The organism is Castellaniella hirudinis (genome assembly GCF_047468865.1).
In the GTDB taxonomy this organism is placed as follows: Bacteria; Pseudomonadota; Gammaproteobacteria; order Burkholderiales; family Burkholderiaceae_B; genus Castellaniella; species Castellaniella hirudinis_A.
This window is the reverse complement of sequence record NZ_JBLGTV010000005.1, coordinates 1-56218: the sequence shown is the minus strand read 5'-3', so window position 1 is coordinate 56218 and position 56218 is coordinate 1. Positions and strand designations below refer to the sequence as shown.

At 65.4% G+C, this 56218-nt stretch carries 54 protein-coding genes and 1 CRISPR repeat array (1 of these 55 cut by a window edge); of the genes, 25 read left to right on the top strand and 29 right to left on the bottom strand.

Going from position 1 to position 56218, the window contains the following annotated elements; all coding sequences use genetic code 11:
* The 11 genes from rpmG to ACMHYJ_RS08250 all read left to right on the top strand — a co-directional run.
* A protein-coding gene (gene rpmG / locus ACMHYJ_RS08300; protein ID WP_094854780.1) for a 50S ribosomal protein L33 crosses the window boundary here: on the top strand, positions 1–87 show its 3' portion. The gene continues 81 nt to the left of window position 1, outside the view; the window shows 87 of its 168 coding nt (coding positions 82–168); its start codon lies beyond the left edge, outside the window; its stop codon occupies positions 85–87.
* Positions 88–380: 293 nt separating this feature from the next.
* Positions 381–3032 (top strand): leucine--tRNA ligase, encoded by a 2652-nt coding sequence (leuS, locus tag ACMHYJ_RS08295; RefSeq protein WP_414245752.1) that lies wholly within the window; start codon positions 381–383, stop codon positions 3030–3032.
* A gap of 3 nt (positions 3033–3035) precedes the next feature.
* A complete protein-coding gene (gene lptE, locus ACMHYJ_RS08290) occupies positions 3036–3656 on the top strand; it encodes an LPS assembly lipoprotein LptE (RefSeq protein WP_414245751.1) in 621 nt (206 codons plus the stop codon).
* A 3-nt stretch (positions 3657–3659) separates the two neighbouring features.
* The gene (gene holA / locus ACMHYJ_RS08285; RefSeq protein WP_414245750.1) at positions 3660–4706 is read left to right on the top strand and encodes a DNA polymerase III subunit delta; all 1047 of its coding nucleotides are present in this window, start codon (positions 3660–3662) and stop codon (positions 4704–4706) included.
* Between the two features lie 12 nt (positions 4707–4718).
* Positions 4719–5984 carry a glutamate-5-semialdehyde dehydrogenase gene (locus ACMHYJ_RS08280; RefSeq protein WP_414245749.1) on the top strand — a complete coding sequence of 422 codons (1266 nt, stop codon included), beginning with the start codon at positions 4719–4721 and terminating at the stop codon, positions 5982–5984.
* A gap of 2 nt (positions 5985–5986) precedes the next feature.
* Entirely contained in the window at positions 5987–6403 is a 417-nt protein-coding gene (locus ACMHYJ_RS08275) for a CopD family protein (RefSeq protein ID WP_414245748.1), read from the top strand.
* Between the two features lie 4 nt (positions 6404–6407).
* Positions 6408–7880, top strand: coding sequence for a THUMP domain-containing protein (locus tag ACMHYJ_RS08270; protein ID WP_414245747.1), 1473 nt, complete (start codon positions 6408–6410; stop codon positions 7878–7880).
* A 117-nt stretch (positions 7881–7997) separates the two neighbouring features.
* Positions 7998–8186, top strand: coding sequence for a hypothetical protein (locus ACMHYJ_RS08265; RefSeq protein WP_414245746.1), 189 nt, complete (start codon positions 7998–8000; stop codon positions 8184–8186).
* 178 nt (positions 8187–8364) lie between these two features.
* Entirely contained in the window at positions 8365–8883 is a 519-nt protein-coding gene (locus tag ACMHYJ_RS08260; RefSeq protein ID WP_414245745.1) for an RDD family protein, read from the top strand.
* Positions 8876–9799 carry an Hsp33 family molecular chaperone HslO gene (locus ACMHYJ_RS08255; RefSeq protein ID WP_414245744.1) on the top strand — a complete coding sequence of 308 codons (924 nt, stop codon included), beginning with the start codon at positions 8876–8878 and terminating at the stop codon, positions 9797–9799. Before ACMHYJ_RS08260 ends, ACMHYJ_RS08255 begins: the two co-directional genes overlap by 8 nt.
* Before the next feature lie 176 nt (positions 9800–9975).
* Positions 9976–10830, top strand: coding sequence for a TadE/TadG family type IV pilus assembly protein (locus ACMHYJ_RS08250; protein ID WP_414245743.1), 855 nt, complete (start codon positions 9976–9978; stop codon positions 10828–10830).
* 77 nt (positions 10831–10907) lie between these two features.
* Here ACMHYJ_RS08250 and ftsB read toward each other — a convergent pair whose 3' ends face one another.
* The 8 genes from ftsB to ACMHYJ_RS08210 all read right to left on the bottom strand — a co-directional run bounded on the left by ftsB (position 10908) and on the right by ACMHYJ_RS08210 (position 18815).
* Positions 10908–11186, bottom strand: coding sequence for a cell division protein FtsB (ftsB, locus tag ACMHYJ_RS08245; protein ID WP_414245742.1), 279 nt, complete (start codon positions 11184–11186; stop codon positions 10908–10910).
* A gap of 14 nt (positions 11187–11200) precedes the next feature.
* A complete protein-coding gene (eno, locus tag ACMHYJ_RS08240; RefSeq protein ID WP_414245741.1) occupies positions 11201–12487 on the bottom strand; it encodes a phosphopyruvate hydratase in 1287 nt (428 codons plus the stop codon).
* A gap of 141 nt (positions 12488–12628) precedes the next feature.
* The gene (kdsA, locus tag ACMHYJ_RS08235) at positions 12629–13480 is read right to left on the bottom strand and encodes a 3-deoxy-8-phosphooctulonate synthase (protein ID WP_414245740.1); all 852 of its coding nucleotides are present in this window, start codon (positions 13478–13480) and stop codon (positions 12629–12631) included.
* A gap of 16 nt (positions 13481–13496) precedes the next feature.
* Entirely contained in the window at positions 13497–15149 is a 1653-nt protein-coding gene (locus tag ACMHYJ_RS08230; protein WP_414245739.1) for a CTP synthase, read from the bottom strand.
* 77 nt (positions 15150–15226) lie between these two features.
* Positions 15227–17017: an aminopeptidase P family protein gene (locus ACMHYJ_RS08225; protein ID WP_414245858.1), complete on the bottom strand. Its 1791-nt coding sequence runs from the start codon at positions 17015–17017 to the stop codon at positions 15227–15229.
* A gap of 30 nt (positions 17018–17047) precedes the next feature.
* Positions 17048–17701 carry a CoA transferase subunit B gene (locus ACMHYJ_RS08220; RefSeq protein WP_414245738.1) on the bottom strand — a complete coding sequence of 218 codons (654 nt, stop codon included), beginning with the start codon at positions 17699–17701 and terminating at the stop codon, positions 17048–17050.
* 13 nt (positions 17702–17714) lie between these two features.
* Positions 17715–18410: a CoA transferase subunit A gene (locus ACMHYJ_RS08215; protein WP_414245737.1), complete on the bottom strand. Its 696-nt coding sequence runs from the start codon at positions 18408–18410 to the stop codon at positions 17715–17717.
* A gap of 21 nt (positions 18411–18431) precedes the next feature.
* A complete protein-coding gene (locus ACMHYJ_RS08210) occupies positions 18432–18815 on the bottom strand; it encodes an acyl-CoA thioesterase (RefSeq protein WP_414245736.1) in 384 nt (127 codons plus the stop codon).
* A 162-nt stretch (positions 18816–18977) separates the two neighbouring features.
* On the opposite strand from ACMHYJ_RS08210, the gene ACMHYJ_RS08205 reads away from it, so the two are divergent.
* From ACMHYJ_RS08205 to ACMHYJ_RS08195, 3 genes are all read left to right on the top strand, one after another.
* Positions 18978–20624, top strand: a complete 1647-nt coding sequence (locus ACMHYJ_RS08205; RefSeq protein ID WP_414245735.1) for an electron transfer flavoprotein-ubiquinone oxidoreductase — start codon at positions 18978–18980, stop codon at positions 20622–20624.
* Positions 20625–20772: 148 nt separating this feature from the next.
* Positions 20773–21426, top strand: coding sequence for a MarC family protein (locus ACMHYJ_RS08200; RefSeq protein WP_414245734.1), 654 nt, complete (start codon positions 20773–20775; stop codon positions 21424–21426).
* A gap of 212 nt (positions 21427–21638) precedes the next feature.
* Entirely contained in the window at positions 21639–23144 is a 1506-nt protein-coding gene (locus ACMHYJ_RS08195; RefSeq protein WP_414245733.1) for a beta-1,3-glucanase family protein, read from the top strand.
* A gap of 66 nt (positions 23145–23210) precedes the next feature.
* Here ACMHYJ_RS08195 and ACMHYJ_RS08190 read toward each other — a convergent pair whose 3' ends face one another.
* Entirely contained in the window at positions 23211–24860 is a 1650-nt protein-coding gene (locus ACMHYJ_RS08190) for a methyl-accepting chemotaxis protein (protein ID WP_414245732.1), read from the bottom strand.
* A 94-nt stretch (positions 24861–24954) separates the two neighbouring features.
* Positions 24955–26244: a methyl-accepting chemotaxis protein gene (locus ACMHYJ_RS08185; RefSeq protein WP_414245731.1), complete on the bottom strand. Its 1290-nt coding sequence runs from the start codon at positions 26242–26244 to the stop codon at positions 24955–24957.
* 155 nt (positions 26245–26399) lie between these two features.
* On the opposite strand from ACMHYJ_RS08185, the gene ACMHYJ_RS08180 reads away from it, so the two are divergent.
* Positions 26400–27305, top strand: a complete 906-nt coding sequence (locus tag ACMHYJ_RS08180; RefSeq protein ID WP_414245730.1) for a LysR substrate-binding domain-containing protein — start codon at positions 26400–26402, stop codon at positions 27303–27305.
* A 140-nt stretch (positions 27306–27445) separates the two neighbouring features.
* Here the strand turns inward: ACMHYJ_RS08180 and ACMHYJ_RS08175 are convergent, their stop codons facing one another.
* The 5 genes from ACMHYJ_RS08175 to ACMHYJ_RS08155 form a co-directional block, all read right to left on the bottom strand.
* A complete protein-coding gene (locus ACMHYJ_RS08175) occupies positions 27446–28648 on the bottom strand; it encodes an MFS transporter (protein ID WP_414245729.1) in 1203 nt (400 codons plus the stop codon).
* 195 nt (positions 28649–28843) lie between these two features.
* Positions 28844–30823 (bottom strand): acetate--CoA ligase, encoded by a 1980-nt coding sequence (acs, locus tag ACMHYJ_RS08170; RefSeq protein ID WP_414245728.1) that lies wholly within the window; start codon positions 30821–30823, stop codon positions 28844–28846.
* Between the two features lie 119 nt (positions 30824–30942).
* Positions 30943–32328 (bottom strand): MFS transporter, encoded by a 1386-nt coding sequence (locus ACMHYJ_RS08165; protein WP_414245727.1) that lies wholly within the window; start codon positions 32326–32328, stop codon positions 30943–30945.
* The gene (locus ACMHYJ_RS08160) at positions 32325–34211 is read right to left on the bottom strand and encodes a propionate--CoA ligase (RefSeq protein WP_414245726.1); all 1887 of its coding nucleotides are present in this window, start codon (positions 34209–34211) and stop codon (positions 32325–32327) included. Before ACMHYJ_RS08160 ends, ACMHYJ_RS08165 begins: the two co-directional genes overlap by 4 nt.
* 165 nt (positions 34212–34376) lie before the next feature.
* Complete coding sequence (locus ACMHYJ_RS08155) at positions 34377–35231, bottom strand: ThiF family adenylyltransferase (RefSeq protein WP_414245725.1); 855 nt, start codon at positions 35229–35231, stop codon at positions 34377–34379.
* A 136-nt stretch (positions 35232–35367) separates the two neighbouring features.
* On the opposite strand from ACMHYJ_RS08155, the gene ACMHYJ_RS08150 reads away from it, so the two are divergent.
* From ACMHYJ_RS08150 to ACMHYJ_RS08140, 3 genes are all read left to right on the top strand, one after another.
* Positions 35368–36048, top strand: a complete 681-nt coding sequence (locus ACMHYJ_RS08150; protein WP_414245724.1) for a gamma-glutamylcyclotransferase — start codon at positions 35368–35370, stop codon at positions 36046–36048.
* A gap of 8 nt (positions 36049–36056) precedes the next feature.
* A complete protein-coding gene (gene pdxH, locus ACMHYJ_RS08145; RefSeq protein WP_414245723.1) occupies positions 36057–36689 on the top strand; it encodes a pyridoxamine 5'-phosphate oxidase in 633 nt (210 codons plus the stop codon).
* 97 nt (positions 36690–36786) lie between these two features.
* Positions 36787–37317 carry a flavin reductase family protein gene (locus ACMHYJ_RS08140; protein ID WP_414245722.1) on the top strand — a complete coding sequence of 177 codons (531 nt, stop codon included), beginning with the start codon at positions 36787–36789 and terminating at the stop codon, positions 37315–37317.
* Positions 37318–37324: 7 nt separating this feature from the next.
* Here ACMHYJ_RS08140 and ACMHYJ_RS08135 read toward each other — a convergent pair whose 3' ends face one another.
* The 8 genes from ACMHYJ_RS08135 to ACMHYJ_RS08100 form a co-directional block, all read right to left on the bottom strand.
* Positions 37325–37834, bottom strand: coding sequence for a MaoC family dehydratase (locus tag ACMHYJ_RS08135; protein ID WP_414245857.1), 510 nt, complete (start codon positions 37832–37834; stop codon positions 37325–37327).
* A 42-nt stretch (positions 37835–37876) separates the two neighbouring features.
* Positions 37877–38980, bottom strand: a complete 1104-nt coding sequence (locus tag ACMHYJ_RS08130; RefSeq protein ID WP_414245721.1) for an L-threonylcarbamoyladenylate synthase — start codon at positions 38978–38980, stop codon at positions 37877–37879.
* Entirely contained in the window at positions 38970–40154 is a 1185-nt protein-coding gene (locus ACMHYJ_RS08125; protein WP_414245720.1) for a 5-(carboxyamino)imidazole ribonucleotide synthase, read from the bottom strand. Before ACMHYJ_RS08125 ends, ACMHYJ_RS08130 begins: the two co-directional genes overlap by 11 nt.
* A complete protein-coding gene (gene purE / locus ACMHYJ_RS08120) occupies positions 40154–40690 on the bottom strand; it encodes a 5-(carboxyamino)imidazole ribonucleotide mutase (RefSeq protein ID WP_414245856.1) in 537 nt (178 codons plus the stop codon). The genes ACMHYJ_RS08125 and purE overlap by 1 nt, the downstream gene beginning before the upstream one ends.
* Entirely contained in the window at positions 40690–41577 is an 888-nt protein-coding gene (locus tag ACMHYJ_RS08115) for a phosphoribosylaminoimidazolesuccinocarboxamide synthase (protein ID WP_414245719.1), read from the bottom strand. The genes purE and ACMHYJ_RS08115 overlap by 1 nt, the downstream gene beginning before the upstream one ends.
* 6 nt (positions 41578–41583) lie before the next feature.
* Positions 41584–42648 (bottom strand): class II fructose-bisphosphate aldolase, encoded by a 1065-nt coding sequence (gene fba / locus ACMHYJ_RS08110; RefSeq protein WP_414245718.1) that lies wholly within the window; start codon positions 42646–42648, stop codon positions 41584–41586.
* Positions 42649–42873: 225 nt separating this feature from the next.
* Positions 42874–43521, bottom strand: coding sequence for a molybdopterin adenylyltransferase (gene mog, locus ACMHYJ_RS08105; RefSeq protein WP_414245717.1), 648 nt, complete (start codon positions 43519–43521; stop codon positions 42874–42876).
* Complete coding sequence (locus ACMHYJ_RS08100; protein ID WP_414245716.1) at positions 43518–43958, bottom strand: nucleoside deaminase; 441 nt, start codon at positions 43956–43958, stop codon at positions 43518–43520. Before ACMHYJ_RS08100 ends, mog begins: the two co-directional genes overlap by 4 nt.
* Before the next feature lie 39 nt (positions 43959–43997).
* Between ACMHYJ_RS08100 and ACMHYJ_RS08095 the strand changes: the two genes are divergently transcribed.
* Positions 43998–44810, top strand: coding sequence for a TOBE domain-containing protein (locus ACMHYJ_RS08095; protein WP_414245715.1), 813 nt, complete (start codon positions 43998–44000; stop codon positions 44808–44810).
* On the opposite strand, the gene ACMHYJ_RS08090 is transcribed toward ACMHYJ_RS08095, so the two are convergent.
* The 3 genes from ACMHYJ_RS08090 to modA are packed head-to-tail and all read right to left on the bottom strand — an operon-like array spanning position 44763 to position 46962.
* Positions 44763–45491 carry a sulfate/molybdate ABC transporter ATP-binding protein gene (locus tag ACMHYJ_RS08090; protein ID WP_414245714.1) on the bottom strand — a complete coding sequence of 243 codons (729 nt, stop codon included), beginning with the start codon at positions 45489–45491 and terminating at the stop codon, positions 44763–44765. The genes ACMHYJ_RS08095 and ACMHYJ_RS08090 overlap by 48 nt on opposite strands.
* 34 nt (positions 45492–45525) lie before the next feature.
* A complete protein-coding gene (gene modB, locus ACMHYJ_RS08085; RefSeq protein ID WP_414245713.1) occupies positions 45526–46206 on the bottom strand; it encodes a molybdate ABC transporter permease subunit in 681 nt (226 codons plus the stop codon).
* 6 nt (positions 46207–46212) lie between these two features.
* Positions 46213–46962 carry a molybdate ABC transporter substrate-binding protein gene (gene modA, locus ACMHYJ_RS08080; RefSeq protein ID WP_414245712.1) on the bottom strand — a complete coding sequence of 250 codons (750 nt, stop codon included), beginning with the start codon at positions 46960–46962 and terminating at the stop codon, positions 46213–46215.
* Positions 46963–47145: 183 nt separating this feature from the next.
* On the opposite strand from modA, the gene xerD reads away from it, so the two are divergent.
* The 3 genes from xerD to ACMHYJ_RS08065 all read left to right on the top strand — a co-directional run bounded on the left by xerD (position 47146) and on the right by ACMHYJ_RS08065 (position 49654).
* Entirely contained in the window at positions 47146–48051 is a 906-nt protein-coding gene (gene xerD, locus ACMHYJ_RS08075) for a site-specific tyrosine recombinase XerD (RefSeq protein ID WP_414245711.1), read from the top strand.
* A gap of 97 nt (positions 48052–48148) precedes the next feature.
* A complete protein-coding gene (locus ACMHYJ_RS08070) occupies positions 48149–48649 on the top strand; it encodes an aminoacyl-tRNA deacylase (protein ID WP_414245710.1) in 501 nt (166 codons plus the stop codon).
* A gap of 150 nt (positions 48650–48799) precedes the next feature.
* Complete coding sequence (locus tag ACMHYJ_RS08065; protein ID WP_414245709.1) at positions 48800–49654, top strand: MT-A70 family methyltransferase; 855 nt, start codon at positions 48800–48802, stop codon at positions 49652–49654.
* Here ACMHYJ_RS08065 and ACMHYJ_RS08060 read toward each other — a convergent pair.
* Positions 49624–50346 carry a BglII/BstYI family type II restriction endonuclease gene (locus ACMHYJ_RS08060; RefSeq protein WP_414245708.1) on the bottom strand — a complete coding sequence of 241 codons (723 nt, stop codon included), beginning with the start codon at positions 50344–50346 and terminating at the stop codon, positions 49624–49626. The two genes, ACMHYJ_RS08065 and ACMHYJ_RS08060, sit on opposite strands and share 31 nt — an antisense overlap.
* A 111-nt stretch (positions 50347–50457) precedes the next feature.
* On the opposite strand from ACMHYJ_RS08060, the gene hpaA reads away from it, so the two are divergent.
* Positions 50458–51384 carry a 4-hydroxyphenylacetate catabolism regulatory protein HpaA gene (gene hpaA, locus ACMHYJ_RS08055; protein WP_414245707.1) on the top strand — a complete coding sequence of 309 codons (927 nt, stop codon included), beginning with the start codon at positions 50458–50460 and terminating at the stop codon, positions 51382–51384.
* Here the strand turns inward: hpaA and ACMHYJ_RS08050 are convergent.
* Complete coding sequence (locus tag ACMHYJ_RS08050) at positions 51371–52318, bottom strand: p-hydroxyphenylacetate 3-hydroxylase reductase component (RefSeq protein WP_414245706.1); 948 nt, start codon at positions 52316–52318, stop codon at positions 51371–51373. The two genes, hpaA and ACMHYJ_RS08050, sit on opposite strands and share 14 nt — an antisense overlap.
* Positions 52319–52448: 130 nt before the next feature.
* Positions 52449–53618, bottom strand: a complete 1170-nt coding sequence (locus ACMHYJ_RS08045; protein ID WP_414245705.1) for a p-hydroxyphenylacetate 3-hydroxylase oxygenase component — start codon at positions 53616–53618, stop codon at positions 52449–52451.
* 189 nt (positions 53619–53807) lie between these two features.
* Here ACMHYJ_RS08045 and ACMHYJ_RS08040 point away from each other — a divergent pair, with 189 nt between their 5' ends.
* Both ACMHYJ_RS08040 and ACMHYJ_RS08035 read left to right on the top strand, forming a co-directional pair.
* Positions 53808–54149, top strand: coding sequence for a hypothetical protein (locus tag ACMHYJ_RS08040; protein WP_414245704.1), 342 nt, complete (start codon positions 53808–53810; stop codon positions 54147–54149).
* Positions 54150–54391: 242 nt separating this feature from the next.
* Positions 54392–55551: a CRISPR direct-repeat array (repeat unit 32 nt; unit sequence GTCGCGCCTCATGTAGGCGCGTGGATTGAAAC).
* A gap of 308 nt (positions 55552–55859) precedes the next feature.
* Positions 55860–56218, top strand: a 359-nt coding sequence (locus ACMHYJ_RS08035) for a helix-turn-helix domain-containing protein (RefSeq protein ID WP_414245703.1), incomplete at its 3' end; no start/stop codon positions are given.

The following is a 56218-nucleotide window of genomic DNA, read 5'->3' as shown; positions in this document are numbered from 1 at the left end:
CGCAACATGCCGGAAAAAATGCTGATCAAAAAATTTGATCCGGTTGCGCGCAAGCATGTCGAATACAAGGAAACCAAGCTGAAATAATCCGGGATGCCTCTCCCGGACTGTCTCACCGGTTCCCCAAATCCCCGCCTTGGAGCGGGGATTTTTTTTACCGCCGGGCCGCCCCAAGGTAAAAACACCCCCCGTGGGGAGATAAGGCCAGGCGCGGGTCAGCCCCCTGCGGGCTGACCCGCGCCTGCCGCATCCCAGCGGCCTGCAAGCCTCGCGGTGGACAGCCAGCAGGCGCGGCCTGCGCCGCGTGGGGTATTTTTATGGGATTGACCCCTTATAATGGGCAGCTTGGCCCATATCTTTCAATCATCCCAGACATTTCCATGCAGCAACGCTATACACCGAATCAGGTCGAAACCGACGCCCAGGCCCACTGGCGCACAGAGGACGTCTATCGCGTCACCGAGCACGCCGTTCAGGCCGATGGCACGCCCAAGCCCAAGTTCTACGCCTGCTCGATGCTGCCCTACCCCAGCGGCAAGCTGCACATGGGGCATGTGCGCAATTACACCATCAACGACATGATGACCCGGCAATTGCGCATGCGCGGCTACAACGTGCTGATGCCCATGGGCTGGGATGCCTTCGGCATGCCCGCCGAGAACGCCGCCATGAAATCCGGCGTGCCCCCGGCAAAATGGACCTACGACAACATCGCCTACATGAAGAAGCAAATGCAGGCAATGGGTCTGGCCATCGACTGGTCGCGCGAAATGTGCGCCTGCGACCCGGCCTACTACAAATGGAACCAGTGGCTGTTCCTGAAAATGCTGGAAAAAGGCATCGCCTACCGCAAGACGCAGGTGGTCAACTGGGATCCGGTCGATCAGACCGTGCTGGCCAATGAACAAGTCATCGACGGGCGCGGCTGGCGCTCGGGCGCGCTGGTCGAAAAACGCGAAATCCCCGGCTATTATCTGCGCATCACCGATTACGCCGACGAACTGCTGGACACCCTGGAAGACGGCCTGCCCGGTTGGCCCGAGCGCGTGCGCCTGATGCAGGAAAACTGGATCGGCCGCAGCGAAGGGGTGCGTTTCGCCTTTCGCCACGACATCCGCGACCCGGACGGCCAACTGATCCAGGATGGCCTGATGCACGTGTTCACCACCCGGGCCGACACCATCATGGGCGTCACCTTCTGCGCCGTGGCCCCCGAACACCCGCTGGCCGCCCGGGCGGCCCAGGACAACCCGGCCCTGGCCGCCTTCATCGACGCCTGCCGCCAGGGCGGCACCACCGAAGCCGAAATGGCCACACGCGAAAAAGAAGGCCTGCCCACCGGGCTATTCGTCACGCACCCCCTCACGGGCGACGCCATCCCGGTCTGGGTGGGCAATTACGTGCTGATGAGCTACGGCGACGGCGCGGTCATGGGCGTGCCCGCTCACGACGAGCGCGATTTCGCCTTTGCGCGCAAATACGGCCTGCCCATCAAGCAGGTCATCGACGCCCAGGGCCAAGCCTGGTCCGACACCGCCTGGCAGGACTGGTACGGCGACAAACAGGTCGGCCATACCGTCAACTCCGGAAAATACGACGGCCTGACCACGGCCCAAGCCATCCCGGCCATCGCCGCCGACCTGGCCGCCCTGGGCCTGGGCCAGCTGCGCACCACCTGGCGCCTGCGCGACTGGGGGATTTCCCGCCAGCGCTACTGGGGCACCCCGATCCCCATCATCCACTGCGCCGATTGCGGCCCGGTGCCGGTGCCCGAACAAGACCTGCCCGTGGTTCTGCCCGACGACCTGGTTCCCGATGGCAGCGGCAACCCCCTGGCCAAAAACGAAGCCTTCCTGTCCTGCCACTGTCCGTCCTGCGGCAAACCGGCCCGGCGCGAAACCGACACCATGGACACCTTCATCGACTCGTCCTGGTATTTCATGCGCTATACGTCGCCGGGCAACGACCAGGCCATGGTCGATGCCCGCAACGACTACTGGATGCCCATGGACCAGTACATCGGCGGCATCGAGCACGCCGTGCTGCATCTGCTGTACGCGCGCTTCTGGACACGCGTGATGCGCGACCTGGGCATGCTGAAATTTTCCGAGCCCTTCACCCGGCTGCTGTGCCAGGGCATGGTGCTCAACCATATCTATTCGCGCAAGAACGCGCGCGGCGGCATCGAATACTTCTGGCCCGACCAGGTCGACAACCTCACCGACGACAAAGGGGCCATCATCGGCGCCCGCCTCAAGGCCGACGGTTCTCCCGTCGACTACGGCGGGATCGGCACCATGTCCAAATCCAAGAACAACGGCGTCGATCCGCAATCGCTGATCGACAGCCTGGGGGCCGACACCGCCCGGCTGTTCGTGATGTTCGCCAGCCCCCCGGAACAAACCCTGGAATGGTCGGACTCCGGGGTGGACGGCGCGCACCGGTTCCTGCGCCGTCTATGGGCCTTTTGCCATACCCACCACGACGCCCTGCGCCGGCACGCGCAGCCGCTCGCGCAATGGGACGGCCTGGACGATGCCCAGGCCGCCTTGCGCCGCAGCATCCACAGTCTGCTGCGGCAGGCCGACTACGACTATCAGCGCATTCAATACAACACGGTGGTCTCCACCGCCATGAAAATGCTCAACACCCTGGAAACCGCGGCCCAGGCCGGGGTGGGCGGGGCCGCGCTGACCGAAACCACATCCATCCTGCTGCGCGTGCTGTATCCCGTGGTGCCGCACATCACCTGGCAGCTGTGGCGCGACCTGGGCCTGGCCGGCGTCTTCGGCGACCTGCTGGACGCCGCCTGGCCGGCCGTGGACGAAGCCGCCCTGCTGGCCGACACGATCGAGCTGGTGCTGCAGGTCAACGGCAAGACACGCGGCCAACTCAGTGTGCCGCAGGCCGCCGACAAAGCCGCCATCGAAACCCTGGCGCACGCGCACGAGGCCGTCGGACGGTTTCTGGAAGGCCGCCCGCCCAAGCGTGTCATCGTGGTGCCCGGGCGCCTGGTCAACGTGGTCGGATAAGCCATGCGCGCGACAGCCCCGATCCGAATCCTGCGCTGGGCCGCGGCGCTGCTGGGCCTGCTGGCCCTGGGCGCCTGCGGTTTCCACCTGAAGCAGGCCACCCCCCTGCCTTATCACAGCATCTATACCAACATCAACCTGGACACGGCGGCGGGGGCCCGCCTGCAGCGCACCATCCTGGCCAATTCGCCGGATACCCGGTTCGTTTCCCAGCGCAGCCAGGCCGACGTCTACCTGCACCAGATTGCAGAAACGCAGACCCTGCGCCAACTGTCCATCGACGCCGAAGGCCGCGTCGAAGAATACGAACTCAGCCTGGAATTCACCTTCGAGCTGCTGGATCGGGCCGGCCATATCCTGCTGCCGCCCACCACCTTGCAGCGCTTGCGCGAACTCCCCTACAACGAACGCATCGTCCAGGCCAAGGAAACCGAAATCGCCCGCACATTCGCCGACATGCGCGACAGCCTCAGCACGCAGATCCTGCGGCGCATCAGCGCCCCGGACGTCATCCACGCGTATCTCAATGCCGCCGACCTGCCCATGGCGGTCGTGCCGGACGACGGCCCCGCCGAACAGGCCCGCGCCGAGCGCCTGGCCGACCCCAGCCGGCTGGCGCACTAAGTCATGAACCGCCGCGCCCCGGACGCCGAGCAACTGATCCACGCACTGGCCGCGGATCAGCCGCTGGCGCCGTGCACGGTGCTGTCCGGCGACGAAATCCTGCTGCTGACCGAAGTCTCCGACGCCTTCCGCGCAGCGGCCGTCCGCCAGGGGTGCAGTGAGCGCACGCATCTGGTGATGGACGCCCGCAGCGACTGGAGCCAGGCCCTGGCCAGCGCCCGCAACACCTCGCTGTTCGGCGATCTGCGCCTGCTGGAAATCAGCCTGCCCACCGGCAAGCCCGGCAGACCCGGCGCCGACGCGCTGCAACAGCTGGCCGCCCTGTGCGCCCAGGATCATCTGCCCGATCTCAAGGTTCTGATCCGCCTGCCCGCCCTGGATCGCACCACCCAGCAGGGCAAGTGGGTGCAGGCCCTGAAAAAAACAGCGGTCTGGCAGGACATCCCCACCATCCCGCGCACCGCGCTGCCGGACTGGATCGCCACACGCCTGGCCAGACAGCAGCAAGACACGGCCCCCGAAGCGCTGGCGTGGCTCAGTGACAAGGTCGAAGGCAACCTGCTGGCCGCCCACCAGGAAATCCAGAAGCTGGCCCTGCTGTACCCGACGGGCGCGCTCTCCCTCGAACAAGTCCAGGCGGCGGTGTTGAATGTGGCCCGCTACAATCTGTATGACCTGCGCGATGCCATGCTGGCCGGCCAGGCCGACCGGGCGCTGACCGTCCTGCGCGGCCTGCAGGCCGAAGGCGAAGCCCTGACGCTGGTTCTGTGGGCGGTGGGCGAGGAAATCCGCCTGATCAACCGCATCGGCGCCGATCCCAACCCGGACGCGGCCATGCGCAGCCAGCGCGTGTTCGGCCCGCGCGAACGCTTGATGCGCCAGGCCCTGCAGCGCGTCCCGGCACGGGTCTGGCCCCTGGCTCTGCGCCATGCCCACGAAATCGACCGCCTGATCAAAGGCATCCCGGCCGCGGGACAACTGACGGATCCCTGGGACGAACTCGCCCGCCTGACGCTGCGGGTCGCCACTGCCGGCACGCCGCGCCACTAATCCCCGATAGCCATGACCTCCGACACCCTTTCAAGCACTTTGGAAACCCTGGGCCGACAGGCCCGGCAAGCCGCACGGCACATGCGCACCGCCGCCAGCGCCGCCAAATCACAGGCGCTGAGGGAAATGGCCCGGCAGCTCTCCGCGCAACGCGCCTGGCTGCAGGCCGAAAACGCCCGCGACCTGGACGCCGCGGAAAAACGCGGGCTGGCGGCCCCCCTGGTGGATCGCCTGCGCCTCAGCGACAAGGCGCTGGACACCATGGCCGCCGGGCTGGAACAGATCGCCGCCATGGGCGACCCCATCGGCAGCCTCAGCGAAACCGCGATCCGGCCCAATGGGATGCGCGTGGCCCGCATGCGCGTGCCGCTGGGCGTGATCGGCATCATCTACGAATCCCGGCCCAACGTCACCATCGACGCCGCCGCCCTGTGCCTGAAAACCGGCAACGCCACCATCCTGCGCGGCGGCAGCGAAGCGTTTCATTCCAACCAGGCGCTGGGCGGCATCATCCAGGCGGGATTACAGGCCGCCGGCCTGCCGCCCCAGGCCGTGCAGGTCGTCGACACCCCCGACCGGGCCGCCGTGGGCCGCATGATCACCCTGACGGACTACATCGACGTCATCATCCCACGCGGCGGCAAGGGCCTGATCGCCCGCCTGTCCGCCGAATCCCGCATCCCCCTGATCAAGCACCTGGACGGCAACTGCCATCTGTACGTCGACCGGGCCGCCGACCTGGATCGCGCCCTGGACATCGCCGTCAACGCCAAGACCTACCGCTGCGGCATTTGCGGCGCCATGGAAACCCTGCTGGTGCACGCCGACATCGCCGCGCAGTGGCTGCCCGCCGCCGGCCGGCGCTTCGCCCAGCTGGGGGTCGAACTGCGCGCCTGCCCCCGGGCCGCCGCCTGGCTGCCCCAGGCCGTCCCGGCCACCGAAGACGACTGGGCGACCGAATTCCTGGCGCCGATCCTGGCGGTTCGCGTCGTGGACACGCTGGACGACGCCATGGATCACATCGCCCGCTACAGTTCCGAGCATACCGAATCCATCGTGACCGAAGACCTGGCCGCGGCCCAGCGCTTCCAGCGCGAGGTGGATTCCAGCTCGGTCTACGTCAACCTGCCCACCTGCTTTGCCGACGGCTTCGAGTACGGCCTGGGGGCGGAAATCGGAATTTCCACCAACCGCCTGCATGCTCGCGGGCCCGTGGGCCTGGAAGGCCTGACCATCCAGAAATGGGTGCTGACCGGCGAAGGCCAGCTGCGGGGCTAGGCATGCTGTGGGTCAAAGTCTTCCATATCCTGTTCGTGGTGTCCTGGTTCGCCGGGCTGTTCTACCTGCCGCGCATCTACGTCAACCTGGCCAGTGAAACCAACCCGGAAACCCGGGCCACCCTGCTGGGCATGGCGGGCCGCCTGTACCGGTTCATGACGCCGCTGGGGCTGTTCGCCCTGATCCTCGGCCTGGTGCTGTGGCTGCACTACGGCATCGGCCAGGGCCAGGCCTGGATGCACGCCAAACTGCTGGGGGTGCTGGCCCTGCTGGCCTTCCACCTGTCCTGTCGACGCCACCTGCAGGCGTTCATCCGGGGCGCCAACCCGCACAGCCACGGCTATTTCCGCTGGTTCAATGAAATCCCAGTTCTGCTGTTGCTGCTGATCCTGATCCTGGTCGTCGTCAAACCCTTTTAAGCCCATGAGCGATACCCCCCCTGCCCGCAAGACCCTGCGCCTGAAGCCCCAGGCCAGGCGCACGCCACCCGAGGATGATCAGCGCCCGAAGCGCTCGGGCGCGCGTGCGCGCCAGGCCGCCCTGCAAGAGCGCGCCCAGCAAGCACGCGGGGAAGCCCCCGACGTCCCCAACGCCCCCGCCCAGCGGGCGGACAGCGCGGACAAGCGCCGGGGCGACACACCCCGCGATCATTCCGCCCGGCCGCGCCAGCCATCGGACGGTTCCCGCCACCCCGGCCACCCGGCGCGGAAACAAGAGCGGCCGCGCCAGCCGCGCAGCCCGCAGGGCGCGGAAACCCATGCCGTTTTCGCCCCCTGCCCCCACGGCCTGGAGGACGCCCTGGCGCTGGAGCTGCAGGCCCTGGGCTACGCCGGCGTCCAGGCGGGCCGGGCCGGCTGCCATTTCCAGGCCGACTGGATGGGCGTCATGCGGGCCAACCTGTATTCCCGGCTGGCCACGCGCATCCTGGTGCAGGTTGCGCAGGCCGACGTGCGCACAGAAGACGACATCCTGGCGCTGGCCCGCCAGACCGAGTGGGAGCGCTGGTTCGGCCCCGAACACACGCTGCGGGTGGATACGTCGGCCATCCACAGCCCCATGCGCAGCCTGCAATACTGCAACCTGCGGGCCAAGGATGGCATCTGCGACCGCCTGCGCGAACGCGAAGGCGAACGCCCCAGCATCGACACGGTGCGCCCGGACGCCCGCGTACACCTGTTCCTGGATGCGCGGCAGGCCACGCTATACCTGGATGTCTCGGGCGAATCCCTGTTCAAGCGCGGCTGGCGCCTGGACAAAGGCGAGGCCCCCCTGCGCGAAAACCTGGCGGCGGGCCTGCTGGCGCTGTCCGACTGGACACCCGACGCCGCCCTGCTGGATCCGTTTTGCGGCAGCGGCACGATCCTGATCGAAGCGGCCTGGATCGCCCTGGGGGTGCCGCCGGGCATCTGGCGGCCCTTCGGCTTCGAGCGCCTGCGCACCCACGAGATGCGGCGGTGGCGCGACCTGAAAGAAGACGCCCGCGCCCGTATCGCCCCGCAGCTGGACGCCCCGCTGGTGGGCAGCGACATCCACCCCGCCGCCATCGAAGCGGCACGCGCCAACGTCGAGCGCGCTCACCTCAGCCCGGGAACGATCCGGTTTGAAATCTGCGATGCCCGGCGCATGCCGCCGCCCGCCGAATCCGGCTGGATCGTCACCAACCCCCCTTACGGCGAGCGCCTGGGCGATCACGACAGCGACCTGTGGCCGCAATGGGCCACTCAGCTGAAACAGCAATACGGCGGCTGGCAGTTGAACCTCATCACCAGCGATCTGGATCTGCCGGGACAATTGCGCCTGAAGGCCAAGCGCCGCCATCCCCTGCACAACGGCGCGCTGGACTGCCGCCTGTTCCAGTTCGACCTGGTGTCCGCCCAGTATCGTGATCGGCCGTAGCCGATACGCCACAGGCCCCCACGGCGCTTGCCGGCATAGCTTGCTTTTTATCTAGGGAAAACCCTATAATAGGGTTAACCCGAGCGAAACGCTCTTTTTCTAGCAAAGAGGCTTGCCATGAAAACCTTCCTGAACACCGACATCCGTATGACCGACGCCCTGGAACGCCAGCTGCTGGCGGAAGCCATCGAGGCCAACCAAAGCTATGCGTTGGACGTGACGCTGAAAAATCTTTTCAAGAAGGTTGCCGGCTTCTTCAAGACCCCCGAAGGCCGCATGCACCACACCGTGCGCACCGCCAACTGATTTTCACCTCAGTCGGCCGACTCGCAAGGCCGCCCTCCGGGGCGGCTTTTTCATTGTGGGATAATGCCTTGTTTCAATGCCCGGGCGCGATGCGCCGGGGCCACCACGGGATACCCACTTGGCCCCGGCCAGCCCCGGCGCGCACAGCGGCCGGGTCGGCGCGGGCCCAGACACAAACATGCTGGATACCAACCCCACCGCCCCTGTGGCACCCTCCCGCTGGCGCCGATTCGCCTGCATGATGTACGAAAGCGTGCTGTTGTTCGGCGTGGTTTTCCTGGCCGGCTATTTATTCGATACCCTGACCCAAAGCCGCGACGGCCTGATGCTGCGCCACGGCCGCCAGGCCTTTTTGTTCTGCGCCATCGGCGTGTATTTCCTGGCCTGCTGGCGTCGGGGCGGCCAGACCCTGCCCATGAAAACCTGGAACATCCGGCTGACCGACCGGGGCGGCAGGCCCCTGGCGGGCGGGCGCCTGGCGCTGCGCTACCTGCTGTTGTGGCCCATCCCCCTGGCGGCGGCCCTACTGGTGGCGGGCCTGTCGCATCTCAGCGGCTGGGCCTCGCTCGATCTCCTGATCATCACCGCGCCGTTTTTTCATTTCATCTGGACCTGGTTCGATCCCCAAGGCCAGTTTTTGCACGACCGCCTGCTGGGCACCGAACTGCACGACCTAGGGCGCCGCACCCATGACTGACACACTGAAAAAATACCTCACCCCCGACCACAGCACGCGGTTGCAGACGCTGCACCTGGCCGAATCCTGGCAGGCCGGCCTGGCCCACCAGCACCTGCCGCCCCAGGTCGTCAGCCTGCTGGGCGAACTCTCGGCGGCCGCCGTCCTGCTGGCGGGCAATATCAAATTCGACGGATCCATCGTGCTGCAGCTGCAGGGCAACGGGCCCGTGCGCCTGATCATGGTGGAATGCACATCCGAGCTGCGGCTGCGCGCCACGGCGCATCTGGATGAAGACGCCCATGTGCCCGACACCAGCAGCCTGCAGACCCTGCTGAACCCGGATGGCCAAGGCCGGTTCACCGTGCTGCTCGACCCCAGCAACCGCCCGGAAGGCACACCGGCCTACCAGGGCATCGTGCCGCTGGAAGGCGAACGCGTCGCTCAGGCACTGGAATACTACATGCGTCATTCCGAGCAGTTGGAAACCCGCCTGTGGTTGGCCGCCGACGGCCGGCACTGCGCCGGGCTGCTGCTACAGCGCATGCCCGGCGCCACCGCGCCGGATGACCGGCCCGACGGCGGCGCGGACACCTGGGCGCACTGCCTGGCGCTGGCCGACACCCTGAAGCCCGAAGAACTGCTGGCGGACAGCCCCGACACCCTGATGCGCAAACTGTTCTGGCAAGACGAGCTGTTGGCATTCCCGGCCCAGCACGTGCAATGGCATTGCCCCTGCACCCGCGAACGCGTGGCCGACATGCTGCGTACCCTGGGCCAGGCGGAAATCCAATCCATACTGGCCGAACAGGGGCATGTCCACATCGATTGCAATTTCTGCGGCAAACCCTACGAATTCGACGCCATCGACTGTACCGCGCTGTTCCTGGATCAGGCCGAGCAGCAGCCCGCCCCCGGATCCGATTCGGTGCACTGAGCCGGTTGCGCCAGCCGCTCCGGCATCGGCCCACTCACCGGGTTTCACCCGCCCCCGGAAAAATCAAGCCCAAAAGCTTTTTTCGCCCCAGGGGGCTTGCCCCCATGGCAATCCCCTCCGCGCCCGGACATACTGGCCGCTATCCCTAATCGCGGCATATTCACGGGGGCTTCTGAATGCACACGGACACCACGCGTCAAGGCGGCGCCGGCATGGTCGGGTTCCTGCTGGCCCTGCCGCCCCTGCTGGGCGTCGGTCTGGGCGGGGTGGAACTGGCCCACTGGATGCACCAGCGCCAGGCCATCAGCCTGATCCTGGCCGATGCCGCCCGCGCAGGCGCCACCCGCCAGGCCCGCCCACAGGATATCGCCAGGGCGTTTGAAACGGGCCTGCGGCAACTGTACATCCAGCCGCAACTGATCGAGCGCGCTTTGCGGACGCGCCGCCAGGCGCTGGGCACGCCGTGGACCATGCGCATCCTGCAGCCCACCCCCGCCGCCTTCAGGGATCACGCCGACCCGGACGTCAAGGGGCCCCGCCAGCACCCGGGGCAGGCTTTGATCCGCAACGACTATCAGGCCCGGCAGCACGCCCGGCGCATCGCCCAGGGCTGGCCGGCGGGCCGGGGTCCGCAATCGGGTCTGACCATCCACGAAGCCAATACTCTGGTGATCGACCTGTGGTGGCCACAACTGCCCATGATCCCCGGCATCGCGGCCCTCATCCGCGGACTGGCGCCTTTGAGCAGCGATCCCATCGGACGGCGCATGATGGCCCGGGGCTACCTGCCCATGCGCCGTCAAGTGCGCATGGTCATGCAGTCCCATCCTGCGGACTGGTCCGATCTGGCCGACGGCCGCATCCGCTATGCCGCGCCGGGCCACGCCGGCGCGGGGGACGTGAACAACCTGGACGGGGAAGACGAGAACCGCACCGCCGTCACCAGCGCCGCCGATGTCGCAACGGGACACGGCGACGCGTCGGCGGAAGGCGGCGGCCAGGCGGACGAGCCGCCGCTGTGCGGGCCCTGAACCCGGACAACATCCCGCCGGTCAGGTCGCCGGGGGCCGGGGATCGGCAGGCCACACGCCGGGAAACCCGGCAATGATCAGGGCTGATCCGGCAGAATCTGCACCAGGTATTCGCCTTCGCGGATCATATTGAGTTCCTGGCGGGCGCGCTCCTCGACGGCGGAAATCCCGGTCTTCAAGTCCTGGACTTCGGCCAGCAGGGCGTTGTTGCGGGCGGTCAGCGCCTGGTTCGTGGCGGTTTCGGCCTGCACCTGGGCCTGCAGGCTGCGCAGGCGCAGCCAGCCGCCCTTGCCCCACCACAGCGGATACTGGGTAGCCAGGGTCAGGGCCAGCAAGGCCAGGGCAAGCAGCCGCATGGGCGCGACGCGGCCTAGCGCAGGTTGTAGAAGGCCGAAATCCCGGGATAAGCGGCAACCTCGGCGAGTTCTTCCTCGATGCGCAGCAACTGGTTGTATTTGGCCATGCGGTCGGAACGCGACAGCGAGCCGGTCTTGATCTGCATGGCATTGGTGGCCACGGCGATATCGGCAATGGTGGCGTCTTCGGTTTCGCCCGAACGGTGCGAGATGACCGCCGTATAGCCTGCGCGCTTGGCCATTTCAATCGCGGCGAAGGTTTCGGTCAGGGTGCCGATCTGGTTGATCTTGATCAGGATGGAATTGGCGATGCCCTGGTCGATGCCCTGCTTGAGGATCTTGGTGTTGGTGACGAACAGATCATCGCCCACCAGCTGCACCTTGCGGCCCAGTTGTTCGGTCAGGATGCGCCAGCCTTCCCAGTCGTCTTCGGCCATGCCGTCTTCGATGGAGACAATGGGGTATTTGTCGCACCACGACGCCAGCAGGTTGGCGAAATCCTGGGAGCCCAGGGCAATGCCGCCTTCGCCCGCCAGGTGGTACTTGCCATCACGGTAGAACTCTGAGCTGGCGCAATCCAGACCCAGCACCACCTGAGAGCCGGCCTCGTAGCCGGCCTCGGCGATGGCCTGCAGGATGAGTTCGATCGCGGCTTCGTGGTTGGCCACGTTGGGGGCGAAGCCGCCTTCATCGCCCACGGCGGTGGACATGCCCTGGGCGGCGATGATTTTCTTGAGCGCGTGGAAGATCTCGGCCCCCATGCGCAGGGCTTCGCGGAAGCTGGACGCCCCCACCGGCAGGATCATGAATTCCTGCAGATCGAGCGTGTTGTTGGCGTGCGCCCCGCCGTTGATGACGTTCATCATGGGCACCGGCATCTGCATGGGGCCGCTGCCGCCGAAATAGCGGTACAGCGACAAGCCGGCATCGTCGGCCGCGGCCTTGGCCACCGCCATGCTGGCCGCCAGGATGGCATTGGCGCCCAGGCGGCTTTTATCGTCGGTGCCGTCCAGGTCGATCAGGGTGCGGTCGATGAAGGTTTGTTCCTGGGCGTCCAGGCCCATCAGGGCTTCGGAGATTTCAGTATTGATGTGCTCGACGGCCCGCAGCACGCCCTTGCCCAGGTAGCGGGCCTTGTCGCCGTCGCGCAGTTCGATGGCCTCGCGCGAGCCGGTGGACGCCCCCGAGGGCACGGCGGCGCGGCCCATGGCACCGGATTCGAGCAAGACGTCGCATTCTACAGTGGGGTTGCCGCGCGAATCCAGAATTTCGCGCCCGATGATGTCTACGATTGCACTCATGTATGACCGTCCTGCCTTATTTGGGTGGGTGAGGGGGTGGAAAACCAAGCCCCACTATTGTAGCGGGGCATGGTTTAGTCTACTTCGGAAAGCCGGCCCTGTGGGGGCGGCGGCAGATACCTGGGGTATCTACTGGACAAATCAAAGGGCCAGATCCAGCGCCCCGCCCTGCTTGACGCTGCGATCCAGCGCGACCAGGGTTTGCAGCAAGGCGCGCATCTTGTCCAGCGGGACGGCATTGGGGCCGTCGGACAGCGCCTGGGCGGGGTTGGGATGGGTTTCCATGAAGATGCCGGCGACCCCCACGGCCACGGCGGCACGCGCCAGCACCGGGACGAATTCGCGCTGGCCGCCCGAGCGGGTGCCCTGGCCGCCGGGCAACTGCACCGAATGCGTGGCATCGAACACCACCGGGCAGTGCGTGCCGCGCATGATGGCCAGCGACCGCATGTCCGACACCAGATTATGGTAGCCAAACGACGCGCCGCGTTCGCATACCAGGATGTTCTGCCCGTCCCCGCCCGCCTGGATGGCGGCATCGCGGGCCTTGGCCACGACCTGGATCATATCCTCGGGGGCCAGGAACTGGCCCTTCTTGATATTGACGGGCTTCAGGGTGGCGGCGCACGCCTGGATGAAGTCGGTCTGGCGGCACAGGAAGGCCGGCGTCTGCAGCACATCGACCACCGTGGCGACTTCGCGGGCCTGGCCGGTTTCGTGGACATCCGTCAGGATGGGCACGCCCAGCTGGTCGCGCACATCGGCCAGGATCTTCAGGCCTTCGTCCATGCCGGGGCCGCGAAACGATGCCCCGGAACTGCGATTGGCCTTGTCGAAAGAGCTTTTGTAAATGAAAGGGATGCCCAGTGCCCGGGTGATTTCCTGCAGGACACCGGCGGTTTCAAAGGCGAGTTCACGCGATTCGATGACGCAGGGCCCGGCGATCAAGAACAACGGCTGATCCAGTCCCGCCTGAAAATGACAGAGTTGCATGGGTTCCCCTTGGCGATCAGGCCGTCTTGACCTGGTTTTGCTGATGCGCCAGCGCCGCCCGGATGTAGCTGGTGAACAATGGATGGCCGTCGCGCGGCGTGGAGGTGAATTCGGGATGGAACTGCACCCCCATGAACCACGGATGGCCGGGGATTTCCATGATCTCCGGCAGGCTCTCGGTGGGCGTGCGGGCACTGATGACCAGGCCGGCTTCTTCCAGGCGATTGACGTAGACGTTGTTGACTTCGTAGCGGTGGCGGTGGCGTTCGTTGACTTCAGCCCCGTAGATGTCGAAGGCCCGGGTGCCGGGCTTGACCGGGCAGCGCTGCGCGCCCTTGCGCATGGTGCCGCCCAGATCGGACGACTGGTCGCGCTTTTCGATCTTGCCCTCGCGGTCTTGCCATTCGGTGATGAGGGCCACCACCGGGTGAGCGGCGGACGGGTCGAATTCGGTGCTGTTGGCGCCGCCCAGGCCCGCCACGTGGCGGGCGAATTCGACCACGGCCAGTTGCATGCCCAGGCAGATGCCCAGATAGGGGATGCCTTTCTCGCGGGCGTACTGGATGGCGCGGATCTTGCCTTCGGTGCCGCGCTTGCCAAAGCCGCCGGGCACCAGGATGGCGTCCAGCCCGGCCAGGCAAGCCGTGCCCTGGGTTTCGATTTCTTCGGAGTCGAGGTATTCGATGTGCACCTGGGAATGGGTGTGTATCCCCGCGTGCACCAGGGCCTCGGACAGGGATTTGTAGGATTCGGTGAGATCGACGTACTTGCCCACCATGCCGATGGTGACCGACCCCCGGGGGTTTTCGAGGTCATGCACCAGACGATCCCAGACGGTGAGGTCGGCCGGCGGCGGCGTGATCGCCAGGGCGTCGCAGATCAGGTTGTCCAGGCCCTGCTGGTGCAGCATGGCGGGAATCTTGTAGATGGAGTCCGCATCCCAAACGGAAATGACGGCGTCCAGCGGCACGTTGGAAAACAGGGAAATCTTGGCGCGCTCGTCCTCGGGCACCGGGCGGTCGGCGCGGCACAGTAGGGCATTGGGATAAATGCCGATTTCGCGCAGTTTTTGCACGGAATGCTGCGTGGGCTTGGTTTTGAGTTCGCCCGCCGAAGCGATGAACGGCACCAGCGTCAAATGCACGAAGGCGCATTGGTTGCGGCCCAGGCGCAGGCTCATTTGGCGCACGGCTTCGAGGAACGGCAGGGATTCGATATCGCCGATGGTGCCGCCGATCTCGACGATGGCGATATCGGCCTGGCCGTCGAAGGCGGCCTTCGCGCCCCGGGCGATGAAGTCCTGGATTTCGTTGGTGATGTGCGGGATGACCTGCACGGTCTTGCCCAGGTAATCGCCCCGGCGCTCTTTGCGCAGCACGGATTCGTAGATCTGGCCAGTGGTGAAGTTATTGACCTTGTGCATGCGGGCCGACACGAAGCGCTCGTAGTGGCCCAGATCCAGGTCGGTTTCGGCGCCGTCTTCGGTGACGAAGACTTCGCCGTGCTGGAAGGGGCTCATGGTGCCCGGATCCACGTTGATGTAGGGATCCAGCTTCAGCATCGTGACCCGCAGCCCGCGGGATTCCAGAATCGCGGCCAGCGAAGCCGCGGCAATGCCTTTGCCCAGGGAGGAGACAACCCCCCCCGTGACGAATACGTATTTGGTCATTTGGTAAGAGCCCGGTGTGAACGGGCGCAGCGGGAAATTGAGATTATAACCGCAGTGCGCCCGCCCTTGGCCCCGGGTTACAACGCCTGCGTGCGGGCCAGCAGCCAGTCGCGGGCGGCGCCATCCACCAGGGGCAGCAGACGTTCGCGCACCTGCTGGTGGTAGTGGTTCAGCCACGCCAGTTCGTCGGCCGACAGACGCTCGCGCACCACGCAACGGGTGTCGATGGGGCACAGGGTGACGGTCTCGAACTGCAGGAAATCGCCGAAATCCGTGCGCTGCGCGGGCACGGCCAGCACCAGGTTTTCGATGCGGACGCCCCACAGGCCGGCACGGTACAGACCGGGCTCGTTGGAGGTGAGCATGCCGGCCCGCATCCCCTGATGGGGCCGGGCGTGGGCGCGCACGGCAATCACCTGCGGGCCCTCGTGAACGTTCAGGAAATAGCCGACGCCGTGGCCGGTGCCATGGCCGTAGTCCAGACCCAGCCGCCACAAGGGCTGGCGCGCCAGGACATCCAGCGCCGAGGACGGGGTATCCACCGGAAACTGCGCCCGGGCCAGGGCGATATGCGCCTGCAGCACGGCGGTGTAATCATCCCGCTGGGCGGCCGAAGGCGTGCCGATGGGCACCACGCGGGTGATGTCGGTGGTGCCCCCCAGGTATTGGCCGCCGGAATCGATCAGCAGCAGACCGTCGCCCTGGATGACCGCATGGGCGGATTCGGTGGCCCGGTAGTGCGGCATGGCCCCATTGGCATTGAAGCCCGCAATGGTGGCGAAACTGAGGCTGACGAAGCCCGGACGACGCGCCCGCGCCGCCGACAGATGCGTATCGACGTCGATTTCGCTCAAGCGCCGGCCATCGGCCAGGGCGGCCTCGAACCAGGCGAAGAATTCGCACAGCGCCGCGCCGTCCTGGGCCATGGCCTGCCGGATATTGTCGGCCTCGGCGGCGTTCTTGGCGGCTTTCAGCAGCTGCGAAGGGTTGATGGACTCGATCAGGCGCACCTGGGGAGCAGGCGCCAGCATGCCCGCCGTCACCCGGGCGGGATCCACCAGCACGGCGGCCTCGGCGGGCAGGCCGGCCAGGTCAACCGCCAGGTCGGCGTAGTCCCGCAAGACCACGCCGTCGGCCGCCAGGCGGGCCGCCAGATCGGCGGCGATCTTGCCCGCCGCCACATACAGGCGCGCCTGCTGGTCGTCCAGCAGGGCATGCGCCAGGAAAACCGGGTTGTAATCGACATCCGCCCCGCGCAGGTTCAGCAGCCAGGCGATATCGTCCAGGGTGGACAGCAGATGATAATCCGCCCCCTGCTCTCGCATGGCCTGGCGCACTGCCGCCAGATTGTCGCCGCGCGCGCGGCAGGCCTGGGGCGGCAGATGTTCGAACACCGCCGCATCGGGCAGGCCCGGGCGATCGGCCCAGACGGCACCGACGGGGTCTTGATCCAGCACCAGGCGGATGCCCGCCGCCCGCAGGCCCCGCTGCCAGCGTTCGGCCGATGCGCGATCCAGCACACGGCCATCCACCGCCAGGGCATCGCCTGGCCGCAGATGCGCGGCGACCCACGCCGGCATTTCGGGGACGTCCGCCGCCCCGGCCCGCATCAGGACAATGCCGGAATCCCGCAGTTGCGCCTCGGCCTGCACCCAATAGCGGCTATCGGTCCACAAGCCGGCGAAATCGGCCGTCACCAGCAGGCTGCCCGCCGACCCGTCGAAGCCGGACAGCCAGGCCCGGGCCAGCCAGTGGCCGGGCGGGTATTCGGACAAATGGGGATCGGCGGTCGGCACCAGGCAGGCCTGCAGGCCCGCCTGGGCCAATTGGCCGCGCAACGCGGCAATGCGGCCCGCAGGGGCCGCCAAAGTAGACGACAGGGTCACGGATGCGTCCTTTCAGGCGACGGCGGAAGTATCGAGCTTGGCCGTGGTCTTGGCGCGGATTTCGTCCACGCTGACCCCCGGGGCGAGTTCGGTAAGACGCAGGCCGTCCTCGGTGACCGCCATCACCCCGAGATCGGTAATGATGAGATTGACCACCCCCACGCCGGTCAGGGGCAGGGTGCATTCGGGCAGCAGTTTCAGGGATTCGCTGCCGTCCTTGCCCCGGGCGACGTGTTCCATCAGAACCACGACCTTGCCCACCCCGGCCACCAGATCCATGGCGCCGCCCATCCCCTTGATCATCTTGCCGGGAATCATCCAGTTGGCCAGATCGCCTTTTTCGGACACCTGCATGGCGCCCAGGATGGCGAGGTTGATCTTGCCGCCCCGGATCATGCCGAAGGAATCGGCCGAAGCGAAAATGGACGAGCCCGGCAGGGTGGTCACGGTCTGCTTGCCGGCGTTGATCAGGTCGGCGTCGACCTCGTCGTCGGTGGGAAACGGGCCGATGCCCAGCAGGCCGTTCTCGGATTGCAGCCAGACTTCCATGCCCTCCGGCACGTAATTGGCGACCTTGGTGGGCAGGCCGATACCCAGATTGACGTAAAAGCCGTCTTGCAGTTCCTGGGCAGCGCGCGCTGCCATTTGTTCACGATCCCAAGCCATGGCGTATGCCCCCTTATTGACGAATGGTGCGTTGTTCGATGCGCTTTTCAGGCTGCGCGTTCAGGACGATGCGGTGCACGAAAATACCCGGCAAATGGACTTCGTCGGGATCGAACGTGCCGGTGGGCACAATTTCTTCGACTTCGACCACGGTGATCTTGCCCGCCTGGGCCACATTGGGATTGAAGTTGCGCGCCGTGCGGCGAAACACAAGATTGCCGCTGCGGTCGGCCTTCCAGGCCTTGACCAGGGACACATCCGGCGTGAGGGATTCTTCCATGATGTAGGTGCGGCCGTTGAATTCGCGGGTTTCCTTGCCCTCGGCCACCACGGTGCCCACCCCGGTGGGCGTGAAGAAGGCCGGGATACCGGCGCCGCCGGCGCGCAGTTTTTCGGCCAGGGTGCCCTGGGGGGTGAATTCCAGCTCAAGCTCTTTGGCCATGAACTGGCGGGCGAATTCCTTGTTTTCACCGACGTAGGACGCAATCATTTTCTTGATCTGACGGGTGGTCAGCAGTTGGCCCAGGCCGAAATCATCCACCCCGGCGTTGTTGCTGACGCAGGTAAGCCCCTGGACACCGGAATCGCGCAGCGCCGCGATCAGGGCTTCGGGGATACCACACAGGCCGAAGCCGCCGACCGCAATCATCTGATTGTCGGCCACGATGCCCTGCAACGCAGCGGCAGCGCTTTCATAGACTTTATCCATACGACGTTTCCTTTATAAGGCTTAGACTGAAAAAAACCGCAACAAAGCCTGGCGGTCGGTATCCGGCCAAGGGATGGACTGCCCGGTGGCGCTGTCGACGCAGACCAGCACATTGCGGCCGCGGGCGTGGCGGACGGCCGGGTCCTTGGCATCGGCGACCCAACAGTCGAATTCCGCGCTGGAACGGCCCACGCGCAGCAGCTTCAGGCCCACGACAATATCCGCAGGATACAACAGCGGTTTGAGAAAATCACACGAGGCATGGGCCAGCACCCAGTTGCGGGCGCCGCCCGGCCCCAGGCCCAGGGCCAATAGCAAACGTACCCGGGCCTCTTCGAAAAAACGAAAATACGCAGCGTTGTTGACATGGCGCAGGGCATCCATTTCGCCCCAGCGCACCGGCATGGTGATTTCAAACGTCCCAGAAGTCGTTTGAATATCAAGAGGTTCGGCAGACATCATTGCCCTCGGGTCAGCGGCTGGCAAGCAGCCAATCAAAAGTGCAGTATACCGATCTGCAATACAATGAGCCCCAGTCCATGCATCATAAAACGGGGAGCCAAGCACATGACTGAACGCGAATCCATGGAATACGACGTCCTGATCGTGGGCGGCGGGCCTGCGGGCCTGGCCGCCGCCATCCGATTGAAACAACTGGCCGCCGAACGCGGCCACGACGTCAGCGTCTGTGTTCTGGAAAAGGCCGCCGAGATCGGCGCGCACATCCTGTCGGGCTGTGTCATGGATCCGCGCGCCATCACGGAACTCATCCCCGACTGGAAAGAAAAAGGCGCGCCGCTGGATCTCGCCGTCCAGGAAGACCGCTTCCTGTTCCTGTCCGAAAACAGCGCCCGCGGCACGCCCGCCTGGCTGCTGCCCGACTGCTTCAAAAATCACGGCAACTACATCGTGCGCCTGGGGCATGTGACCCGCTGGCTGGGCGAACAGGCCGAGGCCCTGGGGGTGGACGTCTTCCCCGGCTTTGCCGCCGCCCACCTGCTGACCACCGAATCCGGCGCGGTGCGCGGGGTGCTTACCGGCGACATGGGCGTGGCGCGCGACGGCAGCCACACCGACGCCTACCAGCCGGGCATGGAACTGCTGGCGCGCTACACCATTTTCGCCGAAGGTTCGCGCGGGCACCTGGGCCGCCAGCTGATCGAAAAATATCGCCTGGACGCCGGACGCGATCCACAAAGCTATGCCATCGGGGTCAAAGAACTCTGGGAAGTCGACCCCGCCCAGGCGCGCCCCGGCATGGTCATGCACACCGCCGGCTGGCCACTGGATTCCGATACCTACGGGGGCTCTTTCCTGTATCACTTGCAGGACAATCTGGTGGCCGTGGGCCTGGTGGTGGGCCTGGACTACGCCAACCCCTGGCTGTCGCCCTTTGAAGAATTCCAGCGCTACAAAACCCATCCCGCCATCCGCCCCACCTTCGAAGGCGGCAAGCGCGTGGCCTACGGCGCGCGCTCGCTGACGGCCGGCGGCTTGCTGTCCCTGCCCAAAATGGTGTTCCCCGGAGGGGTGCTGGTGGGCTGTGAGGCCGGGGTGCTCAATGCCTCGCGCATCAAGGGCAGCCATTCGGCCATCAAGACCGGCGCGCTGGCCGCCGAAGCCGCCTTCGACGCCCTGGCCGCCGGGCGCAGCCACGACGAACTCACCGCCTACCCGGCCGCGTTCGAAGCCTCCTGGCTGCATGCCGAGCTCAACAAATCGCGCAACTTCAAACAGTGGTTCAAAAAAGGCCGCACCATCGGCACCCTCATGACCGGGGTGGAGCAATGGCTGCTCAAGGGCAACATCCCCTGGACCATCCACCGCACCAAGCCCGACCACGCCTGTCTGCAGCCGGCGGCCCAGTGCGCCCGCATCGACTACCCCAAGCCCGACGGCAAGCTCACCTTCGACCGGCTCAGTTCGGTGTTCATTTCCAACACCAACCACGAAGAAAACGAGCCCTGCCACCTGACGCTCAAGGACGCCGCCGTGCCGGTGCAGGTCAACCTGGCCAAGTTCGGCGGCCCCGAGGCCCGCTTCTGCCCCGCCGGCGTGTACGAATTCGTCAAAACCGAAACCGGCGAAGACAAGCTGCAGATCAACGCGCAAAACTGCATTCACTGCAAAACCTGCGACATCAAAGACCCCACCCAGAACATCGTCTGGGTCACGCCCCAGGGCGGCGAGGGCCCGGTCTACAACGGCATGTAAAATACGATTCGGGCGTCGCTGCCGCGACAGGGCGATCCCCAAAAGGCGCTGCGGTTCGCAGCGCCTTTTTTCGATCCGCCGCGATCCGCCGGACGGCGGGTTCCAATCGGCCAAACATCCCGTTCCGCCCCACTCAGACCCACATATTATGGATATCGCCTACGCCACCAAATTTCTGGGCGCCCTGTTCGCCATCATGAACCCGTTCATCACCCTGCCGCTGTTCCTGGCGCTGACGGCCCAGAAAACCGTGGCCGAACAGCGCAGCCTGGCGGTGGCCATCATCGGCTACACCGCCGTCATGTGCCTGGTGATCGCCCTGGCGGGCAGCCACATCATCGGCTTTTTCGGGGTCAGCCTGGATTCTTTCCGCGTGGCGGGCGGCGCAGTGCTGATCGGCATCGCCATGTCCATGCTGAACGGCAAGCCGATCACCTCGCACGAGCGCGCCACCCAGGAAAAATCCGCCAATACGGCGGCGGCGGTCGCCGAAGGCTCGGACGACAACCCCGCCTTCTATCCGCTGACCTTCCCCATGATCGTGGGGCCGGGCACCATCGCCACGCTGATCATCTACAGCGCCCAGGCGCGGGATTCGGCCCGCATCTTCAGTTTCGGCATCGTGCTGGCGGCAGTGCTGGCCGCCTTGTTCGTCGTGCTGTATTTCGCAACCGCCATTGGCCGGCTGATGTCCACCAAGATGCGCGTCATCATGGCGCGCGTCATGGGGATCATCCTGGCCTCCATCGCCATCGAAATGCTGTTCGCCGGGATACGCGCCCTGCTGCCCGGGCTGGCTTGACCCCCCTCCTCCCCGGCGTCCACGGGTTTCCACGCCCTTGACACCGTTTTGGCAACAGGTTCAATATTCCAGCCAGTGCGCGAGAGGGTTGGTTCGACCACTTGCATTTAGAGGCATGGCGAACCCGGGCGCCGAAGTCAAGCCCCCCAAACTGGTCAGACCGCACATCAGGCCATTCCCGGCCGCCTGTTGCCCAGAGGGAGACCCGCACCATGCACACCATGAACCGACGAAAATTTTTGTCGACGGCGGGGGCGTCCGCCATTCTGGCCGCCTGCGGCGGCTGCGACGGCGACGGGGGCGCCGGCGGCCTGGCCGATGCCGGCCCGGGGCCTGCGGGGCCGCAGCAACCCCCCACCCTGGGAACGGGCAACCCAAACGCCTGCGCCCAGGGCCCCGCCGGCATGGATTTTCCCTTGTGCATCGACCTGACGAAATCCGACCTGCCCACGGATACGCCGGTCTATGCCTATATCGTGGGGCTGGTCAAGGACGGCCTGCTACCCAAATACTGGCTGGATCCCAAGGACGGCCTGCCCAAGCCCATGGCGGTTGCCGACAATCGGCAAGCCGCGCGGACTTTCCCGGGCGCCGAGCAACTGACCGCCGCCGACCAGGCCGTCATCGCCAACAACTATCCCATGGATTGGGCCGACTTCAGCATCCCCTTGACCATGGGCTGTCAGAACTACATCGACCTGGGAACGATCTCACCCCAAAACATCCCGGGCCTGGGCACGGGGCTGGACGCCTTCAGCGGGCGCATTTATCTGTCCATCGGCGTGCCCAGGCTGCCCTTCGTGGTGCTGCAGTCCAGCGACCCGGACTCGTTGGAACCCATCACCTATTCCGCCCCCTCGGTCAGCGGATACCCCGGCATGGCCACCTTGTTCGATTGGATCGAATTTTCCTACGATACAAACCGGCTGTTCTACGGCAACACGACCCAAGTGGATCAATATGGATTTTCCGTGATCCTGGATGGCGACCCCGGCGGGGCGACACAGGGCAAACAGCTTTCCCCCCGTGCCGAGATATTCAAAAAAATCAAGAGCCTGCCCAGTAATTTTTCACACTTCATCGGGGTTCAGGCGCCTTCGGCGTTTCCCGCCGCCTTGTCGGACGAAAACGGCTTCGTCAGACTGCGGGCCCTCTCGCCGGTGATCTACACCGATCTGGAAAAAGCCCTCAACGAAGGCGTCATCAACGACTATTTCGATGCGGAAGTCCAGGCGTGGTATCAGCACTGGCAAACACAGCCTTTGCTGACCTACGAACCTTCCAACGGGTATTACTGCGGGCGCGTCGAGTCCGGCGTCCTGACCTTCTACAAAGGCGAAACGCCGGCCGGCGCGCCGGAATTCACGATCCGCAGCGCAGACGGCCCGGACGGCCGGATTTCATCGCACGATATCTGGGCCTGCGCCGGGGCCCTGGCCCAAGGATCGGACAGCGCCAAGAACGTGCAGAAAGCCATCGCCGCGGCCTTCCAGCGCGGCGTCATGTCATACACGCTCAATACCGACACCTGCGTCAACGACGCCAGCCGTTTTTATCAAACCGCCCCATACAACCCCTGGGCCAAGCTGTTTCACGACATCAGCGGCAACGGCTTGTCCTATGCGTTCCCCTATGACGATCTGTGCGACCAAAGCACCACCATGGTGCTGCGCGCCGCCCAAAGCGTCACCATCACTCTGCCCAGGTTTTTCAGTTAAGCGGCCAGCCCAGGCCGGCCGCGCCCCCGGGCTGGCCGCGCCGGCGACCCGCCCAGGCGCGTGGCGTCACGCCGGCAGCCGCGGCGGGGCGTCGGACGGCAAGGCTTGCCGGGCTTTCCAGCTTTTGCGCAAACCGACCGCATCGGCTTCCGCATGCGTGACGTCCTGGCTGGACAGGCGGAACACCCGGATGTTGTTCTGCGCCTTTTGTGTGGCCAGGTTCATGTCGTCGCACAGCAGCGCCAGGCCCGCCACCATCTCGGCGTTTTGCTGGGTGATTTCGTCCAGCCGATGCAAAGCCTGATTGACCTCTTGCACCCCGCTGGCCTGCTCGGAAGACGCCAGGTTGATTTCTTCCAGCATCAGCTTCACCTGATCGACCATGCGGACGACGTCCTCCATCTGCGCCTTGGCCGCCTGAACACGCGTATTGCCCTGCTTGACGCGGGCCTCGGACTCGTCGATCAGGGCCTTGATCTCTTTGGCGGCGGTCGTGGTGCGCTGGGACAGTGCCCGGACCTCCGAGGCCACCACGGCAAAACCCCGGCCATGCTCGCCGGCCCGCGCCGCCTCGACCGAGGCGTTCAGGGCCAGGATATTGGTCTGGAACGCCACCCCTTCGATCACCTGGATGAACTCGCCGATATCGCTGGATGATTGGGCGATTTCCTGCATCAGCCCGGCGACGTCCTGGACGATTGCCTGGCTGTGCGCCACCGCCTGCGAAGCCTCACGCACCGTCTGCACCCCCTGGGTCGTGGTCTGCGAGGTCTGCTCGACCGTGCCGCTGATTTCTTCCATGGCGGACGCGGTCTGAACCAGGCTGGTCGCCTGAACCTGCGTGCGTTCTTCCAGCCCATTGCTGCGGGCGGCGATTTCACCGGCCTTCTCGCCCAGGCCCTGCAGATCATGGCGCACATCGACCATGACCGTGCGCGTGGCCAAGGCCAGTTGGCTGACCGGCAGCAGAATCTGGCGCGTGGCCTGGATGTTCTCGATATCGACAAAATCCGCCAGATCGCCGCCGGCCAGCCGCTTGGCCACCAGCGCCGCCCTGTCTTGCGGACTGATCAGGTTGGCGCGGATACCCATCCAGGCCGCCAGGCCCGCCAGCGCCGCAGCCAACGCCACGCCCCAGACCGGGCTGCCCGCGGCGACGGCCAACACCGGAGCCGCCACAGCCAGGGCCAGCCAATACGCCGCCCGGGCGCCCCGGCCGGGCCGCAGCACCCGATTGAGGCGGCCCAGAAAACCCGCACGCCGGGGAATCCCCCCCTTGAAAACATGCTTGAGGCGCCCCTGCTGTTCTTCCGCCCGGAGCTGGGCGTACAGGGCTTCGGCTTTTTCGATTTCCCGTGGGCTGGGCAGCGTGCGCACGGACAGGTAGCCCACGACCTGGTCACCATTGCGCATGGGAGTGGCATTGGCCCGCACCCAATAGGAATCGCCGTTTTTACGGCGGTTCTTGATCAAGGCGCTCCAGAGTTTCCCCGACTGGATGCTGGCCCAGAAATCCCGAAAGGCTTCTTCAGGCATGTCCGGGTGGCGCAGAATATTGTGCGGCTGGCCGATAAGCTCCGCCTCGGTATAGCCGCTGACGTCGATGAAGTCTTTATTGCAGTATGTGATCCGGCCCTTGAGATCGGTGATGGAAATCAGCGTCTGGTGGGCGGGATAAAGATAGTTGTTCTGGGTAACAGGCAGGTTTTTGCGCATGATGAGTCAGTACAGGTCAGGCAGGAAACAGCGGAAAATCAGGCATCAGGCATCAGGCATCAGGCATCAGGCATCAGGCATCAGATATCAGATATCAGGCAGCGTCTTGCCGAGTGCTGGCGGACAGCGCCTCGGTGGCGTCGACGGCCCGGTCGGCGTCCCGCTGCACTTGTTCGATGATCACGCCGGCCTGCGTCGCCAGCGCGACGCTTGCGGCCACCTCGGTTTTCCCGGATTCCATGCGATTGATCACCGCCGTGGATTCCGCCTGGATGTCCTTGACCATTTTGTTGATGTCGTCCGTGGCGACGCGGCTTTGCTCGGCCAGCTTGCGGACTTCGTCGGCCACCACGGCAAAGCCCCGCCCGACCTCCCCGGCGCGCACGGCCTCGACCGCCGCATTCAAGGCCAGGAGGTTGGTCTGGCTGGCGATTTTCTGGATGGTGCCGACAATGGCATTGATAGTCTGGGTTTTCTTGCCCAACCCCACGACCGCCTGGGTGGATTCGTCGAACATGACCTCCAGCGCGTGGATATGCTCGACGGTATCCAGGATGATGTTGGCGCCCCGCTTGGAGACTTCGCGGGTTTCACAGGACACCTCGTAGGCGGTCAGCGCGCCCTGCCGGGCGGCCTCGTGCTGGTGGATGCGTTCGGTGATGTCGGTGGCGAACTTGGCCACCGACACCAGGTGGCCATTGCAATCCAGCACCGGGTTGTACGTGGCTTCCAGCCAGATGGGCTGGCCGGCCCGGGTGCGGCGCAGCACCTGGCCGCGAAAGAACTTGCCCTGGCGCAGGGTATCCCAGAACTGGCCGTATGCCGGGCTGTCGGCATATTCCAGCTGGCACAGGATGCGGTGATCCCGTCCGATCAGATCCTCGGCCCGGTAGCCCATGGTCTGCAGAAAATTCTGGTTGGCATTCAGGATTTTGCCCTGCAGGTCGAATTCGATCACCGCCATCGAGCGGCCCACGGCATCCAGCACCGCACGCGCCCGGTTGGTGGCCACGATGTCCGCCGTGGCATCCCGGGCCAGTTTCAGCACCCGAACCACGCGCCCCTTGCGATCGAGAATGGGATAGTACGTGGCCTCCAGCCAGATCAGGCGGCCATCCCGGTGGCGGCGGTCGAACTGCCCCTGGAAGGATTCCCCCGAACGCAGACGCTGCCAGAACCGCGGGTAGTCTGGACTGTCCGCAAAAGCGGGAAAGCACAAGGCGGCATGGTACTGACCCTTGAGTTCGTCCGGGCGGTAGCCGAACAGGTGGGCAAACCTGTCGTTGGCTCGGATCACCAGCCCCTGATCGTCCATTTCGATCAGGGCTGAGTTTTTTTCCAGTGCATCGGTAATCAAGCCCGTACTGCTACCTTTGTTAAACATTACGCTATCCATCACTTATGTAATAATTCTTATCTATCCCTTTTATACAAAGGGACTTTTCTTGGAATCCGAACCACAAGGCAGTATATTCATTATTTATTTTGTAATAAATATAAAAATAACTAATTCACCATACAATTTTAACTAACAATGCGATGAGCCTGCTGAACGAGCTTCGTGTCTTCATCGGCCTGGTACACAGCGGCAGCTTCACCGCGACCGCCGCCAACCTGGGCATCCCCAGGCCCACCGCCACGCTGGCGATCCAGAAACTGGAAAAAAGGCTGGGGGCCAGACTGTTCATCCGCACTACCCGGCAAGTCCGGCTGACAGCGGACGGCGAAGTCCTGTTTGAACGCGCGCGGATGTTCCTGGACGAGGCTGACGGCCTGGAAAACATTTTTCAACAGCAAGACGCCGAACTGCTGGGCCCGCTGCGGGTGGACGCTCCCAGCCGCATCGCCAGACGCTTGATCGCCCCGGCCTTGCCGGACTTCCATACCCGCTATCCCCAGCTGGACATTCTGCTGAGTTCCAGCGACCGCCACATCGACCTGGCGCGCGAGGGCCTGGACTGCGCACTGCGGGTGGGGGCGCCCGGGCCCAGCAACCTGACGGCCCGGCACCTGGGGACGCTGTCCATGGTCAACTGCGCCAGCCCCCGCTACCTGGCGCGCTTCGGCGTGCCGGCATCCCCCGCGGATCTGGGCCAGCACCAGGTGGTGCGCTACCAGCCCATGGCGCCGGGCGAAGCCGCCGCCCTCTGGGAATGGATGGACGGGCCGAACCACCACACCCTGAACCTGGGCGGCCCGGTGGCCGTCAACAACGTGGAAAACTACATCGCCTGCTGTCTGGCCGGGCTGGGTCTGATCCAGATCCCGGCTTTCGACGTCCAGGAACACCTGGACGCGGGCGAACTGGTGGAAGTGCTGCCCGCCTGGAAAGCCCCGCCGATGAACGTCCAACTGGTGCACCCTTATGGCCACTACCGGCCCCGGCGGCTGCAGCTGTTCAACGACTGGCTGGCGGGGCTGCTGGCCCCTATCGTGATGGATTAAAACCCGCTAACCGCAACCCGGCAGACCCGATAACAGCAAATCCAGGCCCGCCCCCCGCCAAGCCCGAAAGAGCAGCCAGACCGCCCCCCCGGCCAAAACCACCCCCAGCGCCGCAAGCAGCCGGGTTTTGATCCGGGGCTTCATGCCAGGGCCTTTTGCAGGCGCGCCACGGGGCGTTCCTGGATCGGCCAGTTCAGGGCGGCGGCCAAAAAGCTGAGGGCAATGCAAAGATACCAGACCAGATCATAGCTGCCGGTGCGATCGAACAGGTATCCCCCCAGCCAACCGCCCAGGAACGACCCCACCTGGTGCATCAGAAACACAATGCCGCCCAGCATGGATAAATTGCGCACGCCAAACATCGTGGCCACCGCCCCATTGGTCAGCGGAACCGTGGACAGCCACAACAGCCCCATGGCGACACCAAAGGCATACGCCGTCCAGGCGGTGACGGGGAAAGCGATGAACAGCGCAATGACTGCGGCGCGGATCAGATACAGCCCACTGAGCAGGCGCGGCTTGGCATAGCGCCCGCCCAGCCAGCCGGCAATATACGTGCCGAACACGTTGAACAGGCCGACCAAGGCCAACACGGTGGTGCCGACCATGACCGGCAGATGCTGATCGACCAGATAAGCGGGCAAGTGCACGCCAATAAACACCACCTGGAAGCCGCAAACAAAAAAACCGAAAGCCAGCAAGCGAAAACCGGCATGGCCGAAGGCTTCGCGCAAGGCGTCGCCCAGGGTTTGCGCGGGCTCGTGTGTCGCCTGCGGGCGATCTTTGATGAAGGCGGCCAAGGGCATGATCAGGGCGGCCACGGCGCCCAGTACAACCAGCGCGGCGGCCCAGCCCAGCCACTGGATCAGCCCCAGCGACCCCGGCAGCATGGCAAACTGGCCCAGGGAGCCCGCCGCGGCGGCAATCCCCATGGCCACGCTGCGTTTTTCCGGGGGCACGGCCCGCCCGACCACCCCCAACAAGACAGAAAACGAGGTGCCGGACAGCCCCACGCCAATCAACAGGCCGGCACTGACGGACAGGGACAGCGGAGAATCGGCATACCCCATCAGCACCAAGCCCAGCGCATACAACAGGCCGCCGATCAGGATGGTGCGGGCCGCCCCCACGCGGTCGGCCAAGGCCCCGGCAAAAGGTTGGGCCAGCCCCCAGACCAGATTCTGCAAGGCCAGGGCAAAGGCAAAGACTTCGCGGCCCCAGCCGAGTTCTGTGCTGATCGGCGCAAGAAACAAGCCAAACCCATGGCGAATCCCCAGCGACAGGAACAGGATCAGGGCGCTGCCCGCCATGATCCAGAAGCTTTTGCGCCAAACCGAACCCATTGTGTGTCCTTGCTGAAGGAAAAAGCCGATCCGGCCCTGAAAGCGGCGCGGTCATCACAAGACTGAATTATACGTGACCCGGGCCAAGCGCCCAGCCGGGCGGCCGTCCCATGGGCCCATTGAAAAGGGCGGGGAATCCCCCGCCCTTGGGCTGTGCCCGACCGCCTGGATCACAGGCGGCCGAAACAACACACGTTACCGGACTTCCGCCAACTGATCCAGAATGCCCGGATTTTCCAGCGTGGAAACATCCTGAGTGATAGGTTCACCCTTGGCCACCACGCGCAACAGGCGGCGCATGATCTTGCCAGAGCGCGTCTTGGGCAGGTTCTCGCCAAAGCGGATTTCACGCGGCTTGGCGATGGGGCCGATTTCCTTGGCGACCCAATCGCGCAGCTGCTTGGCCATGGCGTCGGCGTCGGCCCCCTGCGGCAAAGTCCCGTTGAGCACCACGAAGGCCACCACGGCTTCGCCGGTGGTGGCGTCCGGGCGGCCCACCACGGCGGCTTCGGCCACCAGTTCGTGGGCCACCAGGGCGGATTCGACCTCCATGGTGCCCAGGCGATGCCCGGAGACATTCAGGACGTCGTCGATGCGGCCCATGATCCAGAAATAGCCGTCCTTGTCGCGCTGCGCGCCGTCGCCCGCCAGGTAATAGCCCTTGAGCTCTTCGGGGAAGTAGGTTTTCTTGAAGCGCTCGGGGTCGCCCCAGACGGTGCGGATCATGGAAGGCCACGGCCGGCGCACCACCAGAAACCCGCCCTTGCCGCGTTCGACTTCCTCGCCGGTTTCGTCCACGATGGCAGCGTCGATGCCGGGCAGCGGCAACGTGCAGGAGCCGGGCTTCAGCGGGGTGACACCCGGCAGCGGGGTAATCATGTGCGCGCCGGTTTCGGTCTGCCACCAGGTGTCGATCACCGGGCAGCGCTGCTGGCCGACGTTGTTGTAGTACCAGACCCAGGCTTCGGGATTGATGGGTTCGCCCACCGAGCCGATGATGCGCAGGCTGCTGAGGTCGAAGGACTTCGGATGGACTTTTTCGTCCGCCTCGGACGCCTTGGTCAGTGAGCGGATGGCCGTGGGCGCCGTATAGAACACGGTGACCTTGTGCGCCTGGATCATTTTCCAGAAGCGGCCGGCATCGGGATAGGTGGGCACGCCTTCGAAAACCACCTGGGTGACGCCGGCGGCCAGCGGGCCATAGGTGACATATGAGTGGCCCGTGACCCAGCCCACGTCGGCCGTGCACCAGAACACATCGTCGGGCTTGGCGTCGAAGGTCCATTTCATGGTCATCAGCGACCACAGCAGATAGCCCGCGCTGGAATGCTGCACGCCCTTGGGCTTGCCGGTGGAGCCCGAGGTATACAGGATGAACAGGGGGTGGTCGGCATCCACGGCCACGGGCGGGCAGTCGGTGGATTGGCCTTCGATGGCCTCGTGCCACCAAAGGTCGCGGCGGGCATCCCATTGGACTTCGGTGCCCGCGCGCTTGTAGGTGATGACCTGGCGCACCGCGTCGCAACCGCCCATGGCCAGGGCGTCGTCCACGGCGTTTTTCAGGGCGATGGCCTTGCCGCCGCGCAGTTGGGCGTCCGCCGTGATGACCAGGGTGGCGCCGACGTCCACGACCCGCTCATGGATGCTCTTGGCCGAAAAGCCGCCGAACACCACCGAATGGATGATGCCCAGGCGGGCGCAGGCCTGCATCGCCACCACGGCCTCGATGGACATGGGCAGATAGATGACGGCGCGTTCGCCGGTCTTGAAGCCCAACGCCTTGATCGCATTGGCAAACTGCGACACGCGGGCGTGCAGTGCTTTGTAGGTGACCTGGGTGACTTTGCCGTCGTCCGCTTCAAAGATCAGGGCGACGCGGTTTTCCACCGGCGTGCCCAGATGTTTGTCCAGGCAATTGGCCGAGATGTTCAGCTGGCCATCCGGGTAGAAACGGTAAAACGGCTTGTTGGATTCATCGACAACCTGGGTAAAGGGCTTTTGCCAGACCAGATTTTCCCGGCCCAGGCGCGCCCAAAAGGCATCCGGGTCGAGATTGGCCTCGTCGCACAGGGCCTGATAGGCGTCCATCCCGGATACATTGGCCTGCTTGACCAAGTCGGCCGGCGGCGGGAAAACCCGGTTTTCGACCAGTATGGATTCAATCTCCGTAGGCATATCGCTCGCTCCTTTTGCTTGATGTGACTGACATCATGTTTGAATTGTCTTGCTACCACCGTACTGCAGAAGACTTACTTGACCCTGACAAATGCAACAAATCGGCCCGGCCTCCTTGATTACCCTGATGCGGCATCCCGCCGCGCCTGTTGTCCCCGGGCAAAATCCAGCCGGGCCAGCACCCATAGCCCCGCCAGGAAGAAGCCGCCAGTGACCAGCAGGGCCAGGCGGTGATTGCCCTGGGTGAACCAGACCAGCAGCCCGTAGGTCAGCGGCCCCACCACGGCGGCCAGCTGCACGGCGAAAGTCCACAAGGCGAAGAATTCGGCGGGCCGATGGGCCGGGGCCAGCACCCCCACCATGGCGCGGCCCGCGCTTTGGCTGCTGCCCATGCACAGCCCGGCCAGGCCAGCCGCCAGCCAGAATGCGGGCACGGACTGCGCGGACGCCGCCAGCGCCACCATCGCCAGCCAGCCCAGCAGGGTCAGCGCCAAAGCCCGCTTGTGGCCGATGCGATCCTGCAGATAGCCAAAACCAAGCGCCCCCGCCGCCGCCGCGATATTGACCAGGAACACCAGCAGCATGGTCTGGCGCATGTCGAACCCCATGACCTGAGTGGCATAGACCGCCGACAGCGTGATCACCACGGTAATACCCGCCTGGTAGCAGGCAATGCACAGCAACAGGCGGCGGAAGTCGGGAAAATCGCGGCGCGTTTCGGCCCAGGCGCGCCGCAGCTGGGCCATCAAGGGCAGCGCGCGCGGGGCCGCCCCGCCGGAAGGTTCGCGCAGCCACAGAAAGGACGGCAGCGCCGCCAGCATGAACACGGCGGCGGTCAGCAGCATGATCCCGGGGACGTAATCCGCCGCCGCCCGGCCGGCGGCTTCGGCATCGCTGGCTACCCACAAAGCCAGGCCCAGTGCCAGCATGCCGCCGAAATAGCCAAACCCCCAGCCCCAGCCCGAGACCCGGCCCATGGCCTCGGGGCGGGCCAGACTGGGCAAAAACGACGCCACGGTGGATTCACCCACGCAGTAGAACACATTGGACACCAGCAGCCACCCCAGGCCCCAGGCGATGTCGCCCGGCCCGGCGCCGGCCAGCAGCGCGGTGGCCGCGACGCAGCCCAGCGTGCTGGTGAACAGCAGCCGCCGGTGACGCCCCCGCGCATCCGCCCGCGCGCCCAGGCCGGGCATGGCCAGCATGACAATGAGGTAGGACAGCGACAGCGTGACGGTCAGCGCCAGGGTGCCCCAATGTCGTCCCGCCGCCACCACCCCCACGAAATACGCATTGAAGACGGTGGTCAGAACCACCGTGGTGTAGCCTGAATTGGCGAAATCATACAAGGCCCACGACCAGACCTCGCGCCGCCGCACGCCGGGCAGCAGAACGGCATCGCGGGGCCCCCACGACGACGGGGGCGCGTCCGGCCCTTCAGCAGGCGCGGGCGGCGGCCCGCCGGAGGCGGCGGCGGGCGGGACGGCGGACTTGGACGGCTTCACAAAACGGCACGAATCTGATCCAGGGCCGTGGGATCTTCGATGGTGGTGAGATCCCCGGGGTCGCGGCCTTCGCACAGCGCCACGATGGCCCGCCGCAGCACCTTGCCGGAACGGGTCTTGGGCAGGGTATTGACGAACAGGATGCGCGCCGGCCGCGCCACCGCGCCATTGCGCTGCTCGATCACGTGTTTGATTTCGGCCGCCAGCCGCTGGGCGCCATCGGCGTCGTCCAGCAAGGCGGGATTGCGCAGCACCGCAAAGGCCACGGCCGCCTGGCCTTTGAGTTCGTCGGCCACCCCCACCACGGCGGATTCGGCCACTGCCGGATGGGTGTTGACGGATTCTTCGATTTCGCGGGTGCCCAGCCGGTGACCGGCGACATTGATGACGTCATCCGTGCGTCCCAAGATGAACCAATAGCCGTCGTCGTCCACCAGGCCCCAGTCGGACGTGGAGTAAGTCAGCCGCCCGGGGAAAGACTGGAAGTACGTCTGCACGAAGCGCTCGTCGTTGCCCCAGATCGTGCTCATGGCGCCCGGCGGCAGAGGCGGTTCGATGGCCACGACCCCCTTGCGGTTGGGGCCGCTGTCCTGGCCGGTGGCTTCGTCCACCACGCGCACGTCGAAACCGAACACAGGGACGGTGGGACTGCCGAAGCGCGGCGGGATTTCCTCGACCCCCGGCTGGGCGGACAGGATCGGCCAGCCGGTTTCGGTTTGCCAGTAGTTGTCCACCACGGGCTTGCCCAGGGCTTCGGACAACCACTGGCCGGTGAGTTCGTCCAGCGGCTCGCCCGCCAGGTAGATACGATCCAGGCTGGAGAGATCGTGGCGCTGGAGCAAGGCGGGATCGTGCTTTTTGAGCACCCGGATAGCCGTGGGGGCAGAGAACAGGGCATTGACCCGATGGGCTTCGATGATGCGCCACAGAATGGCGGCGTCCGGGCGCACCGGGGTGCCTTCATACATGACGGTGGCCTGGCCGTTGAGCAGCGGCCCATAGACCACATAGGAATGCCCCACCACCCAGCCCACGTCGCTGCTGGAGAAATAGACATCGCCCGGCTTGCCGCCGAAGATGTATTCCATCGACGCGCACAGGGCCACGGCATAGCCGCCCACGTCGCGCTGGACGCCCTTGGGATTGCCGGTGGTGCCCGAGGTATACAGGACGTAGCTGGGGCTGCTGGATTCCAGCCAGACCACGGGCACCTGGACATCCAGGTGCCGCGCCCGCAAGGTGGCGTAGTCCAGGTCGCGGCCCGCGACCCGATCCATGGGCACCAGCCCGCGATCCACCAGGACGACGTGCTCGGGCGCGTGGCCGCACTGGGCGATGGCCTGATCCAGCAGGGGCTTGTAGGCGATGGGCCGGCCGCCGCGCGATCCGGCATCGGTGGAGACAATGACCTTGGGCTGGGCGTCGTCGATGCGCTGCGCCAGATTGTGCGCCGCAAAACCGCCGAACACCACCGAATGGATGGCCCCCAGGCGGGCGCAGGCCAGCATGAAGAAAGCCGCCTGAGGAATCATGGGCAGATAGATCAGGACACGGTCGCCCTGGGCCACCCCCAGGCTTTGCAAAATGGCCGCCGCCGCATTGACTTCGTGGGCCAGCTGCGCCCGGGTGTAGACGATTTCCTGGTCGACCTCGGTGGAGACCCAGATCAGGGCGGGCTGGTCGGCCTGCGTATCGAGCCAGCGATCCACCGCGTTGTAGCACAGGTTGGTGCGCCCCCCCACGAACCAGCGGGCAAAGGGCGGATTGGAATAATCCAGCACCTGGGTAAAGGGGGTTTCCCAGTGGATGCGCTGGGCTTCGCGTGCCCAGAAGGCATCCCGATCCTGTATGGACTGGCGATGGAATTCGCGGATTTTCTGCATGATGTGGTCTCCTGTCATCCTGCAGCCCCGGCCTGGTGTCAGACACCCGAAGTGCGGATGTATCCTGAATTATTCTGGTGCCGACATGCTACACCAGCAGCCAACGTACAGGGCAAGGCTGACATGAAACTGACAAGCGCCATGAACCGGACGGCCCCCGGGGGCTTATCCCGCCCCGCCCCGTCCCGCCAGACCCTGCCGCAACGCCCAGTCGGCCGCCGCCAGCCCCATGGCCGCCGTGACGGTGACCACCGACCCGTACCCCGCACAGGACAGGCCCTGGGGGGCCTGCCCCCCGGCGGCTTCGGCCCTGCCCGCCGCCCAGGCGGCGGGCAGGATCACGGGCTGGTCGAACCACAGGCAGGGCACCCCCATGCGCGGCACGCGGCGCTTGGGCCGGCCCCCGGCGGCCCCGCCTTTGGGGTAGCCGTGACGCTGGCGCAAACCCTGGCGCAGGCGGCCCAGCAAGGCATCGTTGCCGGCCAGGGAAAGATCGCCCAGCCGCAGCGCCAGGGGATCGGTCTTGCCCCCCGCCCCGCCACACACCAGCACCGGCCATGCCTGAACCCTGGCCTGCAGCACCATGGCGGTCTTGGCGGGCACTTGATCCGTGCAATCCAGCAGCACCCCGGCCGGGCCGGCCGCCAGCAGCGCGGCGATGTTGTCCGGCCCCACGAAATCATCGACTTCGGTCACCCGGCAAGCGGGGTTGATGTCCCGGACGCGCGCCGCCATGGCGCGAATCTTGGCCATGCCCAGGGTGCTGCCCAGCGCATGCGCCTGGCGATTGATATTGGATTCGGCAATGTGATCCATGTCGGCCAGCGTCAAGGCGCCCACCCCGGAGCGGGCCAGCGCTTCGGCGCACCAGGTGCCCACGCCGCCCAGGCCCGCCACCACCACATGCAGGCCATTCAGGGCCTGGGCGGCCCCGGGGCCATACAAGCGATCCAGGCCGCCAAAGCGGCGGGCGGGATCGAAAGCCGCCGGATCGGACGGCGATGAAGTCATGGGCATCATATGATCGGAAACGGGCATTACGCCAAACGGCCAAGGTGCTTGGCATTTTACCCGGCCCGCGGCCCAGGGCCGAGGCGATGACCCCAGACGCACCGCCCCCGCGCCACCGCCTGGGCCGTCAAGTCCTCTACAATGTGTGGCATCCCTGTTTTTTGCCGTCCACTTGCCCGTGCCGCCCACCCGATCCCGCCCTGGCCACCCGCCGCCGCCCCAGTCCTTCACCCTGCGTGACGACGACTGGCACCGCGCCTCCATCCAGCAATCCCTGGCCCACTGGGACGGCCGCAGCGATCTCTGGGTGTTTGGTTACGGCTCCCTGATCTGGCGGCCCGAATTCGATTTCCTGGAAGCCCGCCGCGCCCGCATCCACGGCTACCACCGCGCCCTGTGCCTGTGGTCGCGCATCAATCGCGGCACCCCCGAGCGGCCCGGCCTGGTGTTCGGCCTGGATCTGGGCGGCGCCTGTACCGGGCGGGTATACCGGATTGCCGGCCGGGACGCCCCCCAGACCCTGCTGGCCCTGTGGCGCCGCGAAATGCCCAGCGCGGCCTACCACCCCCGCTGGCTGGCCTGCCGCACCGGCCAGGGCACGGTCTCGGGCCTGGTGTTCGTCATGAACCGCCAGGATTCCAGCTACGCCAGCGGCCTATCGCTCGAACAGACCGTGGCGGCGGTGCGCCAGGGCCACGGCCGCTACGGGGCCTGCACCGAATACGTTTTGCAAACCGCCCGGGCGCTTGAACAGGCCGGCATCCCGGACCGCGCCCTGCGTCCCATTACCCGGGCGCTGTCCTCCACAGAACCCTCCACCCTATGACAGGCACCATGTCCATCGCCGATATCCGCCAGACCTACCAGAAGTACGAGCTCCTGGAATCCGCCGCCGCGGCCAATCCCTACGACCAGTTCGACACCTGGTTCCAGCAGGCCCTGCACAGCCAGGTGGCCGAACCCACGGCCATGACCCTGGCCACGGCCGATCCCCAGGGCCGCCCATCGGCGCGCATCGTGCTGCTGAAGGGCGCCGACGCGGACGGCTTCGTGTTCTATACCAATTACCAGTCGCGCAAAGGCCAGGACATCACCGCCAACCCGCACGCCAGCCTGTTGTTTTTCTGGCCCGAACTCGAACGCCAGGTTCGCATCGAAGGCCCCGTGGCCGCGGTCTCGGCCGCCGAATCCGACGCCTATTACCACAGCCGGCCGCTGGGCTCGCGCATCGGCGCCTGGGCGTCGCCCCAAAGCCAGCCCATCAGCCACGACGCCCTGGCCCAGCGCGCCCGCGAACTGGCTGAAAAACTGGGCGACCAGCCCAGCCGCCCCCCCCACTGGGGCGGCTACCGGGTGCATGCCCAACGCATCGAATTCTGGCAAGGCCGCCCCTCGCGGCTGCACGACCGCCTGATCTACACACTGGACGCCAACGGCCATTGGGGTCTATCGCGCCTGGCCCCCTGATGGCCGCCATCCGCCTTCCCGGCGCCGCCGGGCACGTCGCCAGCCCGATCCGCTCAGGCGCCCGGGCGGGTTTCCCCACTCTATTGGTGCGCAAGCCATGACGGTTTCCCCCAAACCCGCCGATTTCCCATCCTTGTATTTCCGCTCCGCCCTGGGCCGCTTCCCCACCGGGGTCACCATCATCACGGCGGAACACCCCGACAACGGGCAGCCGATCGGCCTGACCATCAGCTCGTTCAGCTCGGTTTCGCTGGATCCGCCCATGGTGCTGTGGTCCCTGACCCATACCGCGTCTTCCCTGCCCGCCTTCATGGCCCTGGATCGTTATGTGATCCATGTGCTGTCGGCCAGCCAGATCGACCTGGCGCGGCGCTTTGCCAAGGGTGCCCAGGCCGAGCGCTTCGCCGAGGTGCCGCTGGATCGCGCGCCCAACGGCACGCTGATGCTGGGCGACGACCGCAGCGCGGCCTGGTTCGAGTGCCACAACACCCAGCAGCACCAGGCGGGCGACCACACCGTGTTCGTGGGCCAGGTAGAACACTGCCACCGCCAGCTGCTGTCGCCGCTGATCTACCACGCGGGGGATTTCGACCTGACTCAGGGCAGCGAACCGCTGTCGCGCAACTGAAACGGACTCAGCCCGCCGGGGACGCATCCAGGTCGAACAGGCTGGTGACTTCCAGCTCCAGCACCTGCTGGTCATCCTGATTGAACAGGCGCCAAGTCCAGCGCAAGATGCCCAGGTCATCCCGCGAAGACGAAATGCGCTTGGAATCCACCGTGGCCTCCAGACGCAGTTGGTCGCCTGGCCGCACCGGCACCATCCAGCGCAGGCGTTCCAGCCCGGGCGAACCAAAGGACTCCGACCCCGACAGGGCGGCCTCCGCCGCCAGGCGCATAGCCAGCCCGCAAGTCATCCAGCCGCTGGCGATCAGCCCCCCCCAGCGGCTTTCCTCGGCCCGCTGGGCATCCAGGTGAAACCACTGCGGGTCATAGGCTTTGGCAAAGGCCAGCATCTCGGCCTGATCGACGGTCACCGGGCCATGCGTGATGACCTGGCCAGGTTCGAATTCCTTGAATTTCATGATGGCTTCCCATGTGGATTCCCGCTGTCGCGGGGGTACGGTTTCTACGCGCGGGACGATGGTTTCGACCCGGCGGGGGGCAACGGAAACGCAGCCCGGCGGCTAAACGCCGGGCGCGCTGGAAAAAGCGGCGGCCGCCCGGGCAATGCGGTCGCCCACCCCTTGCCAGGCGGGGTCGGCGGGGGGACGCTGCAAAACGATGCCATCATAGCCCGACGCATCCAGGTCGCGCAGCACGGCATACAGGCGATGCGCATAGCGGACGGGATCCTCGGGCAGCACGACCCAATCCAGCCCCGCCGGGGCCGCGCCGGGCGCGGCGCCCAGGACGACCGCGGCGAACCGCGACCCGGCTTCCCCCGCAGGCGGGGGCGCCGGAACATCGCGTCCTGGGGCCGAACGCCTGTCCGGCAGGCCGGCGCGCAGGCGGCGCAGCAGGCCGGCCCAGTCCGCCAGCGACCCGGCGTCGGCCAGGATGACCGGGGTGCGCGGGGCATAGTGCGCCTTCAGGGATCCCGACACCCGGGGCGCGGCGGCATCGGGCAGGGCGGGCAGTTCGCCCAGCACCTCGGCCAACTGTACCCGGCTGATGTGTCCGGGACGCAGCAAAACCGGCGGCATCCCCTGATCCAGGCGGGAGAGATCGAGGATGGTGGATTCAATGCCCACCGCAGACGCCCCCCCTTCCAGGATCATCAAGGCCTGGTCGTCCAGGTCTGGGAATTCGGCCCGCACATGATCGGCGCGCGTGGGGGAAACCCGGCCGAACTGGTTGGCCGACGGGGCCGCCACCCCGCCGCCGCCATGCGGCTTCAGGGCGGAAAACACGTGCAGCATGGCCTGCGCCACCGGATGCGACGGACAGCGCAGGCCGATGCTGTCCTGGCCCCCACTGACCGCGTCCGGGATATGCGCCGCGCGCGGCAGGATCAGGGTCAGCGGCCCGGGCCAGAACACGGCTATCAGCCGGCTGGCCAGGTGCGGCACGCGGGCGGCCCAATAGCCCGGGTCGGCATCCGGGGCCAAGTGCACGATCACGGGATGGTCGGCCGGGCGCCGCTTGGCGGCATAAATGCGCGCCACCGCCTGGGGGTTTTCGGCATCGGCCCCCAGCCCATAGACGGTTTCGGTGGGAAAGGCCACCAGGCGCCCCTGGATCAGGCGGTGGGCCGCCTGGATGATCCGCGCCTGGGCATCATCCGACATGGGGCAGCCCCAGCACGGCGCGCACCCGGGCCACCCGCTTCAGGAGTTCGGGCGCGGTTGCGCCAACCACATTGATATGGCCCATCTTGCGCCCGGGCCGGGCCTGGGTCTTGGCATACAGGTGCAGGCGGGTGCCCGGCACCGCCAGCACCCCGGCCCAGTTGGGCTCGCGCTGCCCGCCCTGGGCATCGAACCAGAGGTCGCCCAGGACATTCAGCATGGCCGTGGGGCACAAGGTTTCGGTCAGGCCCAAGGGCAGGCCGGCCATGACGCGGGCCTGCTGCTCGAACTGGCTGACCAGGCAGCCATCCTGGGTATAGTGGCCGCTGTTGTGCGGCCGAGGGGCCATTTCGTTGGCGATGACGCCGCCGTCCCGCAGGACGAAAAATTCCACGCACAGGACACCGTGATAATCCAGGTGATCCGCCACGCGCAAGGCATGGCGGCGGGCCTGATCTGCCACGCCCGCGGGCACCGAGCCATCCACCACCGACAAGGCCAGGATGCCGTCCTGGTGCGCATTGCGCGACGGCGGATAGCTGACGGTGCGGCCATCCAGGCCGCGCACCACCACGACGGAGATTTCGTAATCCAGCGGCTGCAGGGCTTCGAGCACACAGGCCACGCCGCCCAGTTGGGCGTGGGCTTGCACGGCCTGCTTGCGGCTGGCGACCCGAACCTGCCCCTTGCCGTCGTATCCCAGGCGCGCAGTCTTCAGGATACCCGGGAACAAGGCCGCGTCGCAGGCGTCCAGATCGGCGGCCTGGCGAATGGCCGCGTGGGCGGCCACCGGCACCCCGGACGCCTGCAGATAGGCTTTTTCCGCGATGCGATCCTGGGCCACGGCCACCGCATCGCCGGACGGCGCGGTGCGGCAGTGCGCCGCCAGCCGCCGCAGGCTGTCGGCCGGGACGTTCTCGAATTCGGTGGTGACCGCCGCGCACAGGCCGGCCAGCAGATCGAGGGCCTGCGGGTCGTCGTAGGCCGCCCGCACATGACGGTCGGCCACCATGCCCGCCGGGCTGGATTCGGCCGGGTCGAGCACGGCGACGCGATAGCCCAGGGCCTGGGCGGCCTGACAGAACATGCGCCCCAGCTGCCCGCCGCCCAATACCCCGAGCCAGGCGCCGGGGGCCGTGGGCAGCCCGGAAGATTGTGCGGTTTCAGATGCCATCAGCCGGCCTCCGGTGGAACGGCCATGGACTGGGCAGCTTGGGTCTGGTGCGCCCGGTAGGCCTGCAGTTTGTGCAAGAGATCGGGATCCGTCATGGCCAGGTTGGCCACTACATGCAAAGCCGCATTGGCCGCGCCGGCCTCGCCGATGGCGAAAGTGCCCACCGGCACGCCGCGCGGCATCTGCACGATGGACAAGAGAGAGTCTTCGCCCCGCAGGTAGCGCGAAGGCACCGGCACGCCGAAGACGGGCACCGGGGTCAAGGCCGCCATCATGCCGGGCAAATGGGCCGCGCCCCCCGCCCCCGCGATAATGGCGCGCAAGCCCCGGGCCACCGCCTGGGCGCCGTAGTCCACCATGTCGAGCGGCATGCGATGCGCCGACACCACGCGGGTTTCGTAGGGGATGTTGAATTCGTCCAATACGCCGATGGCATGGCGCATAACGTCCCAATCGCTGGAAGACCCCATGATGACCCCCACCACAGGGCGGTCGTGGGCCGGGCCGCCCGGCGACGGCACCCCCCCGCCGCGCATCATGCAGCCCCCTGGGTCAGACGATCCTGGGCCTCGCGGTATTTTTCGGCGGTGCGTTCCAGGACGTCCGCGGGCAAGCGCGGCGCGGGCGGGGTTTTGTCCCAAGCCTGGGTTTCCAGCCAGTCGCGCACGAACTGCTTGTCGAAGGAAGGCGGGCTGATCCCCACCGCATAGCCATCGGCCGGCCAGAAGCGGGACGAATCGGGGGTGAGGACTTCGTCCATCAGGTGCAGCGTGCCGCGCGCGTCCAGGCCGAATTCAAATTTGGTATCCGCAATCAGGATGCCCTGGCGGCTGGCATAGGCGGCGGCTTCCGCATACAGCGCCAGCGTCAGGCGACGAATCTGGCTGGCCAAATCCTGGCCCACCTGCGCCACCACGTAGTTGAAATCGACGTTTTCATCGTGCTGGCCGAATTCGGCCTTGGCCGCCGGGGTGAAAATGGGTTCGGGCAGTTTTTCGGCCTGGCGCAGACCGGCGGGCAAGACCACGCCGCAGACCGCGCCGCTGGCCTGGTAGTCTTTCCAGCCCGAGCCGATCAGATAGCCCCGCGCCACGGCCTCGACCAGAACCGGTTGCAGGCGCTTGACCACCATGGCGCGGCCCGCGACCTGGTCGCGTTCTTCGGGGGCCACCACGTCTTCGGGCGCAATGCCCGTGACGTGCGTGGGCACCAGATGGCCCAGGCGCTGCAGCCAGAATTCGGTCAGGGCGGTCAGCACCTTGCCCTTGCCGGGGATCGGATCGTCCAGGATGACGTCGAAGGCCGAGATCCGGTCGGTGGCGACGATGAGCAATTTATCTTCGCCCACGGCATACATGTCGCGGACCTTGCCGCGCCCCAGCAGGGGCAGCGATTGGATGGTGGATTGGAGCAGGGCCTTCATCTGAGTTTATTTCACCAATTGCTTGAGTTCGCCGGCGGCGTAGCGGGCCGCCATGTCGGTCAAGGGAATGGCCTTGATCTTGGACGCATTGCCGGCGGTGCCGAATTGCTCGTAACGCGCCAGGCAGATTTTCTTGGCGGCTTCGCGGGCGGGCTTGAGGTATTCCCGCGGGTCGAATTTACTGGGGTTTTCGGCCATGAAGCGGCGGATGGCGCCAGTCATGGCCAGGCGGATATCGGTGTCGATATTGACCTTGCGCACGCCGAACTTGATGGCTTCCTGCAGTTCTTCGACGGGCACGCCGTAGGTTTCTTTCATGTCGCCGCCGAATGCGCGGATTTCGGCCAGGAGCTCCTGCGGCACGCTGGAGCTGCCATGCATGACCAGGTGCGTGTTGGGCAGGCGGGCGTGGATTTCCTTGATGCGCTGCACGGACAGGATGTCGCCGGTGGGCTGGCGCGTGAACTTGTAAGCGCCGTGGCTGGTGCCCACGGCAATGGCCAGGGCGTCCAGCTGGGTCCGGGTGACGAAGTCCGCCGCCTGTTCGGGATCGGTCAGCAGCTGTTCGCGCGTCATGGTGCCTTCGGCCCCATGGCCGTCTTCCTTGTCGCCCTTCATGGTTTCCAGGGATCCCAGGCAGCCCAGTTCGCCTTCGACGGTGACGCCCAGCTTATGGGCCATGGACACCACCTGCCGGGTGACGTCCAGGTTGTATTCGTAGGAGGAAATGGTCTTGCCATCGGCCATCAGCGACCCGTCCATCATGACGCTGGAAAAGCCCAGGTCGATGGCCCCCTGGCACACGGCGGGCGACTGACCGTGATCCTGGTGCATGACCACGGGAATATGCGGATAGGTTTCGACCGCGGCCTGGATCAGGTATTTCAGGAAGCCTTCACCGGCATATTTGCGCGCGCCGGCCGATGCCTGCATGATGACCGGGCTGTTGGTCTGGTCGGCGGCCTCCATGATGGCCTGAACCTGTTCCAGGTTATTGACGTTAAAGGCGGGAATCCCGTAGCCGTTTTCAGCTGCGTGATCCAGGAGTTGACGCATGGAAACCAGGGCCATGACTGGACCTCCAGAATAAAATAGTGGAAAAAATCGAATTCCTGGGATTTTAAGGCGGAATGGGAATTACTGCTGGTCGGCCGCCAAACGAACCGCCGGGGCGCTCGGCAGCGGCATCCCCCTTGCGGTCGTCCCATCCTTGCACGGCGGCCGGCCCCTGGCCGGTCAGATCAGCGCCAATGCTCGGCTGCGAACACCCAGCCCCCTGCGCAGCGGCCGGCCCGGTTATCGGGCTTCGGCGCCTGAATGGGCCGGGCGGCGGGCGGATTTGGGCCGGAACGCCTGGACGACGGCGTCATGCGTTTCGATATAGGGGCCGCCGATCAAATCCAGACAATACGGCACCGCCGCGAAAATACCCGGCACCCGCACCCGGCCATCGTCACCCCGCAAGCCTTCGAGGGTTTCGGCAATGGCCTTGGGCTGCCCCGGCAGATTGATGATCAGCGCGGCATGGTCGGACAATTCGCGGATGACGGCCACCTGGCGCGACAGGATCGCCGTGGGCACGAAGGCCAGGCTGACCTGGCGCATTTGCTCGCCGAAGCCGGGCATCTGGCGGGTGGCGACATCCAGGGTGGCCTCGGGGGTGACGTCGCGGCGGGCCGGGCCGGTGCCCCCGGTGGTCAGCACCAGGTCGCAGCGGGCCTCGTCCACCAGTTCGCGCAAGGCGGCGGCGACCGTCGCCCGATCATCCGGGATCAGGCGCGTGACGACCTGCGGCGGCCGGATCAGGGCCTTTTCCAGCCAATCGGCCAGGGCCGGGACACCCTGATCGGCGTACACCCCCGACGAGGCGCGATCCGACACGGACACCAGGCCGACCAGGAGATCGTCGGGATGGCGGCGTTGCAAGGGAAAAGGCTGGGTCATGGCTGGCCGATGTCCTCGTTCCAGAGATCGGGATGGTCGCGGATGAAATCGCGCATCAGGGCCACGCAGGCCGCGTCCTGCAGAACCTCGACCTGCACCCCCCGGGCGCGCAGCAACGCCTCGTCGCCCAGGAAGGTCTGGTTTTCGCCAATGACGACGCGGGGAATGCCATAGAGCAGGATCGCCCCAGTGCACATGGGACACGGCGACAGGGTGGTGTACAGCACCGACTGCTGGTAGATGTGGGCCGGCTGGCGGCCGGCGTTTTCGAAGGCGTCCATTTCACCGTGCAGTATGGCGCTGCCCTGCTGCACCCGCCGGTTGTGGCCGCGCCCCAGCACGCGCCCCTGGTGCACGATGACCGAGCCAATGGGAATGCCGCCCTCGGCCAGCCCCAGGCGGGCTTCTTCCAGGGCAAGCTGCAGGTATTGATCCATGATTTATGCGCTCCTGACTTTTTACCTTATTATGCCCGCATGACAGCCCCAAAGACCATCCCCCCGGAATTCACCGCCACCCTCGGCCTGCGCAGCGGCGACCAGGCCTGGGGGTCGGAGCGCCGCATGGCGCTGCTGGCGGCCATCGACACCGAAGGCTCGATCAGCGCGGCGGCCCGCAAGATCGGCCTCAGCTACAAGGCCGCCTGGGACGCCGTGGACATGATGAACAATCTGGCCGGCGACCTGCTGGTCGAGCGCATCACCGGGGGCGCGCGAGGCGGGGGGGCCTGCCTGACGGATCGCGCCCGCCAGCTGGTGTCCTGGTATCAGGCCGTGCAGGCCGAGCACCAGCGCTTCATGGCCGTGCTGTCCCGCTTCGGGCCGGACAGCCAGCGGCACCTGGATCTGCTGCACAGCATGGCGCTGCAAACCTCCGCGCGCAACCGCTTCGAAGGCATCATCCAACAGATCGACAGCGGCCCCATCAACGACTGCCTGACCCTGCGGCTGGACGACGCCCATTGCCTGACCGCCACCCTGACCCACGCCAGCACGGAACGTCTGGGGCTGGCCCCCGGACGCCGGGCGCTGGCCTTCATCAAGGCGCAGGCGGTCGCCATCGCGCCTCGCCCGGGCCCGGCCTCCCGCCCCGACGGCACCGCCTGGCCGGGACGCGTCCAGGCGGTGGTGACCGGCGCCGGGCTGCAGGAAATCAGCCTGGAAATCAGCCCCCACATACACATCACGGGGATTCTGGATCTCAGCCACGAAGACGCCGCCTGCACCGTCGGCGGCTCGGCCCTAGCCTGGTTTGCCGCCAGCGATGTGCTGCTCGGCACCCTGGACTGACGCGTCGACCACGCGCCCCCTGGCGATGTGGAACACCTCGTCCGCCAAGGCCTGCACATCGGCGGGATCATGGGTGATCAGCACCGTGGGGATGTCGATGTCGCGCTGCAATTGCGCCAGTTCGGCGCGCATCTGGGTGCGTAGCCCGATATCCAGGGCCGACAAGGGTTCATCCAGCAGCAGCAGGCCGGGGTCGATGGACAAGGCTCGGGCCAAGGCCACCCGCTGGCGCTGCCCGCCGGACAAGGCCAGGGGATAGCGATCCAGCAGCCCGTCCAGCTGAAAGGCGCGCACCCAGCGCAAAGCCTGCTCGGGCAGCGCCCTGGACTGCCGCCAGGGCCAGGCGTGCCAATTGAGGCAGCCCTTGCGCAAGCCGAACGCAATGTTCTGGCGCACCGTCAGGTGCGGAAACAAGGCGTAATCCTGAAACAAATAGGCCAGGCGACGTTGGCGCGGCGGGACATCCACCCCGGCGGCCGAATCGAACAGCACGCGGCCATCCACCTCGATCCGCCCCGCGTCCGGCCGCAACAGGCCGGCAATCGCCTGCATGGTGAGAGTCTTGCCCGAACCCGACGGCCCGAACAAGGCGACCCGGCGGCTGCTGGCGCGCCAGGCGGGCTGCAGGAGAAAGCCTTCCGGCCCGCCTACCTGGCAAGAAAAATCCACTGAAATACTCATGCCTGCCTACCCGGATGCGCATCCGCGAACCAATTCATGCGCCCCCCCGCCGCTGGCGCCGCCCGCCCGGCATGAGCCAGGCCGCCAGGCACAGCACCGCGACACAGGTGGCCGACGTGACCAGCACCAGGATGTTGGCGGTGTCGTCGTTGCCGGCCTGCACGGCCTCGTAGATGGCGATCGACAAGGTCTGGGTTCTGCCGGGGATGTTGCCCGCCACCATCAGGGTCGCGCCGAATTCGCCCAAGGCTCGGGCGAAAGCCAGCAGAACACCGGCCAGAATCCCGCGCGCGGCCAGCGGCAGGCTGACCCGGAAGAACACCGCCAGCGGGGGCACGCCCAGCACAGTGGCCGCCTGTTCCAAGCGGTGATCGACATCCAGAAAGGCTGCCCGCGCAGCCTTCAGCACCATGGGATAGGCCACCACCGAGGCCGCCAGCACCGCCCCCTGCCAGGTAAACACCAATTCGATGCCATGGGACTGCAGCCAGGCCCCCAGCCAGCCGCGCCGCCCGAAAACCACCAGCAGATAATAGCCGGTGACGGTGGGCGGCAAAACCATGGGCAGGGTCAACAAGGCGTCGACCACATCGCACCAGCGCGACGACCAGCGCGACAGGCCGTAGGCCGTGGCGATGCCCCCCGCCGTCGCCAGCAGGGTGGCCCAACCGGCCACCTTCAGGGACAACAGCAGGGGAACCCAAAGTTCAGGCATGCGGCATCAGGGTTTGGCGAAGCCGTATTGCGCCAGAATCGCCTGACCTTCGGGAGACAAGACGTATTCCAGGAAGCCGGCGGCTTCCGGCGCCCGGCCATCGCGCTGCACCAGGGCGATGGGATAGACCACGGGCGTGGGCGTGTCCACGGTCTGCACCACCGTGACCTTGTCCTTGGCCGTGGCGGCATCCGTGGCAAAAACGAAGCCGGCATCCACTTCGCCGCGCTCGACGTAGTTCAGCACCTGGCGCACGTTCTGCCCAAGAATCTGGCGCGCCTGAACCTGATCCCAGGCTCCGGCCTGCTGCAAGGCGGCCTGGGTATAGCGCCCCACCGGCACGGAATCCGGGTTGCCCAGCGCAATGCGCTGCACCGCATCGCCCGACAGGTCTTTCAGCGACTTGATCTTGCCGGGGTTGTCGGCGGGCACGATCAGCACGACTTGGTTGCGCACAAAATCCGCGCGGGTGGCCGGATCGACGGCCTTGGCATCCACGGCCTTGTCCATTGCTTTCTGATCCGCCGAGGCGAACACATCGGCCGGCGCGCCTTCGATAATCTGGCGCAGCACGACGTCCGATGCGCCGAAGGTGGTGGACACCGTGGTGTCCGGGTGGGCGACCTGGTACTGCGCGGCCAGATCCTTGAAGGCATTGGTCAGGCTGGCGGCGCCGGCAACCAGCACCTCGCCCGCCAGGGCGGGGGTGATGGCGCAGGCCAGGGCGCCGGCGACGAGTAAACGACGAAACAACATGCGAGGTCTCCTGTGAAACGGCAAAATTCGATTCCATCGGAATCAACCGTGTGATCGTAATATATATAGGTATATTTCGCTATAGCCCATGGCGTGATAATGATTATTCCCTGGCGAGTAGAATAAGGGCAGGAGCCCACGCCCGCCCGCCAGAACCCACGCCTCACGCCTCGCCGATCCGCCATGCCCAGCCAGCCCTCCGCCTTGCCTTCCCTCGACGCGTTCCTGGATGCCTTGTGGTTGGAAGACGGCCTGGCCGCCAATACGCTGGCGGCCTACCGGCGCGACCTGACCGCCTTTGGGCGCTGGCTGGCGCAAACCCACCGTCTGGCCCCGGAAGCCGCGCGCCAGGAACACATCCAGGCCTGGATGGCCAGCCAATATCTGCAGACCAAGGCCAGCACCGCCAACCGGCGGCTGGCCGCCCTGCGGCGCTATTACCTGTGGGCCCTTCGCCGCGGCCTGTGCCCGGACGACCCGTGCCTGGGCCTGCACAGCGCCAAACAACCCGCGCGCTTTCCCAAGACGCTGTCCGAAGCCCAGGTGGACGCCCTGCTGGACGCCCCCGACACGGACGGCACCCTGGGCCTGCGCGACCGCGCCATGCTGGAAACCCTGTACGCCACCGGTCTGCGCGTCAGTGAACTGGTCAACCTGGGGATGCAGGACGCCAGCCTGGACGAAGGCGTGGTGCGGGTGGTCATGGGCAAGGGCGCCAAGGATCGGCTGGTGCCCCTGGGCGATGAAGCCCTGCACTGGATAGACCGCTACCTGCGCGACAGCCGTCCGGCCCTGCTGGGCCGCCGCGTGGCCGATGCCCTGTTCGTCACCACCCGCGCCGCCGCTATGAGCCGCCAGGCGTTCTGGCTGCTCATCCGCAAGTACGCCGACCAGGCGGACATCCGCGTGCCGTTGTCGCCCCACGTGCTGCGCCATGCATTCGCCACCCATCTGCTGAACCACGGCGCGGATTTGCGCGTGGTGCAGCTGCTGCTGGGACACGCGGACATTTCCACCACCCAGATTTACACCCACGTGGCACGCGAACGTCTGAAAACCCTATACCAACAGCACCATCCCCGGGCGTAGCGCCCCGCCTGGCCATTCGCCCGACTTGAACTCAGCATCCACGACGCCCTATCGCCGCGCCACCCCCCGCCATCATTCGCCAAACAGGACACCGGGCATGAGCAAAACCAGACACACCTCGGAAACCCCCGCCACCCATTGGCTGCGTCAACAGAAAATCCCGTTTACCGAATACCCCTACGATTACGTGGATCACGGCGGGGCCCGCGAGGCCGCCCGCCAACTGGGGGTGCCGCTGCACCAGGTGGCCAAGACCCTGATCATGGAAGATGAACACGGCCACCCCCTGGTCGTGCTGATGCACGGCGACTGCGCGGTGTCCACCAAAAACCTGGCGCGCCAGACCGGCGCCAAGAAAATCACGCCCTGCACCCCCGAAACCGCCCAGCGCCACTCGGGCTACCAGGTGGGCGGGACGTCGCCCTTCGCCACCCGCAAACGCATGCCGATCTGGGTGGAACGCAGCCTGCTGGACTATGACACCGTCTACCTGAACGGCGGGCGGCGCGGCTACCTGATCGGCGTCGCCGCCCATGTGCTGGCCGGGCCGCTGGGCGCCCGGCCCGTGACGGCCGGACTGCCGGCGGGGGATGCATAAAATGCCTTTACCTGTATAAAAACACAGGCTATCATGACAGCGATGCAGCGGTTCGATTGGCCTGCTGCACCGCCACACCGATTTGCAGTTTCTGGCCAGTTTCATCATAATTAGATCTGTCATTAGATCTTACCCGCAAACCAGCTGAAAATGAAAAAACCCGCCAAGACAGACGCCAACGACTACGCCCCGCTCCCCCAGGTAGCCGGAGGGTTTTCAACCGTCCTGGCCGACCCGCCCTGGCGCTTCACCAACCGCACTGGCAAAGTGGCCCCCGAACACCGCCGGCTTGGGCGCTACGGCACGATGCAGCTGGATGAGATCAAAGCCTTGCCCGTGGCCGACGTCACGGCAAAAAATGCCCACCTCTACTTATGGGTTCCCAACGCCTTGTTGCCCGAAGGCCTGGGTGTCATGCAAGCCTGGGGGTTTCGCTATATCAGCAATATCGTCTGGGCCAAACGCCGCAAGGACGGCGGCCCCGACGGACGCGGCGTCGGATTCTACTTCAGAAACGTCACCGAACTCCTGCTGTTCGGTGTCAAGGGCTCCATGCGCACGCTGGCCCCTGGCCGATCTCAAGTCAACATGCTCGAAACCCGCAAGCGCGAACACTCCCGCAAGCCCGACGAACAATATACGCTGATCGAATCCTGCTCTCCCGGCGCCTATCTTGAACTGTTCGCCAGGTACCCCAGGGCGGGATGGTCCGTATGGGGCGACGAATCCGCCGCAGGCATCACGCCACAGGGCGCTGTGCACAAAGGCTATGAAGGCGGGCCCATGCTGCCCGACCTTTTCCCCAACGAAAGGGTTTCCGCCGAACGCGCTGCCAGCATGGGCAGGCAGTTGCGCACACTCTACGAAAACGGACAAAGCGTCCGCGAATTGGCGGCCGCAACCGGCTATTCCATCCAACGCATCAGGTCATTGCTGATCACAGCGGGAACCATCCTGCGGCCACAAGGCCGCCATCATGCTGAAACCGATTCCATCCTGACGTAAGGTCTCCCGTTCCAGGTTGCCGCGTTTGCCGCAACGACCAACAGCGGACAAGTCCCCATGACTGCCCGCCGAACCCGAATCTGCACTTTTTCCAGATTGGTCGTCGTGGAGGTATTCAGATCAATGGGCAACCTGGCATCGCGCTCGTGCGCGGGCAGGGTTGCCTGATAAGCAGCCCACAACGACGACGCAAGCGCCTTCAGGGATTCCCGATCCTGGGTAATCAAAACGGCCGCCGAAATCACACCGGCCTCGTGCCACGCCCGGTATGCCGACAAGTCACGGTCTATATTCCCATCCTTGGCATTCCATTCGACATCCACGACCACCCGCCCCTTGAAGTTATCCACCAGATAGCCTTCTTGATGCACCGGCGCGAGGCGGGCGCGCTCACGCCCTCCCTTGTCGTAGAGTATGCCTTGGGTTTCCAGGTCGATGCGGGTTTCTTTCCAACCCCGTTTGTGGAACATGTCATCCAGTACCTGAGGCACCAGACCACGGTTGCCGCCCTTCTTCAACCAAAGGGCAGGGATCAATTCAAACGTATCGAGGACATGAACAATATCCGTCCATTCCTCGGGACAGACCGCCTTCAGTATGGCGCACGCGGAACTGGTTTCAAGCCATTCCCAACGAGCCCGCACGCTTTTTGGCAGGATGGTGTTGTCGTTATATGTATGCGTTTCGTACATGGCTGCATTCCCGGGTGCGGATCAGTGCAGTGTACCTTCGTGCGCCAAGCGGCCGGACGATGCGTTAGCATAGGCGAAGCGACCGAACGGCCACACGCCAATGCAAAACCCATGCAGGACATCCCCAATCTTCAGCTTACCCACATCGCAGGGCCCCAGTACGCGGACGACGATCTGCACTACGAGGCCCTGGGCACCCTGGCCAGCCAGTTGGGGCGGCAAATGTTCATGCATCGGCACGACCGCTATTTCCAGGTGCACTACGTGCTGGAAGGCCCGGTGCGGGTGCAACTGGAAGACCGCGTCTACCGGCTGCAGGGGCCCATGGTGTTCCTGACGCCGCCGGCCTTCGTGCACGCCTTCGTCACGGACGACCATGCCGACGGCCATGTGCTGACGGTGCGCCAGCAGCTGCTGCGGCCACTGCTGAACGACGCAGCATCCTGGTCCGGCGGGGCGCACGTGGCACCGCTGTGCCTGGCCCTCGCGGGCCTGGACGGGGAAGCCGCCCATGAAGCCCGACGGATGGACGGGCTGTTTGGCCAACTGCAACAGGAATACACCGGCCAGCGGCATGGCCGGGCGCAAAGCCTGGCCCTGTTGGCCCAACTGATCTTCATCAGCCTGCTGCGCCTGTCTCCCCGGGCACTGGAATCCCCGCCCGCCTGCCGGGAAACCCTGCAGCTGTTTCTAGGCTTCAGCACACTGATGGAAGACGGCTTTTGCCGCCACTGGCCCATCCCGCACTATGCCGGCCAACTGGGAATATCCGAGCAGCGCCTGAACGAAATCTGTCACGGGATTGCGGGCAAGCCGCCCAAGCGCCTGATCAACGAGCGCCTGATGCAGGAAGCCCGCCGCCTGCTGCTGTACACCAACCAGCCGGTCAGCCAGGTGGGCTACCGGTTGGGCTTCGAAGACCCGGCCTATTTCGGGCGGTTCTTCCTGCGGCACGCGGGCCAGACCCCCGGCAACTACCGCAGCCACATGGCGCTGCGCCTGGCGCCCGCGGCCGACCGGGCGGCTACGTTGCCATGATGCCCTTGAGCACCCGCTTGAATGCCGCTACTTCGGTCGCATCGAACCGCGACAGCACCTGAGCCTCATGGCGCTGGGCCAGCGCCCAAATGTCGCATACCTGGGTACAACCTTCCGGGGTCAGTTCGTAACCGCCCTCAGTCCGCCGCACCAGGCCACGGCTGCCCAATAGCGTCAAGGTCTGTTCCACGGCGTGCACGGGCATGTCGGCGTCATGGGACAAGGCGGCCATGTCGCGGCATGGGCCATCGTCCAAAATCATCAGCAGGCGGGCCTCGCTGGGCCGCCAGCCGATTTTCATCTGTTCGGGCTGGTAGCTTTGCTGATAGCTGCGCACCGCCTGCGTCAGCAGGAAATACGCGTGATCGGCCAACCGCCCGCGCAGGCTCTTGTCCACCGCCGAAGCGTTGGCCTGCTCACGGTGCGGATGCGGCAACACCATGGAATACGAGCCCTGGTGATACACCAGGGGCGGCCGGCCATTGTCTTCGAACTCGACCACCTGGCCAAGCAGAATCCAGTGATCGCCACCGTCGATGATCTGCTGCTTGCGGCACTGGAAATTGGCGCTGGTGTCTTCCAGCAGGATGCAGCCGCCCTGGCCGGCACGCCAGGCCACCCCGGCATAACGGTCGTCATGCGGACGGGCAAAGCGGTTGGACAATGCGATTTGCCCCATCGACAGGACATTGATGGCGAAATGGCTGGCCCGCTGGAAAACCGGAAAGCTCCCCGAGCGTTTGTCCACGCTCCAGAGCACCAGGGGAGGATCCAGCGACACCGAACTGAAGCTATTGGCCGTGACGCCGACCATGGTCTCGCCGTCATGGGCGGTGACAATCGTGACCCCGGTCGCGAAATTACCCAGCGCGCGACGCAGCACGCGCGGATCAAAAACTTTGGTGGTATCGGATTGCGGGGCATCGTGCGGCATGCCAACTCCTTTGGGACAACATGGGTCAGGGCGCGTTCCGAGCGACTCGTTTGCCGCCCCCGGCCAGTGGCCGGGACGGAAACCCGCCGGAAACACGCGATGAATCGATTCGGGCTGCGGGCGAAACGCCTCAGATCATGGTGGGGTCGGGTTCCAGGCCCATGATTTCGCGTCCCAGGATTTGCGCGCACACATCATAATCGGTGTAGGCGTGGGCGCCCGTCATGTGGCTGTCGCGGAACAGGCGCTGCAGCTCGTTGCCGTCGAACCAGGCGCTGGCGCCCGCCACGCTGAACAGGCGATCCACGGCCTCGATGCACATTTTCACGGCGTAGGCCTGATTGGTGCGCCAGGCGGTCAGGGTTGCCTGAGTGGGATATTGCTTGGCCGCGCCGTGCACCCGGTGGTCTTCCCAGGTCTTTTCCAGGAAAGCGCGCGCCGCGCCCACCTGGTGCGTGGATTCAGCCAGGCGCATCAGCGCGGGGGTGGCCATCCCCACCTGGGCGCCCGTATAGGCCCGCACGCGGTTGCGGGTTTTTTCCTTGAAGGCCTCCAGCATGCGTTCGGCCACACCCAGGCTGATGGCGGCAAAGCCGCTGGCAAAATACGGGCGGTACGGAGTGTAGAAAATCTGGCTGTCGGGGTACAGGCCAAACCCGGCGGAGCGGCCTTCCATCATATCCTTGGCGGCCTGGATGCGGTGCTCTGGCACAAAAACCTTGTCCAGCAACAAGGTCTTGGATCCACTGCCGCGCATGCCCATGGCGTACCAGTCGTCGCGGATGGTGTAGTCCTTGCGCGGCACGACGGCAAAGCAATAAACCTTTTCGCCGTCGTCCTTGAAACGGTTGAAGCCCACGATGGCCCAGTCAGCATGATCGCAACCGCTGCTCCAACCCATTTCGCCGCTGAACAGAATCCCGCCGTCCACTTCTTCGGTGCGGCCGAACGGGGCGATGCTGCTGCTGGCCGTGGCATCGGGATCGGCACCCCAGACATCGTCCTGCAGCTGCTTGGAAAACATGGCCAGCTGATGGCTGTGCGTGCACAGCAGGCTGAATGCCCAGGCGGTTCCCCCGCAGGCCCCCGCCAACGCCACGACACACTGGGCGAACTCCGGCAGCGTGATTTCCAGGCCGCCATAATGCCGGGGCTGGAAGGCGCGATGCAAGCCGGTTTGCTTCAGCAGCCGGATGTTTTCTTCTGGCACCTTGCGTTCTTGTTCGGCTTGATCGGCGCGCGAAGCGATTTCGGGCAGGACGGCAAGAATACGATCCAGCATGGGGTTGGGGCTAGTCATGATGTTCTCCTTGATCGGTGGGCGGTGTGCTCAGGAGAAATAGTAAATATGTTAGCGATTAACCGGAAATGCACATTTGCCAGGGAACATGGTACTTTTCTCGGGATTAAGGGATAACCCCGAGAGGAAATGCCTCCATGCTGCACGGGCTGCGCCCGTTTGCCGCCCCCCAAGGGAATCGTTTCCAGCATGGCTTTTGCGCGGGCGCATGCGCGCTGCCACGACAAGCGCCGCGTCATCCACATCACCCCCTACACCAGCATCATCGAGCAGACGGCCAACATCTTCCGTGATATCTTTGGCGGTGCTGTCATTAAGCATCACAGCAATGCCGAATCCGATCCTGATCAGGAAACATCGGCTGCGCGCCCAGTCTATGAAAACAGGGATGCCCCCATCGTCGATTCGGTAGTCATTCTGGATGAAGCGCAGTTGTGCGGCCTGATGCAGTTGTGCGACCTGATGCAGTTGTGCGACCTGATCAGCCCAGCGCTTGATAGCCTGCGTTTCTATCAGTTGGGTGCCAAGTAGGAACGCCGCATCGAACACATTGGCGCAAAACCTACCCTCAATCTCAATGGTTCGCTGGTTTTTTTGATGCGAACCTTAAGCGCCCGTTAATTTCCCACTGCGTTCGCAGAAATATACTTACTTGATTTTTAATTGATTTTTCAGGGCCTTGCTTGCGGTCTGCTTTCGCTTGCTGCTGTACAAGGGCAGTTCGCGCATTTATCATGTTTTGCCCTTTGCTGTTGTGTGCTTACGCGGAGGGCGTCGCGCCTCATGTAGGCGCGTGGATTGAAACACCTGGAGTCAGGCTGGGCCCGAGTATCAGTGGAGTCGCGCCTCATGTAGGCGCGTGGATTGAAACGCCCATGATTAGTGAGCCATTGCCATCGACCTCGGTCGCGCCTCATGTAGGCGCGTGGATTGAAACTCGCAGCTGGCTGATACGGTCGGCTCCGTCATGAGGTCGCGCCTCATGTAGGCGCGTGGATTGAAACCCATTGTTGTGCGTATGGACCGGGATTGGCAGCGATGTCGCGCCTCATGTAGGCGCGTGGATTGAAACCCTCATGCACGCAGATTTGCGCCTCTGCCCAGTGTCGCGCCTCATGTAGGCGCGTGGATTGAAACGTCAGTCGGCCAGGACGCGCCCGACTGCTCAACGTCGCGCCTCATGTAGGCGCGTGGATTGAAACCTTGGATGGGCGGCCGCCTTTTACTGGATTTTCAGGTCGCGCCTCATGTAGGCGCGTGGATTGAAACTGATGACATGGCAATCCTTTACTCGGTGGCGACCGTCGCGCCTCATGTAGGCGCGTGGATTGAAACAGCAGCCTGCAGGATGCCCTGCGGGCGCTTGGAGCGTCGCGCCTCATGTAGGCGCGTGGATTGAAACTGTTTCGCGTGGCGCAAATTGGGATACGCCGGACAGTCGCGCCTCATGTAGGCGCGTGGATTGAAACGTGCCTACGTCCATACAGCGGTGGTCCGCACAATGTCGCGCCTCATGTAGGCGCGTGGATTGAAACTGTGTGGGTCAAATTCCCATACGGCCCCATCCAACGTCGCGCCTCATGTAGGCGCGTGGATTGAAACTTTGTTGGTGCCGACCGAAACAGCAGGGCCAGGGTGGTCGCGCCTCATGTAGGCGCGTGGATTGAAACCAGGAATTTTTGGAGTCTGGCACCTGGGATGTGGTCGCGCCTCATGTAGGCGCGTGGATTGAAACATCGAGCGCCACCAGTTTCAAGCCCGACAGCTCGTCGCGCCTCATGTAGGCGCGTGGATTGAAACAATCACGACGCTCGGACGGTCGCTGGCGGACGCAGGTCGCGCCTCATGTAGGCGCGTGGATTGAAACCCTGGTGCCGATGAAAAAGCATTTCCCGCGTGATGTCGCGCCTCATGCGGGCGCGTGGATTGAAACAACCGAATTGGCATGCAGAGCCTGCGCGGCTAACCACATCGTCGCGTTCTGTCTTGATCCTGTAGTCGGACTGCACCTGGTTGAGATTCAGGCCGAAGCGGGCGCAGATGGCTTGACCCAGTTCTCGACCTGTCAGTAGAGTGGTATCAGACATAGGCGTTCCAAAGCGAACGCTCCGCAGATCATATGACCGGCGGGGCGCGAAACGCAGTGGTGGCTGCATGTCATCGCCGGTGTAATACTGACCCACCCTGTCGGAGTAAATCTGACCCACCTGGGTAATGATGGTGGCTTTTTGGCCACCAACAATGTTGACTCAGGAGCAAACAGTGGAGATCAAGGTAATGGCGCGTCGTGGCGTCAGCATTCGAGAGATGGCTAAGCAGCTAGGCTGCTCGCGCAACACAATCAGGCGATACCTGCGTGAGGCTGATGCGCAGCAGTACAAGCCGCGTGAAGCGCGGCCAACGAAGTTGGACCCGTACAAGGACTATTTGCACGGGCGCATCGAGGCGGCCCGCCCACACTGGATTCCAGCGGCCGTGCTGTTGCGGGAGATCCAGGAGCTCGGTTATCCGGGCGGCGTCACTCAGCTGAAGGAATATCTGAGGGATTGCAAGCATCGGGAACCAGAGGCGGTCGTGCGCTTCGAGACGCCACCAGGCAG

Coding starts and splice junctions, on each gene's coding strand:
- ACMHYJ_RS08190 (WP_414245732.1), bottom strand. CDS start 24,860: ATGCGCAAAAACCTGCCTGTTACCCAGAACAACTATCTTTATCCCGCC.
- ACMHYJ_RS08205 (WP_414245735.1), top strand. CDS start 18,978: ATGACTGAACGCGAATCCATGGAATACGACGTCCTGATCGTGGGCGGC.
- ACMHYJ_RS08255 (WP_414245744.1), top strand. CDS start 8,876: ATGACTGACACACTGAAAAAATACCTCACCCCCGACCACAGCACGCGG.
- ACMHYJ_RS08115 (WP_414245719.1), bottom strand. CDS start 41,577: ATGAAGGCCCTGCTCCAATCCACCATCCAATCGCTGCCCCTGCTGGGG.
- purE (WP_414245856.1), bottom strand. CDS start 40,690: ATGCGCGGCGGGGGGGTGCCGTCGCCGGGCGGCCCGGCCCACGACCGC.
- ACMHYJ_RS08070 (WP_414245710.1), top strand. CDS start 48,149: ATGAGCAAAACCAGACACACCTCGGAAACCCCCGCCACCCATTGGCTG.
- xerD (WP_414245711.1), top strand. CDS start 47,146: ATGCCCAGCCAGCCCTCCGCCTTGCCTTCCCTCGACGCGTTCCTGGAT.
- fba (WP_414245718.1), bottom strand. CDS start 42,648: ATGGCCCTGGTTTCCATGCGTCAACTCCTGGATCACGCAGCTGAAAAC.
- ACMHYJ_RS08265 (WP_414245746.1), top strand. CDS start 7,998: ATGAAAACCTTCCTGAACACCGACATCCGTATGACCGACGCCCTGGAA.
- ACMHYJ_RS08215 (WP_414245737.1), bottom strand. CDS start 18,410: ATGGATAAAGTCTATGAAAGCGCTGCCGCTGCGTTGCAGGGCATCGTG.
- modB (WP_414245713.1), bottom strand. CDS start 46,206: ATGCCTGAACTTTGGGTTCCCCTGCTGTTGTCCCTGAAGGTGGCCGGT.
- ACMHYJ_RS08130 (WP_414245721.1), bottom strand. CDS start 38,980: ATGTCGGATGATGCCCAGGCGCGGATCATCCAGGCGGCCCACCGCCTG.
- ACMHYJ_RS08100 (WP_414245716.1), bottom strand. CDS start 43,958: ATGGATCAATACCTGCAGCTTGCCCTGGAAGAAGCCCGCCTGGGGCTG.
- acs (WP_414245728.1), bottom strand. CDS start 30,823: ATGCCTACGGAGATTGAATCCATACTGGTCGAAAACCGGGTTTTCCCG.
- ACMHYJ_RS08230 (WP_414245739.1), bottom strand. CDS start 15,149: ATGACCAAATACGTATTCGTCACGGGGGGGGTTGTCTCCTCCCTGGGC.
- ACMHYJ_RS08090 (WP_414245714.1), bottom strand. CDS start 45,491: ATGAGTATTTCAGTGGATTTTTCTTGCCAGGTAGGCGGGCCGGAAGGC.
- ACMHYJ_RS08125 (WP_414245720.1), bottom strand. CDS start 40,154: ATGGCATCTGAAACCGCACAATCTTCCGGGCTGCCCACGGCCCCCGGC.
- ACMHYJ_RS08060 (WP_414245708.1), bottom strand. CDS start 50,346: ATGTACGAAACGCATACATATAACGACAACACCATCCTGCCAAAAAGC.
- ACMHYJ_RS08140 (WP_414245722.1), top strand. CDS start 36,787: ATGACGGTTTCCCCCAAACCCGCCGATTTCCCATCCTTGTATTTCCGC.
- holA (WP_414245750.1), top strand. CDS start 3,660: ATGAACCGCCGCGCCCCGGACGCCGAGCAACTGATCCACGCACTGGCC.
- kdsA (WP_414245740.1), bottom strand. CDS start 13,480: ATGCAACTCTGTCATTTTCAGGCGGGACTGGATCAGCCGTTGTTCTTG.
- ACMHYJ_RS08095 (WP_414245715.1), top strand. CDS start 43,998: ATGACAGCCCCAAAGACCATCCCCCCGGAATTCACCGCCACCCTCGGC.
- leuS (WP_414245752.1), top strand. CDS start 381: ATGCAGCAACGCTATACACCGAATCAGGTCGAAACCGACGCCCAGGCC.
- ftsB (WP_414245742.1), bottom strand. CDS start 11,186: ATGCGGCTGCTTGCCCTGGCCTTGCTGGCCCTGACCCTGGCTACCCAG.
- ACMHYJ_RS08260 (WP_414245745.1), top strand. CDS start 8,365: ATGCTGGATACCAACCCCACCGCCCCTGTGGCACCCTCCCGCTGGCGC.
- ACMHYJ_RS08045 (WP_414245705.1), bottom strand. CDS start 53,618: ATGACTAGCCCCAACCCCATGCTGGATCGTATTCTTGCCGTCCTGCCC.
- ACMHYJ_RS08180 (WP_414245730.1), top strand. CDS start 26,400: ATGAGCCTGCTGAACGAGCTTCGTGTCTTCATCGGCCTGGTACACAGC.
- ACMHYJ_RS08050 (WP_414245706.1), bottom strand. CDS start 52,318: ATGCCGCACGATGCCCCGCAATCCGATACCACCAAAGTTTTTGATCCG.
- ACMHYJ_RS08275 (WP_414245748.1), top strand. CDS start 5,987: ATGCTGTGGGTCAAAGTCTTCCATATCCTGTTCGTGGTGTCCTGGTTC.
- eno (WP_414245741.1), bottom strand. CDS start 12,487: ATGAGTGCAATCGTAGACATCATCGGGCGCGAAATTCTGGATTCGCGC.
- pdxH (WP_414245723.1), top strand. CDS start 36,057: ATGTCCATCGCCGATATCCGCCAGACCTACCAGAAGTACGAGCTCCTG.
- ACMHYJ_RS08195 (WP_414245733.1), top strand. CDS start 21,639: ATGCACACCATGAACCGACGAAAATTTTTGTCGACGGCGGGGGCGTCC.
- ACMHYJ_RS08065 (WP_414245709.1), top strand. CDS start 48,800: ATGAAAAAACCCGCCAAGACAGACGCCAACGACTACGCCCCGCTCCCC.
- ACMHYJ_RS08160 (WP_414245726.1), bottom strand. CDS start 34,211: ATGCAGAAAATCCGCGAATTCCATCGCCAGTCCATACAGGATCGGGAT.
- ACMHYJ_RS08220 (WP_414245738.1), bottom strand. CDS start 17,701: ATGGCTTGGGATCGTGAACAAATGGCAGCGCGCGCTGCCCAGGAACTG.
- ACMHYJ_RS08210 (WP_414245736.1), bottom strand. CDS start 18,815: ATGCCGGTGCGCTGGGGCGAAATGGATGCCCTGCGCCATGTCAACAAC.
- ACMHYJ_RS08175 (WP_414245729.1), bottom strand. CDS start 28,648: ATGGGTTCGGTTTGGCGCAAAAGCTTCTGGATCATGGCGGGCAGCGCC.
- ACMHYJ_RS08040 (WP_414245704.1), top strand. CDS start 53,808: ATGGCTTTTGCGCGGGCGCATGCGCGCTGCCACGACAAGCGCCGCGTC.
- ACMHYJ_RS08155 (WP_414245725.1), bottom strand. CDS start 35,231: ATGATGCCCATGACTTCATCGCCGTCCGATCCGGCGGCTTTCGATCCC.
- ACMHYJ_RS08185 (WP_414245731.1), bottom strand. CDS start 26,244: ATGTTTAACAAAGGTAGCAGTACGGGCTTGATTACCGATGCACTGGAA.
- modA (WP_414245712.1), bottom strand. CDS start 46,962: ATGTTGTTTCGTCGTTTACTCGTCGCCGGCGCCCTGGCCTGCGCCATC.
- mog (WP_414245717.1), bottom strand. CDS start 43,521: ATGACCCAGCCTTTTCCCTTGCAACGCCGCCATCCCGACGATCTCCTG.
- lptE (WP_414245751.1), top strand. CDS start 3,036: ATGCGCGCGACAGCCCCGATCCGAATCCTGCGCTGGGCCGCGGCGCTG.
- ACMHYJ_RS08250 (WP_414245743.1), top strand. CDS start 9,976: ATGCACACGGACACCACGCGTCAAGGCGGCGCCGGCATGGTCGGGTTC.
- ACMHYJ_RS08270 (WP_414245747.1), top strand. CDS start 6,408: ATGAGCGATACCCCCCCTGCCCGCAAGACCCTGCGCCTGAAGCCCCAG.
- ACMHYJ_RS08280 (WP_414245749.1), top strand. CDS start 4,719: ATGACCTCCGACACCCTTTCAAGCACTTTGGAAACCCTGGGCCGACAG.
- hpaA (WP_414245707.1), top strand. CDS start 50,458: ATGCAGGACATCCCCAATCTTCAGCTTACCCACATCGCAGGGCCCCAG.
- ACMHYJ_RS08200 (WP_414245734.1), top strand. CDS start 20,773: ATGGATATCGCCTACGCCACCAAATTTCTGGGCGCCCTGTTCGCCATC.